At 54.8% G+C, this 57,671-nt stretch carries 46 protein-coding genes and 1 pseudogene (1 of these 47 cut by a window edge); 34 read left to right on the forward strand and 13 right to left on the reverse strand.

Annotation, left to right across the window (positions count from 1 at the left end; translation table 11 throughout):
* Positions 1-296: 296 nt before the first annotated feature.
* The 3 genes from IDH45_RS16075 to IDH45_RS16085 all read right to left on the reverse strand — a co-directional run bounded on the left by IDH45_RS16075 (position 297) and on the right by IDH45_RS16085 (position 2,981).
* Positions 297-1,514: an IS256 family transposase gene (locus IDH45_RS16075; RefSeq protein WP_190929142.1), complete on the reverse strand. Its 1,218-nt coding sequence runs from the start codon at positions 1,512-1,514 to the stop codon at positions 297-299.
* A gap of 417 nt (positions 1,515-1,931) precedes the next feature.
* Positions 1,932-2,300, reverse strand: coding sequence for a cupredoxin domain-containing protein (locus tag IDH45_RS16080; RefSeq protein WP_190929143.1), 369 nt, complete (start codon positions 2,298-2,300; stop codon positions 1,932-1,934).
* Between the two features lie 312 nt (positions 2,301-2,612).
* Positions 2,613-2,981 carry a phage holin family protein gene (locus tag IDH45_RS16085; protein WP_190929144.1) on the reverse strand — a complete coding sequence of 123 codons (369 nt, stop codon included), beginning with the start codon at positions 2,979-2,981 and terminating at the stop codon, positions 2,613-2,615.
* A 264-nt stretch (positions 2,982-3,245) separates the two neighbouring features.
* Here IDH45_RS16085 and IDH45_RS16090 point away from each other — a divergent pair, with 264 nt between their 5' ends.
* Positions 3,246-5,615 (forward strand): endonuclease MutS2, encoded by a 2,370-nt coding sequence (locus IDH45_RS16090; protein ID WP_190929145.1) that lies wholly within the window; start codon positions 3,246-3,248, stop codon positions 5,613-5,615.
* A gap of 104 nt (positions 5,616-5,719) precedes the next feature.
* On the opposite strand, the gene IDH45_RS16095 is transcribed toward IDH45_RS16090, so the two are convergent.
* Positions 5,720-7,198, reverse strand: a complete 1,479-nt coding sequence (locus IDH45_RS16095; protein WP_190929146.1) for a hypothetical protein — start codon at positions 7,196-7,198, stop codon at positions 5,720-5,722.
* Between the two features lie 290 nt (positions 7,199-7,488).
* Here IDH45_RS16095 and IDH45_RS16100 point away from each other — a divergent pair, with 290 nt between their 5' ends.
* The 9 genes from IDH45_RS16100 (at position 7,489) to IDH45_RS16140 (ending at position 17,943) form a co-directional block, all read left to right on the forward strand.
* Positions 7,489-8,238 carry an IclR family transcriptional regulator gene (locus tag IDH45_RS16100; protein ID WP_190929147.1) on the forward strand — a complete coding sequence of 250 codons (750 nt, stop codon included), beginning with the start codon at positions 7,489-7,491 and terminating at the stop codon, positions 8,236-8,238.
* Positions 8,239-8,872: 634 nt separating this feature from the next.
* A complete protein-coding gene (locus IDH45_RS16105) occupies positions 8,873-10,183 on the forward strand; it encodes an ABC transporter substrate-binding protein (RefSeq protein ID WP_190929148.1) in 1,311 nt (436 codons plus the stop codon).
* Between the two features lie 229 nt (positions 10,184-10,412).
* Positions 10,413-11,081 (forward strand): tetratricopeptide repeat protein, encoded by a 669-nt coding sequence (locus IDH45_RS16110; protein WP_190929149.1) that lies wholly within the window; start codon positions 10,413-10,415, stop codon positions 11,079-11,081.
* Between the two features lie 122 nt (positions 11,082-11,203).
* Positions 11,204-11,884: a PspA/IM30 family protein gene (locus IDH45_RS16115; protein ID WP_190929150.1), complete on the forward strand. Its 681-nt coding sequence runs from the start codon at positions 11,204-11,206 to the stop codon at positions 11,882-11,884.
* A 261-nt stretch (positions 11,885-12,145) separates the two neighbouring features.
* Positions 12,146-12,565 (forward strand): DUF350 domain-containing protein, encoded by a 420-nt coding sequence (locus IDH45_RS16120; protein ID WP_190929151.1) that lies wholly within the window; start codon positions 12,146-12,148, stop codon positions 12,563-12,565.
* Between the two features lie 99 nt (positions 12,566-12,664).
* Positions 12,665-13,129 carry a hypothetical protein gene (locus tag IDH45_RS16125; RefSeq protein ID WP_190929152.1) on the forward strand — a complete coding sequence of 155 codons (465 nt, stop codon included), beginning with the start codon at positions 12,665-12,667 and terminating at the stop codon, positions 13,127-13,129.
* A gap of 243 nt (positions 13,130-13,372) precedes the next feature.
* Complete coding sequence (locus IDH45_RS16130; protein WP_223836708.1) at positions 13,373-14,758, forward strand: MFS transporter; 1,386 nt, start codon at positions 13,373-13,375, stop codon at positions 14,756-14,758.
* 71 nt (positions 14,759-14,829) lie between these two features.
* Positions 14,830-15,750 (forward strand): cysteine synthase A, encoded by a 921-nt coding sequence (gene cysK / locus IDH45_RS16135; protein WP_190929153.1) that lies wholly within the window; start codon positions 14,830-14,832, stop codon positions 15,748-15,750.
* A gap of 648 nt (positions 15,751-16,398) precedes the next feature.
* The gene (locus IDH45_RS16140) at positions 16,399-17,943 is read left to right on the forward strand and encodes an MATE family efflux transporter (protein ID WP_190929154.1); all 1,545 of its coding nucleotides are present in this window, start codon (positions 16,399-16,401) and stop codon (positions 17,941-17,943) included.
* Between the two features lie 592 nt (positions 17,944-18,535).
* Here IDH45_RS16140 and pgsA read toward each other — a convergent pair.
* The 4 genes from pgsA to IDH45_RS16160 all read right to left on the reverse strand — a co-directional run bounded on the left by pgsA (position 18,536) and on the right by IDH45_RS16160 (position 21,200).
* Positions 18,536-19,123, reverse strand: a complete 588-nt coding sequence (gene pgsA / locus IDH45_RS16145) for a CDP-diacylglycerol--glycerol-3-phosphate 3-phosphatidyltransferase (RefSeq protein WP_190929155.1) — start codon at positions 19,121-19,123, stop codon at positions 18,536-18,538.
* Between the two features lie 38 nt (positions 19,124-19,161).
* Positions 19,162-19,782, reverse strand: a complete 621-nt coding sequence (locus IDH45_RS16150; RefSeq protein ID WP_397327075.1) for a pyridoxamine 5'-phosphate oxidase family protein — start codon at positions 19,780-19,782, stop codon at positions 19,162-19,164.
* A gap of 110 nt (positions 19,783-19,892) precedes the next feature.
* Positions 19,893-20,423, reverse strand: a complete 531-nt coding sequence (locus tag IDH45_RS16155; RefSeq protein ID WP_190929157.1) for a GNAT family N-acetyltransferase — start codon at positions 20,421-20,423, stop codon at positions 19,893-19,895.
* A gap of 9 nt (positions 20,424-20,432) precedes the next feature.
* Complete coding sequence (locus IDH45_RS16160) at positions 20,433-21,200, reverse strand: nucleotidyltransferase family protein (RefSeq protein WP_190929158.1); 768 nt, start codon at positions 21,198-21,200, stop codon at positions 20,433-20,435.
* Between the two features lie 292 nt (positions 21,201-21,492).
* Here IDH45_RS16160 and IDH45_RS16165 point away from each other — a divergent pair, with 292 nt between their 5' ends.
* From IDH45_RS16165 to IDH45_RS16175, 3 genes are all read left to right on the forward strand, one after another.
* A complete protein-coding gene (locus tag IDH45_RS16165; protein ID WP_190929159.1) occupies positions 21,493-23,304 on the forward strand; it encodes a right-handed parallel beta-helix repeat-containing protein in 1,812 nt (603 codons plus the stop codon).
* A gap of 20 nt (positions 23,305-23,324) precedes the next feature.
* Positions 23,325-24,671, forward strand: coding sequence for an ABC transporter substrate-binding protein (locus tag IDH45_RS16170; protein ID WP_190929160.1), 1,347 nt, complete (start codon positions 23,325-23,327; stop codon positions 24,669-24,671).
* Between the two features lie 177 nt (positions 24,672-24,848).
* Positions 24,849-26,519 carry an extracellular solute-binding protein gene (locus tag IDH45_RS16175; RefSeq protein WP_223836709.1) on the forward strand — a complete coding sequence of 557 codons (1,671 nt, stop codon included), beginning with the start codon at positions 24,849-24,851 and terminating at the stop codon, positions 26,517-26,519.
* Between the two features lie 155 nt (positions 26,520-26,674).
* On the opposite strand, the gene IDH45_RS16180 is transcribed toward IDH45_RS16175, so the two are convergent.
* Positions 26,675-28,942, reverse strand: a complete 2,268-nt coding sequence (locus tag IDH45_RS16180; RefSeq protein WP_190929161.1) for a helix-turn-helix domain-containing protein — start codon at positions 28,940-28,942, stop codon at positions 26,675-26,677.
* A 1,043-nt stretch (positions 28,943-29,985) separates the two neighbouring features.
* Between IDH45_RS16180 and IDH45_RS16185 the strand changes: the two genes are divergently transcribed.
* From IDH45_RS16185 to IDH45_RS16230, 10 genes are all read left to right on the forward strand, one after another.
* Positions 29,986-30,495, forward strand: coding sequence for a DUF4912 domain-containing protein (locus IDH45_RS16185; RefSeq protein ID WP_223836710.1), 510 nt, complete (start codon positions 29,986-29,988; stop codon positions 30,493-30,495).
* A gap of 237 nt (positions 30,496-30,732) precedes the next feature.
* Positions 30,733-33,849 (forward strand): 1,4-alpha-glucan branching protein domain-containing protein, encoded by a 3,117-nt coding sequence (locus tag IDH45_RS16190; RefSeq protein ID WP_190929162.1) that lies wholly within the window; start codon positions 30,733-30,735, stop codon positions 33,847-33,849.
* A 30-nt stretch (positions 33,850-33,879) separates the two neighbouring features.
* Positions 33,880-36,285 (forward strand): sugar phosphate nucleotidyltransferase, encoded by a 2,406-nt coding sequence (locus tag IDH45_RS16195; RefSeq protein ID WP_190929163.1) that lies wholly within the window; start codon positions 33,880-33,882, stop codon positions 36,283-36,285.
* A gap of 59 nt (positions 36,286-36,344) precedes the next feature.
* On the forward strand, positions 36,345-36,602 hold the full coding sequence (locus IDH45_RS16200; RefSeq protein WP_190929164.1) for a hypothetical protein: 258 nt from the start codon (positions 36,345-36,347) through the stop codon (positions 36,600-36,602).
* A 136-nt stretch (positions 36,603-36,738) separates the two neighbouring features.
* Positions 36,739-38,754 carry a glycoside hydrolase family 15 protein gene (locus IDH45_RS16205; protein ID WP_190929165.1) on the forward strand — a complete coding sequence of 672 codons (2,016 nt, stop codon included), beginning with the start codon at positions 36,739-36,741 and terminating at the stop codon, positions 38,752-38,754.
* A 928-nt stretch (positions 38,755-39,682) separates the two neighbouring features.
* Complete coding sequence (locus IDH45_RS16210) at positions 39,683-40,432, forward strand: sugar phosphate isomerase/epimerase family protein (RefSeq protein ID WP_190929166.1); 750 nt, start codon at positions 39,683-39,685, stop codon at positions 40,430-40,432.
* A 324-nt stretch (positions 40,433-40,756) separates the two neighbouring features.
* Positions 40,757-41,539 carry a sugar phosphate isomerase/epimerase family protein gene (locus tag IDH45_RS16215; RefSeq protein WP_190929167.1) on the forward strand — a complete coding sequence of 261 codons (783 nt, stop codon included), beginning with the start codon at positions 40,757-40,759 and terminating at the stop codon, positions 41,537-41,539.
* Complete coding sequence (locus IDH45_RS16220; protein WP_190929168.1) at positions 41,529-42,716, forward strand: TolB family protein; 1,188 nt, start codon at positions 41,529-41,531, stop codon at positions 42,714-42,716. The genes IDH45_RS16215 and IDH45_RS16220 overlap by 11 nt, the downstream gene beginning before the upstream one ends.
* 188 nt (positions 42,717-42,904) lie before the next feature.
* Positions 42,905-43,222: a hypothetical protein gene (locus IDH45_RS16225; protein WP_190929169.1), complete on the forward strand. Its 318-nt coding sequence runs from the start codon at positions 42,905-42,907 to the stop codon at positions 43,220-43,222.
* A 183-nt stretch (positions 43,223-43,405) separates the two neighbouring features.
* Complete coding sequence (locus IDH45_RS16230) at positions 43,406-43,915, forward strand: DUF6886 family protein (protein WP_190929170.1); 510 nt, start codon at positions 43,406-43,408, stop codon at positions 43,913-43,915.
* A gap of 29 nt (positions 43,916-43,944) precedes the next feature.
* Here the strand turns inward: IDH45_RS16230 and IDH45_RS16235 are convergent, their stop codons facing one another.
* Complete coding sequence (locus tag IDH45_RS16235) at positions 43,945-44,628, reverse strand: transmembrane-type terpene cyclase (RefSeq protein WP_190929171.1); 684 nt, start codon at positions 44,626-44,628, stop codon at positions 43,945-43,947.
* Positions 44,629-45,270: 642 nt separating this feature from the next.
* Here IDH45_RS16235 and IDH45_RS16240 point away from each other — a divergent pair.
* Together IDH45_RS16240 and IDH45_RS16245 are read left to right on the forward strand one after the other, a co-directional pair.
* Entirely contained in the window at positions 45,271-46,173 is a 903-nt protein-coding gene (locus IDH45_RS16240) for an Rpn family recombination-promoting nuclease/putative transposase (protein ID WP_190929172.1), read from the forward strand.
* 92 nt (positions 46,174-46,265) lie between these two features.
* Positions 46,266-46,700 (forward strand): annotated as a pseudogene (locus tag IDH45_RS16245) (Rpn family recombination-promoting nuclease/putative transposase); the annotation flags it as partial.
* Between the two features lie 372 nt (positions 46,701-47,072).
* Here IDH45_RS16245 and IDH45_RS16250 read toward each other — a convergent pair.
* Positions 47,073-47,519: an NUDIX domain-containing protein gene (locus IDH45_RS16250; protein WP_190929173.1), complete on the reverse strand. Its 447-nt coding sequence runs from the start codon at positions 47,517-47,519 to the stop codon at positions 47,073-47,075.
* 217 nt (positions 47,520-47,736) lie between these two features.
* On the opposite strand from IDH45_RS16250, the gene IDH45_RS16255 reads away from it, so the two are divergent.
* Positions 47,737-48,813, forward strand: a complete 1,077-nt coding sequence (locus IDH45_RS16255; protein ID WP_190929174.1) for an ATP synthase beta subunit C-terminal domain-containing protein — start codon at positions 47,737-47,739, stop codon at positions 48,811-48,813.
* Between the two features lie 133 nt (positions 48,814-48,946).
* Here the strand turns inward: IDH45_RS16255 and IDH45_RS16260 are convergent, their stop codons facing one another.
* Positions 48,947-49,867, reverse strand: a complete 921-nt coding sequence (locus IDH45_RS16260; protein ID WP_190929175.1) for an AraC family transcriptional regulator — start codon at positions 49,865-49,867, stop codon at positions 48,947-48,949.
* Positions 49,868-50,047: 180 nt separating this feature from the next.
* Between IDH45_RS16260 and IDH45_RS16265 the strand changes: the two genes are divergently transcribed.
* The 6 genes from IDH45_RS16265 (at position 50,048) to IDH45_RS34990 (ending at position 55,019) form a co-directional block, all read left to right on the forward strand.
* On the forward strand, positions 50,048-51,370 hold the full coding sequence (locus IDH45_RS16265) for an ABC transporter substrate-binding protein (RefSeq protein ID WP_190929176.1): 1,323 nt from the start codon (positions 50,048-50,050) through the stop codon (positions 51,368-51,370).
* A gap of 114 nt (positions 51,371-51,484) precedes the next feature.
* The gene (locus IDH45_RS16270; RefSeq protein WP_317891218.1) at positions 51,485-51,859 is read left to right on the forward strand and encodes a VOC family protein; all 375 of its coding nucleotides are present in this window, start codon (positions 51,485-51,487) and stop codon (positions 51,857-51,859) included.
* Positions 51,860-52,175: 316 nt separating this feature from the next.
* Positions 52,176-52,484, forward strand: coding sequence for a GNAT family N-acetyltransferase (locus tag IDH45_RS16275; RefSeq protein WP_190929178.1), 309 nt, complete (start codon positions 52,176-52,178; stop codon positions 52,482-52,484).
* A gap of 330 nt (positions 52,485-52,814) precedes the next feature.
* Entirely contained in the window at positions 52,815-53,306 is a 492-nt protein-coding gene (locus IDH45_RS16280) for an Lrp/AsnC family transcriptional regulator (RefSeq protein ID WP_190929179.1), read from the forward strand.
* A gap of 21 nt (positions 53,307-53,327) precedes the next feature.
* Entirely contained in the window at positions 53,328-54,542 is a 1,215-nt protein-coding gene (locus IDH45_RS16285) for an aminotransferase class I/II-fold pyridoxal phosphate-dependent enzyme (RefSeq protein ID WP_190929180.1), read from the forward strand.
* A 195-nt stretch (positions 54,543-54,737) separates the two neighbouring features.
* Positions 54,738-55,019, forward strand: a complete 282-nt coding sequence (locus IDH45_RS34990) for a Spo0E family sporulation regulatory protein-aspartic acid phosphatase (RefSeq protein WP_317891219.1) — start codon at positions 54,738-54,740, stop codon at positions 55,017-55,019.
* Positions 55,020-55,050: 31 nt separating this feature from the next.
* Here IDH45_RS34990 and IDH45_RS16295 read toward each other — a convergent pair whose 3' ends face one another.
* On the reverse strand, positions 55,051-55,842 hold the full coding sequence (locus tag IDH45_RS16295) for an AraC family transcriptional regulator (protein WP_190929181.1): 792 nt from the start codon (positions 55,840-55,842) through the stop codon (positions 55,051-55,053).
* 130 nt (positions 55,843-55,972) lie between these two features.
* On the opposite strand from IDH45_RS16295, the gene IDH45_RS16300 reads away from it, so the two are divergent.
* Both IDH45_RS16300 and IDH45_RS16305 read left to right on the forward strand, forming a co-directional pair.
* Positions 55,973-56,749, forward strand: a complete 777-nt coding sequence (locus IDH45_RS16300) for a phytanoyl-CoA dioxygenase family protein (protein ID WP_190929182.1) — start codon at positions 55,973-55,975, stop codon at positions 56,747-56,749.
* 660 nt (positions 56,750-57,409) lie between these two features.
* Positions 57,410-57,671: the 5' portion of a hypothetical protein gene (locus IDH45_RS16305; RefSeq protein ID WP_190929183.1), read on the forward strand. 257 nt of this gene lie beyond the right edge of the window; only the first 262 of its 519 coding nucleotides appear in the window; it begins with the start codon at positions 57,410-57,412; the stop codon falls past the right edge of the window.

Raw genomic sequence — 57,671 nt, forward strand, 5'->3', positions numbered from 1 at the left:
TGCGAGCTAAGAAAAGCCGAAGGGAAGAGATGAGAGTTGAAGAATCGCGATAAGAAAAGTCGAAGAAACGAGACAAGAAGTCGAAAAAGTGAGGGAGGAATTCAAAGAAAGTGAAATGGAGACTGTCAAGTAAAAAGTGTAACCTCTGAAAACAATATCTAGCTACTAGTGAGCCGCGACTTGACCTGGAGCCTCTGGCGGGCCCGGTGCACGCGCGATGGGCGAAGGGGGCCTTAGGGCCGTTCTCGCGCCGGGCGGACAGCCTACCAGACCCGCCCCCTCCACCTCAAGTCGCTTTAGCGGACCTGAACGCGGTCTGGGTAACAGACAGTCAATTGCAGCAGGATTTGTCCCCAGTTCTGCACGCGTCCCGTCCATTTGCGCACGACGTCCATGGTGGCCAGATACAGCATTTTCAGCAGCGACTCGTCATGGGGAAAAATGCTCTTTCCTTTTGTCACCTTGCGTAATTGCCTATGATAGCCCTCGATCATATTCGTCGTATAGATCAGTTTGCGCAGCTCCGGCGGGTACATGAAAAATGTGGAAAGCTCGTCCCAATTCTGGCGCCAGGACTTCACGATTAAGGGGTACTTTTCTCCCCAGGTTTCTTCAAATCGATCCAGCTCCAGCAAGGCACTTTCCTCGGTTGCGGCTTTGTAAATGGGTTTCAGGTCGGCTGTGACGCGTTTGAGGTCCTTGTAGGCCACATAGCGGACCGAGTTGCGGATCTGGTGAACGATGCACTTCTGAATATCCGTTTTCGGGTAGCAAGCCGAGATCGCTTGGCTGAAGCCCGTCAAGTTGTCCACACAGACCAGCAGAATGTCCTGAACGCCACGGTTCTTCAGATCGTTTAACACGCTCATCCAGAACTTCGCCGACTCGTTCTCGCCGATCCAGATGCCGAGCACATCTTTGTTGCCGTCCAAATCGACCCCGATCACCATGTAGGCGGCTTTGTTCACAATCGCTCCATCCTGTTTCACTTTGAAATGAATGGCGTCGAGAAACACGACTGCATACGTCGGTTGTAGCGGGCGGTTATGCCATTCTTTAATCATGGGTATAATTTTATTGGTGACGTTGGAAATGAGCGTTGGGGATACTTCAATGCCATACAGCCCCTGCAAATGGTCCTGGATATCCCGGGTGCTAACGCCTTTGGCATATAGGGCGGTAATCTGATCCTCGATGCCGGTGACGTTCGTTTGATTTTTCTTGATCACAACCGGCTCAAATTCACCCAGACGATCGCGCGGCACTTTGATTGCAAGATCGCCGTATTCGGTGTGAACCGTTTTTTCCCGATAGCCGTTCCGACTGTTCTTCGTCTCTTTGTTATGGTCGTAGGGGGCGTAGTCCAGTTGGGTATCCAGTTCCGCCTTCAGGGTGGCCTCCAGTACATCCTTGAACATCTCCTTTAAGGTCGCCTGGATCTGCTCCACCGACTGGAATTGATGTTCCTTCACGAGTTCCTGTATCGCTTGTTTGCTCCAAAATTTCTCTGTCATTTGGTTTTCCCTCCGAAATGGTCTGTTAGAACATAGTATGTCCCGTTTTGATTCATTTCAAAGGTTCCACCTTTCATTTTACAGACCCGTGAAATGAGAAAATCAGATGAAAGAACTTATTTCCTAAGAAACTCAGGGCAAACAAAACTAACGCCAAGAAGAAGGAAGATACCTATTAGACAAGTTCAAGTTTACCTTACACTTTGTATGACTCCCTTACTGACTTTCGCACTTTCTCCCTTTCACCCTTTCTGACTTTCTCCCTTTCTCACTCTCTCGCTTTCACATTTTAATACTTTAACACTTTTAATACACATAACCACGACAACGTACAATAACAAAAAAACCTCCAAAACCTGACGGAATTGGAGGGTGTGGTACCACAAGCAGTAATGCGTCGCTTGCAGCGGTTATAAATTATTCTACAATCAGCTTAGCTTTCATAGTGCTGTGGCCGGTCCCGCAAGGCAAGCTGCAGATGATGTCGTAAGTACCTGCTTTGTCGAACGTAACGTCTTTCGATTTGTTGGTGCCTACGTCGATATTCAAGCCGTTGATTTTGATGGCATGTGCGCCTTCTTTGCTTTCCAGCGTCACTTTCAGTGTGTCGCCTTTTTTCACTTTGTATTCTTTTTGGTCGAAGTCCCAGTTGGTTGCTACTATTTTCAAGTCGCCGGTAGCCGGTCCGGAAGCGGTGTTAACAGGCGCTTCTTCTTTTTTGCCGCAGGCGGCTACCACTGCCAGCACGGCGATCAGCGCGAGCAGGTACAAGATCGTTTTCTTCATACGGAATCCCTCCATAAGTGTAGTCCATCGGACTGTTGATCTTACGAGCTTCATTATATCGAAATGGCGGGATAAAGTCAGTGACAGTCTCGTGAACCCTTAATGAAAAAGTTATGAACCTTTTTGTAAGTCTGGCTAAACCGCTTGCAAAAAAGCGGGAATTCGTTCCCGCCTGCTTCCGGCATGAGCTGTTTGGAGTCCAATTCAGGGGGTCAGCCGTCTGTGTAACGTCCATCGCCTGAATCAAAAAGCCGCGCGCCGCGTATGCCAAAAGCCTGCCCGACGGGCAGGCCGTTAGCACAGCGAAGCAGGTTAACGGGCTTCTTCCCGGTTGCCCTGTCCCGCATCGAACGGTGTTGCGATGGGGATGAACAGGTCGATGATCCCGATAACCAGCGCCGCCAAAATAGCACCGACAATCGTTACAGATACGCCGCCTACGACGAACTGGGCTAGCCAGATGACGGCTGCGCTCGCCAGAAAACCGACGATACCCCGGCCGAACGGTGTAATCCGCTTGCCGAAAATTCCTTCCACGATCCAACCCAATACCGCGATGACTAAGGCGAGGAACAAAGCGCTCCAGAAGCCCCCTACGGCAAAATTCGGTACGATCCAGCCAACGAACATAAGCACGAAGGCCGCAACGATAAATCGGACAACATGGCCAAGAAATCGCATGTACGCTTCCTCCTTTGGAATGGTTCGCATAAACGGCTCGAAGGCAGCTTGTATGGCAGCTGCATCCGTCCGAATGGCGGCGATATCGGTGCACCCTTTATTTTTGCCCTATCTTGTCGAGCTATGTAGTCCAATTATTGGCGGCGACCGATTGCGTCCGGTGGATAAAATAGGTCTAACCGTTCGTTCAATAGCTAATCCGGAACGCTTCGGATATAATAACTAACATACAGGTTTCGCGGATGGGAAGGAGTTTGAACGGTTTTGAACCCGAAAGTACTGCATACGCTTGAATATTATAAAATTCGTACGAAATTGGCGGATCACGCCGCTACCTCGCTTGGCAAATCGCGCGCCGAGTCGGTCGAACCGAGCTCGGACTTCGAAGAAGTCAAGAGGCTGCTGAAGGCGACGGACGAAGCCGTCAAAGTAGACCGGCTAAAAGGGGGCGCTCCGTTCGGCGGAATCCGGGACGTACGGGCGGCTCTGCATCGGGCCCGGATCGGCGGGACGTTAAATCCGGCCGAGCTGCTGGACATCGCGAACACGATCGCCGGAGGCCGGAAGTTGAAACGCTTTTTGCAAACGATGGACGAGCATGAGCCGATCCCTTCTCTCGTAGAGGCGGCGGAACCGGTTAGTGAGAACCGGGCCGTCGAGGAGAAAATCAAATCGTGCATCGACGATCAGGCGGATGTTCTGGACAGCGCCAGTCCAGAGCTGTCCCGAATCCGCAGCGAGCTGCGCACGAGCGAATCGCGCGCCAGAGAAAAGCTCGAGCAGATGATCCGGACGCCATCCATTCAGAAGATGCTCCAGGACGCTTTGATCACGATGCGCGGGGACCGTTACGTCATTCCGGTCAAGCAGGAATACCGCGGCAGCTTCAGCGGCGGGATGATCCACGATCAGTCCGCGTCGGGCGCTACGCTGTTTATCGAGCCTGAGGCGGTAGTGACTTTGAATAACAAGCTGCGCGAGCTGAAGCTGAAGGAAGAGCGCGAGATCGAGAAAATATTGATCATGCTGACCGGCTTCGTCGCTGAAGCGGCGGACGAACTGACAGTATCGGTCGAGGCACTGGGCGAGCTTGATTTCGTATTTGCCAAGGCGGGGCTGGCCCGGGAATTAAAGGCGACGCTGCCGGTGATGAACGACCGGGGCTTTCTCAAGCTCAAAAAAGGGCGTCACCCGCTGTTATCCCCCGATCACGTCGTGCCGCTGGACGTGGAGCTCGGCAACCAGTTCGCCTCGATCATCGTCACCGGCCCCAACACAGGGGGCAAGACGGTTTCTTTGAAGACGATCGGTCTGCTCAGCCTGATGGCGATGACCGGCATGTTCATTCCAGCTCAGGACGGCAGCCAGATGTGCGTCTTCGACGCGATCTACGCCGATATCGGCGACGAGCAGAGCATCGAGCAAAGCCTGAGTACATTTTCCAGTCATATGACCAATATTATATCCATTCTGAAAGGAATGACGCCGAAAAGTCTCGTTCTGCTCGATGAGCTCGGAGCGGGGACCGATCCGTCGGAAGGTTCGGCGCTGGCGATCGCCCTTCTCGAATATATTCACCGGATCGGCTGCCGGGTCGTGGCGACGACGCACTACAGCGAGCTGAAGGCGTACGCCTTCGAGCGCAAAGGCGTCATTAACGCGAGCATGGAGTTCGACGTGCAGACGCTCAGTCCAACGTACCGGCTGCTCGTGGGCGTTCCAGGCCGAAGCAACGCCTTCGCGATTGCGGAACGGCTCGGACTGCCCCGCCCGATTCTCGAGATGGCACGCGGACATGTCGACGAGGACGATCGCCGGGTGGAGACGATGATCGCTTCGCTCGAAGCGAACCGGGCTACGACCGAAGCCGAGCGAAGCAAGGCCGAGCAGATGCGCGCCGAGGTCGAGCGTCTACGTAACCAGCTGGAGGATGAGCGGGAGAAGTTCCGCGAACAGCGCGATAAGCTGATGGCCAGAGCCGAGGAAGAAGCGCGAGGCGCGGTAGCCAAGGCGCGCAGCGAGGCCGAGGAAGTAATCCGCGAGCTGCGGCGGCTTGCGCTGGAGGAACGCGGCGCGGTCAAGGAGCACAAGCTGATCGACGCCAAGCGGCGTCTCGACCAGGCGGTGCCGGAGCTGAGAGATAAGCGCGCCGTGCCGAAAGCGGCTAAGAAACGTGCGGAGACGATCGGCATCGGCGACGAAGTGCGGGTCGTATCGCTTGGCCAGAAAGGTCACGTCGTCGACATGCACGGCGAGACGGAAGCGACCGTACAGCTCGGCATTTTGAAAATGAAGGTGAACAAGTCGGATCTGGAGCTGATCAAGCCGGCGCAGGATGCAAAGCCGGTGCAGCAGGTAACGGCAAGCGTCAAGCGAAGCCGGGACGAGAATATCCGGACCGAGCTCGATTTGCGCGGCAGCAATCTGGAGGAAGCAATGATCGAGACCGACCGGTTTCTGGACGAAAGCTTCCTGAACGGATTCGGCCAAGTGTATATCATTCACGGCAAAGGCACCGGTGTTCTGCGCACCGGACTTCAGGAATATTTCCGCAGGCACAAGCACGTCAAAAGCTACCGGCTGGGCAATTACGGCGAAGGCGGAGCGGGCGTTACAGTAGTCGAGTTGAAATAACCGGCAATGAGCGCACAAAGACGCCTCCTGCTCCCTTCTTAGGTGAGTATGGAGGCGTCTTCTGCATAAGAACATAAGACAAGCTGGCGGACCATTCTGAGTCTCTAGATCGACCGGAAGTTTTCGATCCGGTGGAACGTTATATAGTTGGCGTTATGGAAGTTGTGCGCTCCGTTAATCGCCGTTCTCGAAGCGACCAGGATATCGTCCCCGTTGAACAGCCAGTCCACGTACTGGAATCCGACCTTTTTGCAGTCTTCCGGCCACCCGTTATGCTCATAATCCAAAATATCAGCCGTGATGTGCCAATGCTCCAGATCTTCGGAATGAACCAGAGTCAGAATGTTGCGTTGCGAGATGCTCGGGTTTGTTACCCGGTTAACCAACGACCAATATTTCGACGATTGTGCATCCCAATAAACGGTGAATTTCGACAAATTGCCGTGAAAGTCGATCACTTTGCCGAAAGAAAGCGAACGCTCCGGATGGTCCGTATCGGCGTACAACATAATGGCACGGCCGTAATTAGGCGTGCCCCCGTTAGTCTGGTAGCGAAGCAGGTTGACGAGCGTTCCGTCGGGCTTCACGACCGCATTGCCTTCCAGCAGTCCGGCCAGGTTGCCGCCGCCTACGGAGCCAGGCCAGTTCACATCGTATTTGAGGAACGGCATCGTCGTCCAGCTCGCGGGATCGAGCAGATCCGCATCCGCAGGGGCCGAGATGAGACCCGATGCGTGCGAGCCCGTCGTCCACGAGCCGTAGTCGATTGCCGTCCACAGTCTCCCCTTGTACTCGATGACCGGCATCGGCGCCTTGTGCGGTCCGCCTGCTTCCCGGCTTCCGGCCGGAATGATGACAGTCGGCTCGCTCCAGGTCGCTCCCCCGTCGTCCGAACGGCCGATCAGCAATGCTCCGTACTCCGTGCTTGTCGCCAGCATATAAAGCCGGTTCCGGTGCAGGAACAATTTCCCCCAGAAACACGGATACAGGAAGTTAACGAACGCCCACGTCTCCCCATCGTCCTCGCTGCGGCAAATAACCGACGTATTCTGCCCTTCATTCCCCCAATAAATGTCGTGCGAAGCAAGCAGCACTCCGTTCTCCAGTCGGACGATCGAAGGGCTGGCAGGCGACCGGCCGGAAAACCCGTACGTGTAGTCCTCGGGATGAATGTAATTAACTACAATCCCCGGCACAACACCCGGACGGAACAGGCGAACCGGGCTGGACGATGCCGTTGCGGCACCTCCATCGCCGATGCTGTCCGTACGGGTAACCCATACTTCGTAATCCTGGTCGTTCTCCAGACCCGTGATCGTGATGCGTTCGTCCGAGGCGGATAACGGTACATGCACCGCGTCATCCTGTCCCCGCAACCGGTATGTAAGCGAATACGCATGTCCGGTAACGGCGCCCGAGGACGGCGCGAAGTCTTTCCAATCCACGCTCAAGCGGCGATCGCCGGGGGCTAGCCGCATAATATGAACGCTGCCATACGCCTTGGCCGACGGGGCGGCTGTTTTGTATAAATCTCTGGGGTCGGAATAATTCCAGCCTGAGTTGGCTGCATTGGTTCGATCCATGAGTACACACTCCTAATGTTTGTTTTGTTATGTTCTCTAATTAAGAACAATGTTCATAAAACTTCTTTCGGATCTAGCATAATGGAAGATGCTGCCGTTAGCAATACTTTTTTACCGACATTAAAAGTGCGGCAGGCCATTTGTGATCAACACTGAAAAATTACGCAAAACCACTTTGATAAACAGGACATCTTCCTATAAGATAGAGGTAGGAATGAAACCGGTCCCGTGCTAGGATGCGGCACGAACAGCTTCCCTTCCCTACTATTTGTGGATACGAGGTAACGATGATGGCAGAAGAAATCAAAGTGAAATCTTTATATAAAGCTCTTAGAATCCTCGAGTGCTTTAACGTCCATAATCCGGAGCTCGGCATAACGGAAATCAGCGAGCAGCTCGGCCTGTACAAAAGCAATGTGCACAACATCGTCGATACGTTCGTCAAAGCGGGTTATTTGGAGCAAAATCCGGAAAACGAGAAGTATCGGCTCGGGATGAAAATTTTGGAGCTCGGCAACGTGATTTCAAGCAATATGAATATTCGCAAGCTGATGCTGCCCTACATGCAGGAATTGGCGGATTACACGAACGAGACCGTTTATTTGGGAATGCCGAGCGAAGCGGAAGTCATTTACCTGGATTCGTCTTCTCCCAAAAATCAGCTGTCCACACGGTCGATGCTTGGCGTAAAGGCTCCGCTGTACTGCACGGGGATCGGCAAAGCGATGCTGGCTTTTTTGCCGGAGATCACGGATTCGCTATGCGCCAGAGGCCTTCGTAAATATACGGATCATACGATTACAGATCCGGCAGAGCTTCAGGCCGAATTGACGGCGATCCGAAGCCGCGGCTACTCGATCGACAACATGGAGCACGAGTACGGAATCAAATGCGTAGGGATGCCGATTCTGAACAAGAAGAGACAGCTCGTTGCAGGAGTTAGCGTATCCGGCCCTTCGTTGCGATTTGACGATGACAAGATTCGGGACTACGCCTTGAAGCTGGGCGAAATTGTACGGGCGATCGAAGAGAAGGTCTGAGGCGGCCATGTCAAACAGTAAGTTAAAAAGGGGCGATACGGTACCGGAAGCGGATTTTTTCCTGCCGTCGGCTGTCCAGTAACGCTCCTCCTTCAAGCCAAAAACTAAATGTTGTATTAGCGAAATCGATGTGATAAAGTGAAGCTGACTACAACTTATACGGAACCCCGTTCTCCCACTGAGAACATAATGGTGAAACGGCTATATTTTTTTAATTAACAAAATGAACAATGTTCTTTATTATAGAACATTTTGGGGGTGAGAAAACGGTTAACCGGATACGGTATGGAAACTGACGTATATGGACTGATCTGTATTTTGGATACTGACCCATAAGTACTGACGTGTATGAATATTGGCCTATCTGGATACTGTCGTGTATAGATACTGACCCATAGGTAATTGACGTCGTATAGAAACTGTCATATGCAGCTTAAATGCAGCCATAGCGAAGTGGCTTTATCCCTTTCCTCCAATATGTAAGCGCTACCGTTTCTGTAATTTTCGAAAGAAGTCGGGATGCCGCCTGCCGACAGGATGTTAAGGATGGAATCGCGTAAGTGGTACGATATCGTTTTATTCTTCCCTCCAGTTTATTCTTATCCCACCATTATGAGATAAAGGGGACGTTACGATGCGGAATTGTACAGCGAAGCTTCTGCTTGCGGGGATGGTTGCGGCAACTGGACTATTGGGCGGGTGCGGCGGAGGACAGAAGGAAGCGGCCGGGGATATTCCAGACCCGGTCAAAGCTCCCGATCCGGTTACGTTAAAGTTTTATACGAGGACGGTACTCGACGATTATGAGAAATACATCAACCAGTATGTCAAAAAGAAATTTCCCCATGTGACTTTGCAGGTGGTGGAGAACAAAAAGGGCAGCACGATCGAAGAACTGATCGCCATGAACGATATTCCCGATATTATATGGGAAGGGGTTACGAATCTGCAGTCTGTCCTGCCCCTGGAGATCGCTCAGGACCTCCGGCCGCTGGCGCAGAAGCACGGGCTTGACTTCGGCGTATACGATTCGAAGCTGGTGGACAGCATCAAGTCCTATTCCAAAAACGGCGAAGTGTATTATTTGCCTTATAACGTGCTGGCGTTTGCGCTCCACTATAACAAGGATATTTTTGATAAATTCGGGGTTCCCTATCCGACGAACAATATGACCTGGGACGAAGTGATCGCGCTAGGCAACAAATTGACGCGTACCGACGGCACGGTTCAATACGTCGGACTTAAGTCGCCGATCAATCTGAACCGTCTGCAGATGCAGGCTTCCCTTCCCTATGTCGATCCGAAAACGGAGCAGGCCCTTGTGACGAGCGAAGGGTGGAAAGAGCTGTTTGAGACGGCGAAACGGATGTTCCCGAACCCGCTGCCGGCTCCGATCAAATCGCTGGGCGATTCGAGGAACGAGTTTACGACGGCCAAGACGCTGGCCATGCTGCCCGATATTTTGCTTCTGCACAATACGGACATGGCAAAGCTGGAGAGGGAAGGATTCAAGTGGGATTTCGTCACGTATCCGACCTTTAAGGATAAACCGAACGTAGGCCAGGGGCTGTTCTCGGACGGATTTATTTTGACCAAGGGCAGCAAGCATCAGGATGTGGCGTTTCAAATCGTTTCCTATCTCAGCACGGACCCCGAGGTTCAGCTGGGAGCGACGAAAGATGGCAGAATCACCGGTCTGAAAAAGGAAGAGATCCGCAAGCAGGCGTTCGCCAACAATGAGCTGGCCAAAGGCAGAAACACGGCGGCGCTGCTCGGCCAATCGTATCCGGTTCCGGCCCCGTCCAGCGTATACGACCGTGATGCCGCAAGCCTCGTCAACGGAAAGTTGCTTGCCTTTATCAACGGAACGCTGGATGTGAATACGGCTTTGAGAGAAGCGCAGGATCTGGTGACCAAAAAAATCGCGGAGAAAAAGTCGCAGTAACCAATGCCGATCGAAAGGAAGCTGCGGCTCCGACTGCGGCATCGTCCTATACGGTTCAAAGAAGCCTCCGGGCTTCTTTTTTCTGTCTGCAACGCCACCCGCCTGTCGGTCAGCCCCCGGATAGATACAATTTTTACAAAGGTATAAACTGATTTGCGCCGGCTCTTCGGCCGGGTCTGTATTCGGCTTCTCCGTCTTATGTTAGAATGGGAGAAGATGGAGGTGGATCATGAGCAAATTTTTCTTGTTCGCGTTGTTGTGGTGGCTTGTAGGCAATCCGTTTTTGGCGCTGATCGTCCTGCTTGTCGTCTTGTACTTCATAGACCGGAGATTCATCGGACTCTCCCCCAGCCTGACCGCGCCCTTGCGCCGCAACCGGCGGCTGTCCCGCCTGAAGCGCGAGCTGCTGGTGTCGCCGCACAATGCGACCGGCAAGCTGGAAGCGGCCCGATTGTATATAGAGAAAGGGAAGTATGCGGAAGCGCTGGAGCTCCTGGAGCAGGTCAGCTCCATCTACGATTCGGCCGACGTCGTGTATGAGATCGGACTGTGCAGGCTGAAGCTGGGGCAATTGGAAGAGGGCGAGAGGCTGATTTTGCAAAGTCTGGAGTCGAATCCGAAAGTGAAGTACGGAGAGCCGTATCTAAGGCTAAGCGAGGCGTTCGCTCCGGTGAAGCCGGATAAAGCGATCGGCTACCTGGAGCAATTCCGCGGGATGAACTCCTCTTCCAGCGAAGGGAGCTACAAGCTCGGACGGATCTACGAACGGCTCGGACACCGGGAGGAAGCGAAGCGGGCTTACTCGGAAGCGCTTCTCGTCTACAGGGGACTGCCCCGTTACAAGAGGCGGGCGGAACGGCGGTGGGCGTTCTTATCCAAATGGCGACAAATTTTTTGAAGAAAAACCGATCCGTTTTGAAACTTCTTCGCGCACGCCACGTATGAAATGGGTGTAAACAACGCGTTGATTTCCAATCGAATGTAAAGATGAACCTATAAACCCTGAGGAGGAACCAAGAGATGGGAATTTTCAAAAGATTGCGCGATTTAACGATGGCTTCGATCAATGACTTGCTGGATAAAGCGGAAGATCCGGTTAAAATGCTCAACCAATTTCTCCGCGATATGGAAGAGGATATTTTGGAAGCCGAGTCTGCGGTAGCGAAGCAGATCGCGATAGAGAAAAAATTCAAGCAGCAGGCCGATGAAGCGGAAGATATGGTCAACCGCCGCACGGAGCAAGCGATGAAAGCTCTCGAGCAAGGCAACGAGGAGCTGGCCCGCAAAGCGCTGCAGGATAAGAAAGAGCATCAGACCCGCTACGACGAGATGAAGCGCCAGTACGACATCGCCAAGACGAATGCCGACCAGCTTCGCAGTCAGCTTGCCGAGATGAAAGACGAATTCAACAAAATGAAAAACAAAAAAGACCTGCTGGTAGCCCGCGCCGAAGCGGCCAAGGCGCAAAAGCAGATCAATCAGGCGATGACGGGCTTCGGCACCGACAACGGAGCCAAAGGCTTCGACCGGATGACCGAGAAAGTGCTCCAGATGGAAGCCGAGGCGGAAGCGAGCAAAGATATCCGCAGCTCCAGCCGCACGCTCGACGACGAGTTGGCTCAGCTCGACAAATCCGGCGGGGTAGACGACGAACTTGCGGCTCTGAAAGCCCAAATGGAAGCGAAGAAGCGTCAATCCTGATCCGACGCCTCGACAAAAGAGACAGGTTTCTTCCCTCCGCAAGGGGATACAAGGGAACCTGACCGATACACAATCAGAAAATAGTGCGGAACCAGCGCATGCGGAATCGGCCTTCAGGGCCGGTTTCGCGTTGTTCTGCGTCTTTTTCAAATATATCGGAAAGTATGTCTTAGAAGTGGCTCCAAATCTTGATAAATGCCAGCGTCAAAGACGCCTGCAGGCGTTTATTCTTGGCCATTTCGGGGAAGGCGGTTGATTCTGATGAACGAAGAGGTGGATGTTTTGTTGTCGAATCCGTTTTTGGAAACGCTCGCTTTTTTCTCCGTCGCCGTGTTGGCCTTAGTCGTGTTTTTGGCGATATTCGAATTCGTCACGAGATATAACGATTGGGAAGAGATCAAAAACGGCAACTTGTCGGTAGCGATGGCGATCGGCGGTAAAATTTTTGGGATATGCAACATATTCCGGTTTGCGATCATGAACAACGACTCGATTTTGCACTCGCTCATCTGGGCCAGTATCGGTTTTGTGCTGCTGCTCGTGGCGTATTTTATTTTCGAGTTTCTGACTCCCGTGTTCAAAATTGATGCGGAAATCCAGAAGGATAACCGGGCCGTCGGCCTTCTGGCGATGATTATTTCCATCTCGATGTCTTACGTAATCGGCGCAAGCGTGGTGTGACTATGAAATACTTATGGGGAACGTTACTGGCGCTGTCGCTTGCGTTTCTCGCCGTAGGCGTTTATTATTTCGTTAAATACGCCTGATGGGGGAATGGTCATGAGCGACAATCCCGCCGCGGTATGTCCGTGGTGCCAGACGGAGATCGTCTGGGATGAAGAGATCGGTCCGGAGGAGACTTGTCCGCACTGCTTCAATGAGATAAACGATTACCGGAGTCTGCATGTCAAGCTGGACGGTGACGATCTCGAGCTGCTCCCGGATTCCGACGATGAGGAACTAACCGAGCTGAACGCCTATGAGCTGTCGGTCAAGAAACGTCTGGAGCAGCAGGAGGACGGGATGGAATGTCTTCGCTGCCATGACGAGATGGTGGTGGCCGGCGAGATGAAAGTAGGCGAAGGGCAGTTTGTGCCGGTACAGCCGTCCGGCGAAGCGCCCGCTTTTCTGAAGCCTCCGTTTAAGCTGAATATGTTCGTATGTCCGTCCTGTTTTCAAGTATCCTACTCGTTGTCCGATGAGGACCGGGTCCGGCTCGTTAATTCGTGGTCGAAAGGATCGTAAGGCCGCGAGGCGCCCGCTTCTTTGGAAGCGGGTTTTTTGTTTTGTCCGGTGCGGTTGCAGGCTTGCCGTCCATTCCTCACGGAGCGCGGATAGCGGCAACAGGCTAATTTTTTTTCCGCTTTGGGGAACGTTATAAGAAGCCGCAGACGCCTGGCGTTATATTCAAGCTGGACAAGCAGAGGCAGGAGACTGACGATGCCCGTTCCACTTGCAGGTGGCAATTTGAGCATATAGGTGAGGCACATGCAGCTAGATCGACAGCGTACCGGGGAGATGGCCGTAACGGGCGGCGAAGCGGGAGGGGTCGGTCCCTTCGGGACAAAATCGAAGGAAAAGCAGGGTAGGTACTTCCGAGACCGGGATCGGGATCAAGGCCGGGATACGGATAACGATTCGAGCCGCCCCGCCGGCGGCAGTTCGAATCAATCGTCGCAGGCGTTCGATTCTCAAACGTGGCTGCTGCTGATCGTCAATACGTTGTTCGGAGCAGCCAATGCGTTGTCAGGCACGTTCGTTAACGTTTATTTATGGAAAGCCAAAAATGATTTTGCCCTGATCGGCTGGTTCGCTTTTTTTCACCAGGTATCGATGGCGCTGACGTTTTGGCTCGCAGGCAAATGGGTGAAGGAAGGAAATAAGATGAACAGTCTGCGGCTTGGCGTAGCCGTTGCCGCTCTCTTTTATATGATCGTGCTGCTGCTCCAGCAGCAGGCTGTCGAATACGTATGGCTCCTCGGCTTGGTGCAGGGGATGTCTTCGGGGTTTTTCTGGCTGGCGTTTAATGTTGTATACTTTGAAGTCACATCGGCCGACAACCGGGACCGGTTCAACGGATGGGCGGGCCTGCTCGGCTCCTCGATCGGGATGGTCGCTCCCTGGATATCGGGCTGGCTCATTACGAGACTCCCCGGAACGAACGGCTACCGGCTCATCTTTGCCATATCGCTGGCCGTTTTCGTCGTCGGTGTGGTCGTCAGTTTTTTTCTCAAAAAGCGGAAGGTGGCCGGAACTTACGAATGGGCGCACGGGTATCGCACCCTGAAAGACCCCGAGAGCCCTTGGAGAACGGTATTTGCCGCTTTAATCGCTCAGGGGGTGCGAGAGGGCGTATTCGCCTTTTTGATCGGCTTAATGATCTACATCGCCACCAGCAACGAGATGCAGATCGGCAACTTCTCGCTGATTACGTCTGCGGTGGCGCTCGTCAGCTTTTACGTGGTCGGCAAATGGCTGAAGCCCCCGCACCGCAAAGGGGGAATGCTGATCGGGGTCGTGTTTATGATCGCCGTCATTTTGCCTTTTTTCTGGCAGGTGAGCTTTACGACGCTACTGCTGTTCGGGATCGGAACGTCGCTGTTCATCCCGCTGTATACGATTCCGATGACTTCCTCCGTATTCGATATTATCGGCCGGGACCGCGACAGCTCCGAGCACCGGGTCGAATATGTCGTTCTGCGGGAGCTTGGGCTGAACGTGGGACGAATAGCCGGGACACTCGTCTTTATCTTAGTCGTGTCCTGGACGACGGCTCCTCAGGCCATCAATTGGCTGCTGCTCGGAATCGGCAGTTCGCCGTTGTTGGCATGGCTGTTCATGCGCAATAAGCTTGTCGTCCGTTCAAATCAGTAAATCCCGATAACGATACCATGAATTATATGATATAATAGACGTACATCAGAAATGGGAGGCACGTACGTCACATGAAACCGAAGATGGTGCAGAGCGTAACCGAGCTGATCGGCCAGACGCCGGCGGTCCGTATTAACCGGCTGACAGGCGAAAATGACGCGGAAGTGTATGTCAAACTTGAGTATTTCAATCCAAGCGGAAGTGTCAAGGACCGCGCTGCTTATAATCTGATCGCGCAAGCGGAGAAGGACGGCAGGCTGAAGCCCGGCGCGACGATCATTGAGCCGACAAGCGGCAATACCGGGATCGGGCTGGCGATGAACGCCGCGGCCAAAGGCTACCGCGCCATCCTGATCATGCCCGACAATATGACGAAGGAACGGATCAACATCCTGAAGGCGTACGGAGCGGAGGTCGTCCTGACGCCGGCGGCCGAGCGGATGCCGGGTGCAATCCGCAAAGCGAAGGAGCTGCACGAGCAAATTCCGGACAGCTTTATCCCGCAGCAGTTCGAAAATCCGGCCAATCCGGATATTCACCGGGTAACGACGGCCTTGGAAATTATCGAGCAGACGGAAGGCAGGCTCGACGCATTCGTCGCTACGTCCGGAACGGGCGGGACGATTACCGGAACCGGGGAAGTGCTTCGCAAGCATATTCCGGGCATCCAGATTTACGTTGTGGAGCCCAAAGGCTCGCCGGTGTTGTCCGGAGGGCAGCCGGGACCGCACAAGCTGGTCGGGACGAGCCCCGGATTTATTCCGCAAATCCTGAATACGGACGTCTACGACGAGATCGTGCAGGTAGCCGATGAAGACGCGCTCCGTACGACGCGAGAGCTGGCGGCGCGCGAAGGGATCTTGGTAGGGCCTTCGGCCGGAGCTTCGGTATGGACCGCGCTTCAGGTGGCCCGGAAGCTGGGTAAAGGCAAGCGGGTGTTGTGCATCGCTCCGGATACCGGAGAGCGGTATTTGAGCATGGATATTTTTTGATGTGGTCGAACGACTGCCGTCATGCGATGGATAAGAGTGGTTTGCACCCTTTATTTTGTCCGAAACTGGCTTGGACGGGGAAATAAGAGCGGTTTGGGACTACTAAAATCGGCAAAAAGGGTGCAGACCCCATGAGTTGTTCGAAATAAGGGGGGCAAACCGCCTCTATTCGCTTCATTTTTTGGTTTCAGGAGAAAATAGAGGGTGCCAGAAACTCTTATTCTGTGATATAGCCCATATGCAATACACTTATCCGCGTGAGCCGAACCGGAAAGCTGTTTATGGGCCGCATCGGAAGTTATGTTGCGGACACGAATAAGGGCGGGCGGCTGGAGCTAAGGTACCCATTCCCCCCCTCGCGCACCCTAGAAGAACGAAGCGAAGACCGGTAGGACTCGGGTGTCCGTAACTGCCGGTCTTTTTTGTGGTTCAGGGATCGTTTACGGTTAAAAAGGAGAGGGACACATGCCGCTCGAGTGACATATTCGCACCGCGAGCGCGCTACCGACCTCTCCAAATCCCCGAAAGTAAAGACGAAGTGGAGCCGGACAGCTTCACCCAAATTCATTTTGGTCCGGTCTGCTGACGTCTATCTGTGGTATGATGGAGAAAATCGATCCTATCACAGCGAAACGAAGGTGTCCAGAAATGAGCACGGAAACCGAGCGTCAGCGGCAAGGGCAGCCGGCGGCGCACGAGGCGGAGGCTGAAACGGCTGCGGATACGGATTCGGCACGCCGTCCCGATGCGCCGGAGACGCCCGGCGGTTCGCCGGATGCGGATGCGGATGCGGGAGCGGAAGCGGAGAAGGCGGCGGACGCCAGTCCGCGCAAGGCGGACGGATTTCTCGTCGACCCGGATGATCCGAAGGCGGTGCGTCAGTCGATCTTCCGGCTGGCCGGTCCGTCGCTGGTCGAGATGCTGCTGACGAACTTTACTCAGATGCTGAGTATGATTATGGTCGGGAGGTTAAGTCCCGAAGCGGTGGCTACGGTTGGCTTGACCAACCAGCCCTTTTTTCTTTTGCTGGCGTTATTTATGACATTAAACGTAGGGACGACGGTCATCGTAGCCCGCTCGATCGGGGCGGGCAAGGTGGAGGAGGCGAACCGGGCGGCGGGACAGGCGTTTTTGCTGAATATCGTCCTGTCGGTCATCACGATCGCCTTCAGCTATATGTTCGCGGGCGAGCTGCTCCGGATGATGGGGGGTTCCGAGGAAGTGGTCGAGCATGGCTTGACCTATGCGAAGATCGTATTTCTCTCCATCGGCTTTACGACGATCTCGATGTCGCTGACCGCTACGCTGCGCGGGGCGGGGGATACGCGGACGCCTATGAAAATCAACGTGTTTGCGAACATACTGGTCGTTCTGATCGGGTTTCCGCTAATTTACGGGCTGGGGAGCTTTGCCGGTCTGGGCATTACCGGAGCGGGGATCGCCACGATCACCTCGCAGTTCGTCTCGATGGTCTGGGTGACGGGTGTTATGTTCAGCGGCAAATACAAGGTCCGGCTATCGCTTCGCCATCTGTTCCGGCTCGATAAGGAGATGATCGCCCGCATTTGCAAAATCGGCCTGCCTTCCGCGCTGGAGCAAATCATTATGCGGCTGGGCATGCTGATTTTCGTCAAGGTGGCGGCGAGTCTCGGGACGATGGCGGTGGCGGCGACCCAGATCGCCTTCAGCATATTCGGCCTGACGTTCATGCCGGGCATGGCGTTCTCGATCGCAGCTTCCACCTTGGTCGGCCAGGCGCTCGGCGCGAGCCTTCCGGATCTGGCGGAGCGGTACGGCTGGCAGGTGCGCAAAATCGGCATGTACGTCGCCGGAGGGATCGGAGTCGGGTTTATCCTCTTCGCTCCGCAAATTATGATGCTGTACACAACGGAGCCGGAGATTATCGAGAAGGGCGCGCTGGCGATCCGGATCATGGGCTTTATGCAGGTGTCCCAGGCGACGCAGTTTATCCTCGGCGGCGCTCTTCGCGGGGCGGGAGATACGAGGTATCCGCTGTATTCGACGTTTATCGGCGTATGGGGCTTCCGGGTAGCGCTCAGCCTGCTGTTCGTATACGGCTTCAAGATGGATCTGTACGGCATCTGGCTTGCCGCGGCGGCGGACCAGTTCGTCCGTTCCGTGCTGATCTTCCGGCGCTTCAAGAAGGGAGCCTGGAAGACGGTTCGGGTGTGACGGGGATTGGTGCGGGAGCTGGCGATATGGGAGATGAAGCAAGGCTAAGCAAAGCATAGCTAGGCTAAGCTAGGCTAGGCTAGGCGAAGCAAAGCAAGGCAAGGCTAAGGCAGTCCAAGAGCGTGGTGGCTCTGGGCTGCCTTTTGTGTTGGGTATTGCGTTTCCGCGTCGTATCGTGCTAGGCGCACCTAACACACGGTAATTCTGGTGCACGGCGAGTGCGGCGTTGCAAGAAGCCGGCTTCCGGTTGCCCGTTCGGATTATTCCTTTGTCTTGTCTCTCGACTTCCATGGGCTTAGCGGAAGAGTTACTTCCTTTATTTGTCTCGTACACCGGTTTAGGCAGGCAAACCGGAAGAAATACTTCCGTTATTTTCAAGAAACTAGACGAATGAAGCTTCATTTGTAACAATAACGGAAACCATCCTTCCGCTAAAGCTCGTTTTAGCGTCCACAGTTCCAATAACGGAAATAAAACTTCCTTTATTCGCGCGATCCGCAGTAACCACGGTAACAAATGGATATTGGGAGGGACTTCCTTCATGATTTTCTAAACGATATAAATCGTTTACGCAATGAAATAGTTAGTTTCACTAAGGGACAAGCTTGAACGCGCGATAATTTGTTCTGATGTAGTTGTAGCCCGAATACACAGTGAGGATTAACGCGGCGTACAAAAGAAGCTGATCGACCGGAATGTCCGTGATAAAGCCGAACGGATAATTATTCAGTAAAATGGCGGTAATGGCTGCGACCTGAAGCACCATCTTGATCTTTCCGTAGCGGTCGGCTTGCAGAATCAGCTTGTTAGCCGAAGCGGCAATCCGGACAGCAGTTATAGCCATTTCCCGCGCAAGGATAGCGAGGGCGATCCACGGTTCTACCAGCCCTTGGCTGACCATCAGGATCAGCGCGGCAGAGATGAGCAGTTTGTCGGCCAGAGGGTCCAGCAGCTTCCCGAGCTTCGTAGTCTGGTTGTACGTTCTGGCTACATAGCCGTCTATTTTATCCGTTGCCGCTGCCAATAAGAAGATCGCGGCCGCATAGTACAGACCGTAAGAGTCGATATGCTGCAAGAGGGCGGATTTGTTGACAAGCCAGGCCGGGTATGCAGGGAAAAGCAAGCAGAAGACCGGGATTAGTCCGATTCTGGCTAATGTGATTTTATTGGCTGCATTCATAAACGGTCTAGGGCCTCCTTCCAGATATACCAACTTTCTTAATACAAACGCTGCGCATAACCTTCCCGCAGCCGCTCCTCGATTTGTTCAGCGGTAATTCCCGGAAGCTTGGCGTGGTCGGCGAGGATTTTGGAGGCGGACGGCAGCAGGCCGGACCAGGATTCCGGTTCCCACAGCCGGGACCGCTTCATCGCTTTGGCGCAATGTAGGAAGCATTCCTCCGCTTCTACCGCGATACCTAGCAGCGGCCGTTTCCCGTTTACGGCCATCGGTTCGAGCAGGTCCTCGTCCCGTATGATGCAGGCGCGTCCGTTAATCCGCAGTGTTTCTCCCATACCAGGAATAAAAAAGATCAACCCCACCCGGGGATTGGACAGCAAGTTGCGCATAGAGTCGATTCGGCGGTTGCCCGGCCTCTCCGGTATGATCAGCCGTTGATCGTCAAGCACTTGAACGAAGCCGGGGGCGTCGCCGCGCGGCGATACGTCGCAGCAACCGGAGGCGTCTGAGGTCGAGAGGACCAGAAAGGGAGAGCGGTTAATAAAATCCCGGCAATGGGAGTCGATACTGGCGATCACTTTGCGGTCGACGAGCTCGCTGGGGAAGCCGATGATCGAGCGAAGCTCCTCTTCGCTGGATACGATACGGGTATAGTTCACGGGATGCACCTCTTTCTTTTTTAAGGCAAAGCTTAAAGTTTTAAGCGAAGCCGCACCTCTCTGCTCCTAAAAACCTGCCACTTACGCCAACCTTTACTGAATCTGACCAGCTAACGCAGGGAGATCCAAAACCGTTTGACCCTATTCCCGTTTTCCTCGACATGTTCGGATTCGAATACTCCGCCGTTTTTGAGAATCGTCCTTTCCGAACCGGCGTTATCCCGGTCGCACACGACGAGGGCTTGGTCCACCCCAAGCTCTTTCGTTTTGAGCAGAGCCAGCGATAGGAGAGCCGTGGCGTACCCTTTTCTCCTCTGGGAAGGGCGTATGCCATACCCGATGTGACCTCCGCTCCGCAGAAGCTTCGGGTTCAGCCGATGCCGGATATTGACCGCCCCCACGAGATCCTGCTCCTCATTCAGCAGCCAGTAGGTCGAATGGGGAACCCAGCCCTCCTCCGTCAGTTTCTCCTCGGAATCTTGCGAGTACAGAAATTCGAGCATTGCTGCAAAATCCGACGGATCTTTCTCGACCACCCACGGGACGATGTCTTCTCCGCTCCGGACCCAGTCCTCGTAAAACTCGAGGTAGCGCTTCTGGTATTCGACCGAAGGTTTTACTAGCGTAACGGACGGCGGCATAGGATCACCTCATCTTCCAATTTGATCCATACTAGCATCTGAGGACGGTTTATTCAATATATGGTTTTCTTTGAAGGCTGCAACTTTCTGTGATACTTCGGACCCGATCCCAACCAGCTTGGCTAAAACATCCCCGGAGTTCCGGTAAATATCGTTCTTGAACTTCTCCGGATCTACGATCCATTCGGCGGCTTCGCAGGACGGGGAGCCATCTTCGATGCTAGTGAGCAGGTCGCGGTAAGTAAGGGGGTAATCCCGGGTGAATAGATACCTTTCCAGTTTTAACGCCGTGCATAAAGGTTTCAGCGACCAGCGCTTCAGTCTTCCCTTCGCGAGCTCGGCCGCCGGCTCTTGAGCGGCAATGTAATGGCGGGTGCTCATCACGCAGTTCGATACGATGAACTCGATGAGGGCGATCACTTCTTCGGCCGTCGGTTCGCAGGTCACGCTGTCCCCGTACAGCAGCTTGCCGTCCAAGTGCAGAAGCGGGGTAACGAAATGGGTACCGAACCCTTGGCGGGCGTATTCATCGACCGTAAGGCACTGCGTATTGATCTCGATACCGGGATACGCCTCGGACAAGCGGCTGACGATGCCGCCCATAGCGATCATATGACTGCTATGCAATTCACCAAAAAAACAGTATATATCGAGATCGGAGTCCTCTATGGCCTCGCCTCGCGCGTAGCTTCCGGTTAATACGAGAGAACGGAGATTGGGGCCGTATTCCTCCTTGCATTGTTCGACAAACGAGCGGAGCAGGTTCTCGATTTCCATCCCACGACAATCCCCCTCACGAAAAAATCCACCTTTTCCCAGTATGAACCGGCATATGCAAGTTTGCAACAGCCGGGTGCGGTCATAGGGCGGTTTAACCGTAGCCGAATGGTTCTCTGAAGGCGGATCGGACGTCCCTTTGCCGGACTGTCATCTGTTACGATTTTGTGCAATCGTTACGATGATCCCGGCATCTGCACGGAATCATGAAAGGTGTGAATAGCCGGTTCCCCCCGGCCCGATTACGATGAGAGCGTAACTTCCAATCATCGCAAATGAAGGAGGGGCTCACATGGAGAACGACAGAAAGGAAGGAATTCCGTCTTCGCCGGCACACAGCGGTTCTGGAGATAAGGAGCGATCGGTAAGCCGGAGGGCCGTACTCGCCGCGCTCGGCGCAGCCGGCGTATCGCTGACCGCTCATGCGGTGCTGGGGGGGAACCGCACATACGCAGAGAACGCGCAGGTTAGCGGCCACGTCTACGGCGGCAACGGGCACGCCGGACATAAGGGACATGTGGACTGGCACAACGTTTGCGAATACGGGGCGAAAGGCGACGGACTCACGGACGATGCCGATGCGTTCCAGCAGCTTCTCAATCGGGCTTTGACGGACGGCTCAGCGGTCGTGTATATCCCGCGCGGTACGTACAAGCTGGGCCGGATGCTCCGCATTTACCGCAATACGAGCCTGATCGCCCATCCCGGCGCCGTACTGCTGCGCTGCCACAATGACAGCTTCCTGCTAAACGGCGACGGGGGAGCCCAGTATGACGGGTACGAAGGGCACGGGAATATTTCGATCGAAGGCGGTGTATGGGACGGCAATATTTTGCAATATCCCGACGCCTACAACGGGTTCAACTTCGGACATGCCCGCGGTATAACGGTCCGGGACGTGACGATCAAGGACGTCGTATGGGCCCACGCGATCGAAATCAATGCTAGCCGCGACGTGCTGATCGAGCATTGCCGGTTCCTCGGCTTCAAAAACGCCGATGACGGATCACGTTATTTCTCCGAAGCGATTCAGATCGACGTGCCGACTCGGCTCAGCTTCGGGGGCTTCGGTAAATATGACGGCACTCCGTGCCGGAATATTACGGTGCAGGGCTGTTATTTCGGCGCGAGCGGCACCCCGGGCACGACCGCCTGGGCGGGGGGAGTCGGGACGCATGGAGCGATTCATGATGTATGGTCCGGCAATATCAAGATTCTGCAGAATACGTTCGAAGGCTTGTCCTACTGGGCAATCCGGCTGTTCAAGTGGAACGATTGCCTGGTTGACGGCAACACGATTCTGAACTGCGGAGGCGGGATTACGGTCAGTACGCCTTCCCCGAACAGTGAATCAACCAAGGACAAGAACGGCGTTCAACGGGGCACTCCTCAAGCCGGGCGGGGCATCCGGATCGTGAACAACACAGTTTCCGGAGCGGAGGCGTACGGCGGGATCGTATGCTACGGGCATGAGCAGGCCCGGGTCGAGGAAGTTTCCATCGTTAACAATACCATGCGCGACGCAGGGGTGAACAAGCACGGGATTGCGACTTCGTGGTGCCGCTTGGTCCGCATCGAGGGGAATATCGTGAATAACGCACGCCGGGGCATCCATCTCGAGAATACGGCGGATGCCCAGGTGGAAGGCAACCGGATCGGGAACATCACGGTGAACGGCATCGAATCGGCGAAGTGCCGGAACGTAACGATAGTCGGCAACGACGTGTCCGTCTGCGGGTATTACGGGATATCGCTAAGCGAGACGTCCCGTTTCGGCATCCGCCGCAATACGATCGAAGCGGCCGGCCGGCTCGAGCATAACCGATACGACGGGATTATCGTCAGCACAGCGAATTCGGACGGGGCGGTCGTGGAGAACCGGGTCCGGCCGGCCGATAGCGGCAATCAGACCCGGTACGGGCTGCAAATCGTCGCGACCAGTCAGCACATCGAGACGTCCGGCAACCGTCTGGAAGGCGTATCGGGAGCGTATCGGAACAGCTCGCCGACTTCAGGCGACATGCTTCTACTGTATTCGCCGACAGGCGACAGCTACAAAGTAACGGTCGACGCTTCGGGCGTCTTAACGGCAACTTTACAATAACTAACGGGGGAATGGGTGTAATGTTGAAAAAACCGGTATCTTTACTTAGCTTGGGATTGTGTACGGCGCTGCTGCTGAGTTCTTGCGGCGGTGCGGGAGGAGGCGGCTCGGAAGCGGGCGGCCAGACGAAGGACGGAGACAGCGCGGCTCAGCAAGCCGCGAAGAAAGCCGAGCCGGTAACGGTAACGATCGGCGTGCGGGCGACAGGGTATTTGACCGAAGCCGAAATCCAGCGCTATATCGTAGAGCCGGTAAGCAAAAAGTATCCGCACATCACGGTGAAACGGATCGTGCTGGACGATAAGACGAATTCGTTTGAAAACCTGCTGGCCGCAGGAGACCTGCCGGATATTATTTTCCACACCTCGCTGCTGCTGCCCGATCTGAAGCGGCTGAAGATGGATCAGGATTTGTCCGGCTTGATCAAGTCCGAGAAGATCGAGCTCGGCAAGTTTAACCCGTCTGTGATCGAGGCGGTTAAAATTACGAGCGAGAACGATTATTTGATGGGCGTCCCTTACACGATGCATTTTAACGCGCTTTATTACAACAAGGACATCTTCGATAAATACGGAGTCGCTTACCCGAAGGACGGCTTGACCTGGCAGGACGCGACCGAGCTGGCCAAAAAGCTGACCCGCAAAGAGGACGACATCCAATACCGCGGCTTCGAGCCGGATTCGGTGTATCGCGCAGGCTCCCAGCGCGGGCTGCCGCTTGTCGATCCGAAAACGTTCAAATCGCTCGGCCAGACGGACGAATGGAAAAAAGTCATCGAGATGGCCAAAGACGTGTACGAGATTCCCGGCAATTCGACGATCCAGACGTTCAGCTCCGGCATAAATGCTTTCGTCAAAGACCGCAAGCTCGCGATGCTCGCCGGCCTCAACTGGCTTCCGAATCTGGCCGAGGTCAAGGATCAGTTCCCGAACTGGGATATCGCGACATACCCCGTCTGGCCGGATAAGCCGGGCGTCGGAACGCAGATCGACCTGCATGTCATGATCGTACCGAGTACGAGCAAAAACAAGGAAGCGGCGATGCAGGTGGTCGGTACCGTCGTCTCCGACGAGGTTCAGCTGGATATGGCGCGCAACGGCCGGGTATCGGTGCTGGGAGATAAGAAATACCAGGACGAATTCGGCAAAAACCTAGATATTTTGAAAGGGAAAAACGTTCAGGCGATCTTCAAAACGGCTCCGGCCAAACCATTCCCTTCGACGCTGTATGCGAACAAAGCGTTTAACGAGATTACGAAGGTGGCGACCCAAGTCGTCAAAAACAAAGTGGACATCAATACGGCGCTGCGCAGCTACGACGAGCTGATGGACAAACATATTCAGGACCAGCTGCAGCAGGCGAAGTAACGGGTTAACGCCGGCGAAACGTCACGAACCAAGATTGCTGCGGATACGCTTCGCCGGGAAATCGCTTTCCCATCGCTGTTAAACTTTCGTAACGGCTGCCCGGAGCGCTCCCGTTCTGGTATAATGCAAGAGCGGTTTAGGGGACGGAAATAGTCGAAAACAAGCAGGAGGGAGGGGATGCTGGTGGAGATTTTGAAGCGGTTGGGTGCGATGAAGCGAAGCGGCGGCATAAAGGTGACGGCGGCGATCGCTGCAGCGGGGCTGCTGGCTGTCTGCTCGGTTCTAGCGATAAACCGGGAGTCGGCAGGACCCGACGCTGCAGCCGGGGAGCCGCCCCTCCTGCTTCCGGAAGGGATGCCGATCGTAAGCAAGCCGGTGGAGCTTACGTTTCTGGCTGGCAAGGCGGCGACGAGCGCATCCGATTGGAACGAAGTGATGCTCTGGAAACATTACGCCGAGAAAACGAACCTGCACATCCGGTTCCGGCTCGCCCCGTTCGAAAGCATCGGGGAGGAACGGCGGCTGGCGCTGGCTACCGGAAGTTATCCGGATGCGTTCTACGCGGCGCGGTTAACCCAACCCGAGCTGATGCGATACGGCAAGGAGGGCGTGCTCGTCGCGCTGGACGATCTGATCGAACAGTATGCCCCGAATATGAAAAGCTTGCTGGAGCGGTACCCGGAATTGCGCCGGTCGCTCACGATGCCGGACGGGCATATCTATTCGATCCCTTCCTTCTACGATCCGGACTTTTTGTCGATGCTGATCGGTACGCCGCTGTGGCTAAACCGCAACTGGCTGGAGCAGCTCGGCCTGCCGGAGCCGGAGACGACCGAGGAGCTGTACGCGTATTTGAAAGCGGTCAAACAGACGGACCTGAACGGCAACGGGGCGGCCGACGAGATTCCGTACGGAGGTCTCGGGATCAATGTGCTCATTCATCATGTAAAGGGGGCCTGGGGACTCGGCAACCGGGGGCTGGCCAATCCGTTCGTCGATTTGGACGAGGCGACCGGGCGGCTGCGGTTCATCCCGACAGACCCGAAGTATAAGGAAGTGCTGGAGTATGTGCACAAGCTGTACGCCGAAGGACTGATCGAAAAAGATATCTTCACGATCGGCAGCAGCGAGTTTTATGCCAAAGGCACGCAGGGGCTTTACGGCTCCATGGTCATGCCGAGCCCGTACACCCTGATGAATCAGAGCGGTTATGTCGGCTCCCCGGCTTTGGCCGGCCCGCACGGAGACAAGCTGTACTCTCATGTGAAGGCGCCGCTTGTCCACGTCGGGGCGTTTGCGATCACGAACAAAAATCAGTACCCTGAAGCGACGGTACGCTGGATCGATTATTTGTTCAGCGAAGAAGGCAGTAAGTTGTTTTATATGGGGATTCCGGGGGAGAGCTACGAGGAGACGGCAGACGGCGAGCTGCGCTACTTGCCTGGCATAATTGACAATAAGGACGGTCTTACGATCGAGCAGGCGCTCACGCCATATGTGACCTGGCTGGGGGGAAGCTACCCCGGCTTCGTCCGGCAGCCGTTGTTCAAAGGGTCCGAGAGCTTGCCGGAATCGGTCGAGGCGGCCCGCAAAGTAAAGCCTTACGCCGTTAAGGAAATATGGAATCCGTTCAACTTCTCCCCGGGAACGCTCGGAACGGAGATCAACTCCTACGTCAACAACACGCAGGCGAAGTTCATTACCGGGGACCTCCCTTTCTCCGACTGGGACAAATACATCTCGCATCTGAAGATGATCGGTCTGGATTCGTATATGTTGCTGTATAACGAGGCGTATCAGGCTTATGTGAAAGCTCCGGCATCTCCAGAGGGCCTGCAACAGCGCTGATCCATCTGTGGGTCTTGCTTACCCTGCCGGGCCAGCTACACCTGCCACTGCGCTGCGGCTTCTGTGAAGGGCCGGAAGCGGTCTGCAATCTTCCGCAACGAGAATGGCGCCGGCACGGGCAACAATAAGTCCGGGCAGCCGCATGCGGCATACGGTTATAACTGTAATCCGGCATTGCCCTCGAGCGCCGCTCTTTTCCGGTAGTCGCCGGGGGTGAGGCCGGAGCTTTTTTTGAACATCCGGATAAACGAGGTGTCGTTGCGGTAACCGATCTTCTCGCCGATGTCGCGGATGCTCATATTCGTGCCGGCCAGCATTTCCTTGGCCTGGCGGATGCGCACGTTGTTCAGATGATCGCTGAAGTTCGTCCCCGTCTTCTCTTTAATATAAGCGGACAAGTACGTGCTCGACATGTTCATCCGGTCCGCGACCGAATCCAGCGACAGATCCTCGGAGTAATGCTCCTCCAAATAAGCGAAGAAAAACTCGACCACCGGGTCTTTCTCGTCCCGTCTCCTCTTAACCGCTTCGGCGGCGACCACAATGAACTTCTCCAGGAAGCGCTTGTAGTCGTCAAGCGTAAAGCAATCCTCCAAGTCCGCCACCATATCGCTTAACTGACCGGCCGGTTCCGGCTCGATTTTTGCCTTGTCCGTCACTTTCAGTACTTTGGCCGCCACGCCTTGGGCGAAGGTCCGGTATTGGCCGCGAAACGCTTCTTTCCTCGCCATATGCTCCAGCATCCGAACGACGAGCTGCACGCATGCGGCTCCTCCGCCTTCCTGCAAATGGCTGTAAAGCTCTTGTTCCTCCTGGGCCGTGAAGACGAAATGATGGACCTCCCGCACATCGTCCCAGATTAGTTGCATGCCGTCCTGAAGCCTGGCTTGCCGGGCTCGCTCCAGCGTCTCCCGATAAGCCAGATTGAAGTCCGACCCTTCGGGATAAAACGAGCTAACGGCCGCGGTAACCGCATAATGGCCGCTGTCCTGATCGAATATCGCCTTCAGCGCCGCCAGAGTCCGCTCCAGCAGATCACGCCGATCGTCGCCGAATACGACCGATACGAGCTGGTTGCTCTCCATCTGCAGCGTCCGCGAGTTCGGGAACGGCTCGGCGAACATCAGATCGATGCATTCCCGGGCGGCGTATGTAAGACGATCCGGCTTCGCCGGCATGGCTTGGTGCCTGCTGGTGCGGATATGCAGCTGGAACAGGACGATCCGGAACGGCCGGTTCTGCACGATCGTATCTTTCCATTCGTTGGAGCCGGAGGCGAGCTTTTTTAATTTGCTGATGTAGCCGAAGTCGGTGAGCAGCGACGTTTTGCTTTGCAGATCTTCATGAATTTCGTTGCGCTCGCGAATCAGCTCCCGGGATATTTCGTTAATCAGCTTAAATTCGTAAATGCTGCTGCTAACCACCTCGGGACTGCGAAAGCGCAGCGATGCAATGATTTGCTTCACCGGTGCGTTGATTTTGCGGCTGAATACGACCGAGGCGGCGGCCGCGATCGCAACCGACACGGCAAACAGGACAAGCAGCGTCACTTCCAGCTTGCGGATTTGCGAAGCGATGCTCGAATACGGCACGGACGTCATGTAGGTCAGATTCGTTTCTTCGCTGTCGTATGTAAAGTAGTACGTATTATCCTGCAGCGTGTAATCTTGATCTTCCGCCAGCGGTATCGGCTTGCTTGCGGTGCCCGGGCCCGAGGAATCGAATATGACCGATCCGTTCGAATGCACGATCGTAAACGCCGGGCCGTTGTTGCCGTAGAACGACTCGTACAGCTGTCCGGCGTCCAGCATGCTGATAATCATATGCGGGTAACCCGGCAGCTTGACCGTCATCGGAATCAACTGCTTGTTCTGCTTATCCGACGAGACGATCGAGAACAGCCGGTTCGGAAGCAACTGGGTCGTAGCGGCCTGCGAAAATTGCCGGTTCCAGAACCCGAGCGTATACGGCTCGCTTACATAAAATTGCGAGAACGTCCGGGCTGCGTCGCCGGTGCCGTTTTTGTCGACGGTGAACGAGGCGGCGGCGTAATACACGAACACATTGTCCATGTAGAGAAACGGGTTGTTGATATCCCGCCGGATGCTCTCCACGATGTCGGCAGGTTTCAGGTAATTGACCGCTCCCGGGTCCTTGGCGGCAAGCTGCCGGCCGAAGGAGACGACCTGCTCGTTCTGGTACAGCTTGAACAGCATCGTTTTGATGATGGAGATATGTTTCTCGTACCGGTCCGCGGCGGTTTTAAGAGCCACCCGGTTATTTTGTATAATTTCGCGCTCGATATTGGTTTTGAAGAAAGCGAACGACAGAAAATTAAAGGAGGCCAGCAGCGCGATAATCGCCAGGAAGCTGATCAAGCTTTTGACTAGCAGAGAGTTGACTTTGAGTGGTAATTTCAACAAGATTCGCCAGACCCCTTTACTTCGAATGCATCCTCATTTGCGAAAGCGCTTCACAACGTACCGTAATTGTACCGTACAATCGGAGCGGTTGCATGCAAAAAAAGGTGAAGAAACTGTAAAGTGAGCTGGGGGTGCGGCAAGGCGCATGACGAGCCGAGGTGAGCTGAGGTGTGCCAAAGCGTGCCAAAGCGTGCCAAAGCGTGGGAGTAGGTGTATCTAGGCGTGTCAAGGACACGCCAAGACGTGCGAAGACGTGCCAAAATTGCCAAGGCGTGCCAAGAGGCGTACCAGGTGTGCCAAAGTGTGACTAAGGCGTATTCAAGTGTGAAAAAGCGTGCCCATGTGCCAAGCGCGAGCCAAGACGTGCCGATATTTGCTAACATTCCGTAAATTTTACAATATAGCACAATGAAACTATGGTGTGTCAAAACGCGGGCGTAGGCGTGCCCAAGACTTATTAACGTGCACAGCCATAACACCGTGCTGCCCACGTACGATCTCTTTGACTCCGACGGATAAGAGATAATAGCAGCTCTTAATTGGGAGGATTCCTCCTCTCCGTTCCAGATAAGAGCGATTGCTAGCTCTTATTTTTCGCAAATTGTCGGAGTATAGGAGAAACGACAGAAATAACAGCTGGAAACCGCTCTTATTCTCCCAATTTTTGCACATCGGCTTCGATTTAAGAGCCTCAAACCGCTCTTATTTGACCAGGTGAGGATGAATGTACCCGGGATTATCATCAAAGCGGCAAGGGACGGGGGAATGCGTCTGACGATTATCGCCAAATTGATCAGGTGCGGGTAAACGTGCCCGAGAGTATCCCACTGTGACAAGGCGCGGTTGGACATACTCGAGAGCATCTCAAATTGACAAAATAACGATTGGACTACTGCTAGTTTACCTCCAGGCGCGCGGGTTGGTCTGCGCTACCCCTCCGCCATGTCCGTAAACTTGTGTACAGGCGTTGGTCACAACTGTAGGCATAAAATTGAAAAACGCATCGTATTGTAAAAAGTATCCAAGTTGAAAGGGGGAGCCGTTTGAACGAAAGCAGGATGGAAAGCGAAGAAAGCTGGGAGACGCCGCGTGCGCTCCGGGCAAGCATTTTAAGGCTGATGGCGCGGGACGCCCATACGCTGTATGCGTACTGGGAGATAACCGACCGGAAAAAATGGCTCGCCTCGCAGCATTTCGGCTGCGACTGGAGCGAACTGCCCAAAGTGCTGCGCCTGTACGATGTTACTCATAAATGGTTTGACGGGCACAATGCGAACGAGGTCCGCGAGATCGTGCTGACTCCGGAAGCCGACAACTGGTACGTGCCCAAGCTGAACGCCAACACGGTGTACATGGCCGATTACGGCGTGTATACGTGGGAACGTCAGTTCGTTCCGTTTCTTCGGTCGAACGCCGTCCGCACCGCCCGGGACTGTCCGGCCGGCTGGGGCGAGCCGATTGTTTGCGTCGTCCCCGAAGCGTCAAATCCTCACCCCCCGGCGTACATTCCGCCATACAGCCTAGAGAACTTCGAACGCGGCCAGTCTTGTTGAACGCTTCAGAACCGGCAAGTTCGCCAGGCACGAAAGCGAAGCGAACCGCGAATTTCCGGCAGGAACAAGCCGCCGCCTGCGCCCTGGAATGAACTTCACCGAACAGCTGCGATGCAGAAGCTTGTCTAGCGGTGACCCCGTGTACGTTTCGTGTGTACAGACCGTTCCGTCCTCGCGCGGAAAACTAGTAATGTCCAGAAACAAGAGAGAGAAGCAGATTCATAGACGGGGGTTCCGATGTATAAACGATGGAAAACGAAGCCGGAATGCACAGGCTATCTGGCGCTGATTTTACATGCCCATCTGCCCTATATCCGTCATGCCGACCGGGAGGACGTCATGGAGGAGCGGTGGTTTTACGAGGCGATGACGGAAACGTACTTGCCGCTGCTTGAGGTGTTCGAAGGACTTGTCCAGGACGGGATTGATTTCCGTCTGACGATATCGATGACCCCCACGCTGCTCGCGTTATGCGATGATCCGCTTATGCACCAGCGATACGACCGGCATCTGGGCCGGCTGATTGAGCTTGCGGACAAAGAGAAGTGCCGGCTTCAAGACGACAAAGCGCTGTATCCGCTGGCGGCACAGTATGCGGATCAGTTCCGGAAGCTTCAGGCCAGGTTTCACAGCTGCGGCCATAACATCATTGGAGCGTTCCGGCAGCTGCAGGATATGGGAAAGCTGGAGATTTTGACATCGGCGGCGACCCACGGCTTTTTGCCGCTTATGCAAACGGAGGAAGCGATCCGCGCTCAGCTCCGTACGGGAATCCGCGAATACGAGCGGTTTTTCGGCCGCAAGCCGGCGGGCATATGGCTTCCCGAATGCGGGTATGCCGAAGGAATTGACCGGCTACTCAAGATGGAGGGCATCCGCTACTTTATTTGCGATTCTACGGCGGTCCGGTATGCGTCGCCTGCGCCGAATCGCGGACTGGCAGCTCCGCTGATGACGCCGTACGGCGTGACGGCTTTCCCGCGGGACCCGGAGTCGTCCGAGCAAGTATGGAGCGCCGCCGACGGGTACCCGGGACATTACGATTACCGGGAATATTACCGCGACATCGGCTGGGATCTGGGCTGGAACGATGCGGACGAGTGGGAATACATACGTCCGTACGTGCTGCCTACGCATGAGCGTATCCATACCGGGCTGAAATATTACCGGATTACGGGAAGCGGTCATCACCGCGAGCCCTATAATCCCGAATGGGCGCGAAAAGCCGCCGCAGAGCACGCCGATCACTTCATCCGGAGCCGCGTGCTGCAGGCGGGGGAGTGGAACAGCTGGCTCGACCGTCTGCCAGTGATCGTGTCTCCTTATGACGCGGAGCTGTTCGGACATTGGTGGTACGAAGGGCCGGTATGGATCGATATGCTGTGCCGCAAAATGTACCACGACCAGTGTCAGCTCAAAATGACTACGCCCGGCGACTATTTGCGGCAATATCCGGTTGCCGACACGGGCACGGTTAACGCCTCGAGCTGGGGCCGGAATCATTCGTCCGAAGTATGGCTTCAGCCGGATAACGACTGGATTTACCGCCGGCTGCATGCGGCGGAACGGCGGATGGTCCGGCTTGCGACGAAGCGGCTGCTCGAAGAACCTGCCGACCAGGACCAGGACCAGGACCAGGACCAGGGCGGGGGCCCTTCTGCAGGGATACAAAACGTCAGACTGCCCGAACCGACGCGGGAGCGGGCGCTGAATCAGGCGGCCAAGGAGCTGATGCTGGCCCAGAGCAGCGACTGGGCGTTTATTATGGACAGCCGGACCGTTGTCGATTATGCCGTCCGGCGGACGAAAGAGCATCTGGGCAACTTCCACAAGCTGTGCGCCATGCTGGAGGAGGGGCGGATCGACGAGCCTTACGTGGCCGCACTGGAGCGAAGGCATCCTTGCTTCCCGGAAGCGGACTACAAAGATTATGCCGCAGTAAGCCGCAGCTCGCCGATCCCGCTCATCCCGGATGCAGAAGTGTGGGAGGCGGTGCTCCAGGATACGAGGCATAAGCGGAATACGTTTATGCTCGCCTGGGAATACCCGCCCAAACATGTGGGGGGCCTGTCGCGGGCGGTAGCCGACTTGGCGGAGGCGCTGGCGGCGCGCGGCGAAGCCGTTCATGTCGTCACGACTTCCTTTGAGGGCGCCGCGCCGTTCGAGAGGCGAAACGGCGTCTACGTGCACCGGCTGCCGGTATTATGCTCCGGAGACACCGAGTTTTATCATTGGACGTTCGAGATGAACCTGGCGATGACCGATCATCTGGTCGCGTGGAAAGAAAACGGCGGCCGCATCGATTTGCTGCATGCGCACGATTGGATGGTATTTCATGCGGCGCGCGAGATGAAGACCAGCTTCGGGCTGCCGCTGGTAGCGACGATTCATGCCACGGAATGGGGAAGGCAGCAGGGCAAGCTGCATTCGGTGCTGTCCGGCAGCATCCATGAGCTGGAGTGGAGGCTGACTTACGAGGCGGCCCGCGTCTTCGTATGCAGCCGGTATATGAAAGAAGAGGTCGTCCGGCTGTTTCAGTTGCCCGGGGACAAGGTCGATATCGTGCCGAACGGGATTCGAACCGCGGGAGGGACGACGGGCCGTTCAGAGGAACAATCGCCGGGCGGGCGGGAGCTGCTTGAAGAGGAGTGCGAACGCCGCGCGACGGACGCGAAAAGCAGCTGGTTTCAGCCGGGAGACCGGGTCGTCCTATTCATTGGACGCCTGGTGTACGAGAAGGGGGTGCAGGTGCTCCTGGAGGCGATGCCGTCGGTACTGGCCCAAGTGCCGGGAGCGAAGCTGGTCGTAGCCGGAGCCGGACCGATGCGTCAGACGCTGGAGCGGCGCGCCGCCGAGATGGGACTCGGGGACCGTGTCGCGTTCTGGGGATTTATCGATGACGGGACGAAGGCGGGATTGTACGCCGCAGCCGATCTGTGCGTGTTTCCGAGTTTGTACGAACCGTTCGGGATCGTAGCGCTCGAGGCGATGGCGTCGCGGACGCCGCTCGTCGTCTCCGATGTCGGGGGGCTCGCCGAGATTGTCGAGCATGGAACGACGGGGTTCAAGGCGCTGTCCGGGCATACCGAATCGCTGGCCTGGCATGTGACGGAGCAACTGCTGAACGGCGAGGCGGGGAGACGGATGGCGGACCGCGCTTACGAACAAGTGCGCGCCTGCTACAGCCCGTCTGCCATCGCAGGAGAGGTGCAGAAGCTGTACGACGGGCTCTCGCCGCATGCCAGCTTGCGAAAGATTACGGTTCCCGGCGCACAGCGGGGGGGCAGCCCGAACCGGACCGGCGATACCCCGAAAGTGATTTCATTTTCCGCTAACAGTCGTTTGAAATCGTAATTCAATATATAAGACCCAGGGGGGAAACGCTTGAAGGCAGTCATCATGGCAGGCGGCAAAGGAACGCGGCTGCGGCCGCTCACTTGCCAGCTTCCGAAACCGATGGTTCCGCTGTTGAACCGGCCTTGCATGGAATACATTATCGAGCTGCTCAAGAAGCATGGCATTACGCAAATCGGAGTGACGATGCAGTTCATGCCCGAAGTGATCCGAAGTTATTTCGGAGACGGCCGGGAGTACGGAGTCGAGCTGTTTTACTTCGAGGAAGAGTCGCCGCTCGGTACGGCCGGAAGCGTAAAAAACGCGTCGGCATTTCTCGACGAACGGTTCATCGTCATCAGCGGAGACGCGTTGACCGACTTTGACCTCAGCCGCGCGATCGAATACCACCGGAGGAAAGAAGCGCTTGCGACGATCGTGCTGACACGGGTCGACCATCCGCTCGAATACGGCGTAGTGATGACGGACGAAGACGATAAGGTCATCCGTTTCCTGGAGAAGCCGGATTGGAGCGAAGTGTTCAGCGATACGGTCAACACCGGGATTTACGTGATGGAGCCCGAAGTGCTTCAGTGGGTCGAGGAAGGCAAGGAACAGGATTTCAGCAACGATCTGTTTCCCCTCCTGATGAGACGCGGCGAGCCGCTGTACGGCTATGCGGCGGAAGGGTATTGGTCCGATATCGGCAATCTGACGCAGTACCGGCAAGCCCAGTTCGATATGCTGGACCGCAAAGTGGATGTGCGCATTCAAGCCAAGGAATGGAAGCCCGGCATCTTCGTCGGGGAACAAGTGGCGCTTCCGCCCGGGAGCGAGAAGTGGGAAGGTCCCTTATATATCGGTGACGGGACGGTGATCGAGCCGGATGCGGCGATCGGTCCGTACTGCGTTTTCGGAACGGGCAACCGGATCGCGCGGGGCTGTGCGCTTCGCCAGGCGATTCTGTGGGACAGCAACTATCTGTCCGAAAATAACGAGCTCAGCGGCGCTACGCTGTGCAGCCGCATCCGCAGCTATCCGGAGACGGTCATCGCGGACGGCGCCGTGATCGGCAGCCACTGTACGCTCGGTCCCAAGGCGCAAGTGCTCTCCCGTGTCAAAATATGGCCGCGCAAACGGATACGCGAACATGCGATGCTGAACAGCTCCGTCATCTGCGGAGACGATGCGGTGAAGCCGATGTTTGCGGACGGCACGGTGAGCGGGTACGCCAACGAAGAGATCACCCCGGATTTTGCGGTCAAGTTCGCCGGCGCTTACGGAGCCTCGCTGGCTAAAGGCAAACGGCTCGCGGTCAGCTCGTCGCCGGACGGCTTCGCCCGGCTCATCCGCTCGGTTCTCGTACCGGCGCTGCAGGCGGTCGGCGTCGATGTCATCGATGCGGGCGACAGCTGCTCTTCCGTCGCGCGCTTCGGCGTCCATACGCTGGACGTGAACGGAGGCATCCATGTACAGTGCGACAATGCGGGCGGCCGCGTCGTCTGCCGCTTGGAGTGCTTGGATGCGGCGGGTCTTCCGATCGGCAAAAGCGCCGAACGGAAAGTCGACAACGCGTTTGCTCAGGAAGATTACTCGCGCACGGAAGCGGCGAGCATCGCCGAAGTGACCGCTGCCCTCAGCATCGTCGAACGGTACGGGAAACGGATCGTCGCCGAGCTTGGCTACGCCAGCCAGATGGGGCTCAAGCTGGTTGTCTCGGTATCCGATCCGGTCGTGCGCAAGCTTGTCGGCAAGATTTCGGATGCTTTTCGCTGGGAGATTGCCTTTGTCGATCCGGGGCCCGGCGATGCCGGACTCAAAGCCGCGATAACGGAGCGGGCGGCCGATGCCGGAGTGATCTTCGAAGCAGGCGGCCAAAGCTTCAAGCTGTATGACGAAACCGGCCATCCGGTATCCCGCGAGCACGTCAACGTGCTGTTATATATGTCCTATTTTCGCTGCTTCCGGGGACGCACGATCGGGGTGCCGCTCAGCGCTCCGTCGTTCCTCGACTCGGCGGCGTCCGGGTTCGGCAACCGCATCGTTCGTACGAAGCGGAGTTCTCGAGCCGTCATGGAGCCGTCAGACGGGCATCCGTTCCATCCAGTGTACGATGCGCTGTTCGGTCTCGGACTGCTGGCGCGTAATGTGCTGCACAGCCGGATGAGCGTGTCGAAGCTGCTTCAGTTTTTGCCGGCTTTCTCGCTGCATCACACTTCGATCGAAGTGCCCTGGGACGAGAAGGGGAGGCTGATGAGGCTCTTGACCGAGCAGGCCAAAAACCGGCGGGCCGATTTGCTGGACGGCATTAAAGTATATGACGAGACCGGCTGGGTGCTGCTGCTGCCGGAATCCGATGAGCCGAAGTTTACGCTGATCGCTCACGGCGAGCGGGAAGACAAGGCGATGGAACTGGCCGAGCGGTATCGTCAGGAATTAATCCGACATATTCAATAGCGGGAACATGCCGATCCGGGCGATATATGTTCCTAGAACAGAGACGAGGTGTGCGGCGAATGAATGAAATCCCGATCGAATCGAAGCAAATCGGGTTCGTCGAATACGACCGTGAGCGGTCCTGCATGATCGCACATTTTACGACCGGGGAAGTGCGTATATACTCCGTATCCTGGGAGGAATACTCGGTGCTCGGCTCATCGGCCAATAAGTACGATTGTTTCGTACGGATGACCAGCAGCCGTTCGCAGCGGCAGCCGGCCGAACAGCCGGCTGGTGCGGAACGAAAGCAGATGCCGATCCGGCAAAGACGGTGAAGCGAGAGAGTGCCTGAGCTTGCACAAGGCAGGGCGGAACTGCCGACGTTCGTTGGGCCGTGTCCGGAAGGACACGGCTCCACGTTTCCAGGGGGGATGCAGCCGGTGAATACTTCTTAGAGAGGGTGAGCGGACGATGCCTCGCCATTTTGCCGTCGGTAACGGCAGCATGTTGATTAATTTGGACCGGTATACCCGTATCCGGGATCTCTACTATCCGTATGTCGGGCAATTGAATCATGTGGGGGGGTATCCTTGCCGAATCGGCTTGTGGGTGGACAGAACGTTCGTATGGCTGGGCGAGGAAGGCTGGAACTGGAGCTCCGGCTATGTGCCCGACTCTCTCGTAACCCGGGTGACGGCTTATCATCCGGAGCTGGAGCTGTCGCTGGAGATCAATGACGGCGTTCATCAGCGCGACAATATTTACTTGAAGCGGATTCGCATCGACAACCGGAGCGGGGGGGAACGGGAGATCCGGCTGTTCTTCACCCAGGATCTGGCCATTAATGAAACCGAGGTGGGTGATACAGCCGCCTATTACCCGCATAACCGGACGGTGTTTCACTATAAGAAGAACCGGTATTTTATGGCTAACGGCCATGCCGGCGGTACGGGCATCGACCAATTCTCGATGGGCGTCAAACGGTTTCATCACGCGGAAGGGACGTGGAGGGACGCCGAAGACGGCCACCTGATGGGCAACTCAATCGCCCAAGGCTCGGTGGACAGTACGATCGGCTTCCGGCTGAAGCTGGAGGCCGGCGGCTCGGACTACTGCTATTACTGGCTGTCGGTCGGAGAGTCGCTGGCCGAGGTCAAAAGGCTTGATCAATACGTTCGCGACAACGACCCGGGCAAGCTGCTCGACCGTGTGCAAATTTATTGGCAGCGGTGGTCGAACAAACTGGAGCGCCGGTTTGCCGATTTGCCGGAAGCGGTCGTCTCGCTATATAAGCAAAGCCTGCTGATCGTCCGCACCCAAACGGACGTACACGGGGCGATCGTGGCTGCCAACGACACCGACATTATGAATTATAATCGCGATCACTACAGTTACATGTGGCCGCGTGACGGCGCGCTGGTCGCTTATGCGATGTCGATGGCGGGGTATCACGAGACGGTGGTGCCGTTTTACCAGTTTTGTGCGGACGTCATCGCGCCGGAAGGATACTTGCACCATAAATACAACCCGGACGGGACGGTCGGATCGAGCTGGCATCCGTTCATTGCAGGCGGTCAGCCGCGGCTGCCGATTCAGGAGGACGAAACCGCGCTGGTGCTGTTCTCCTTGTGGCACATGTACCGGCAATCCGGCAATATCGAGCTGTGCCAGTCTTTGTACGGTACTTTGATCCGCCAGGCGGCCAAATTTATGCGCAGTTACATCGATACCGAGCTGCGGCTTCCGAAGCCGAGCTACGATTTGTGGGAGGAACGGTACGGCATCTACACGTTCACCGCTTCGGCCGTCTACGGCGGGTTGAAGGCTGCCGCCGACTTCTGCGAATTGTTCGGCGATACGGAGCGGAGCGACCGGTACCGGCAGACCGCCGAGTATATCAAGTCCGGGATTTTGCGGCATTTGTGGGATGAGGAAAGCGGCCGGTTCGCGCGCGGGTTGTACCGGCAGGACGGCACCTGGGTGAAGGATATGACGCCCGAAAGCAGCGTGTACGGCATATTCGAGTTCGGCGTGCTGCCGGCGGACGACGAGCGGGTACGAAGCACGATGAATTTCCTGAAGGAGCAGTTGACGATTCAAACCGGCGTGGGAGGCATCGCCAGGTATAAAAACGATTACTACTTCCAGCGATCCTCAGATATCGAGCGGATTCCGGGCAACCCTTGGATCATCTGCACGTTGTGGATGGCCGAGTGGGAGATTGAGTGCGCGAAGTCGATGGAGGATCTGGCATCGCCGAAGGCTACGCTGGAATGGGTGACCCATCAGACGCTCGAGACCGGCGTACTTCCGGAGCAGCTCGACCCGTTCGACGGCAGCCCGCTGTCCGTCGCTCCGCTCACCTGGTCGCACGCCACATTCGTTCTGGCCGTTGTGAAGTATACGAACAAGGTCAAGGAGCTGGCGGAGCTGCGCAGTCATAATCATGAGCGTGGAGGAGGAGATGAATGCGGTGGCGGGAAATAGGCAGGTCATATTGCCTCGCTGCTGAATGAAGCCGTTTCTGCCGGTAATGCGAAATTTCATATACAATCGATCGATCAAATCTATGAGCCAGTTCGGTTTCTGGTTGTGAACGCGATCCGATTCCGATATTGACCAGTTGATCAGGTACCTCGTACACTCTGGAGTCATTGTTAAATATCGCGGATTTAGCCGATTTAGCAGTATCGTGTTTGTGGTTGTAAGAGAGTGCCGAGCCCGAGCGAGTGGGCGAAGGCCATGGAACGCGTGAAGCCCTTGGAAGTGCAGCGCGGAAGAACTCTCCGATGTAGAGGGAACGGCATGATGCTCGGATGGCGCCAACCCGGAACGAAGCGGATTTAACTTATCATGTGCATCAGCTTCTGGACAACGATCCTCATGCTGGAGTGGATCTTCGTCGCGGATGGGTTGAACACGCATCAATCGGAAAGTCCCAGGTAAATTTCCCGGTGGCGGCCTCTTTGCATCGGCTTCACTTCAATGAACGTTTCTCTTGAACTTCTTGGAAGTTTATCCGTTGATTTATTTCCGAATTTTCCGAAATGATGCATTAGCTGCAACCGGGGGCCAATCTCGATCTCGGTCGTCCGGACACTTTCGGGCTTATAGAGGAAACGTACTCGATAAACCAGCCGCCGAGCTATAGGTAATCATGTGCGTCTGGGGTCCCGACATTGAGGGTATGGTCGTCGATTACTTCGACGGCTTCTTTTATTTTCAGAACGTGTCAGAAAGCATGCTTTTTGGAATACCAGAATTGGGTCTGTTTTTATGGTTCAAAATGTCCTAAAATTAACCCAACAGGATACGTCTTTGGTCCGGCTGACAATCGGAGGGAAGGCAGCGAGGTTGCCAAGCAGGTTTTGAGCGAGGACCGACACTAATAATCAATGCCGCAGGAGGAATGGAGATGATCAAAACCGGTCTCTTATCGGTTACGTTTCGCAAATTGTCTTGGGAACAGGTACTGCATCTCGCCGCTGAAGCCGGTTTGGATGCGATCGAATGGGGAGGAGACATCCATGTCCCCCACGGCGATATCGAGAGGGCGGCGGAAGTGGGACGGCGCACCCGGGAGGCCGGGTTGGAGGCCGCTTCGTACGGCTCCTACTATTATGCAGGCAACACCGAGAAGGGCGGGTCTTTTGAAGCGGTTCTCGGTGCGGCTGTCGCGCTGCAGGCTCCTGCAATCCGGGTATGGGCGGGGGACCGCGGTTCGGACGTGTCGGATACGTTGTGGCGGACGGGCGTGGCCGAGGACACGAGGCGGATCGCAGACCTGGCCGCACGGGAAGGGATTTCGATCGATTTCGAATATCACCGGAACACGTTGACCGATACGGCGGAGTCGGCGATCGCGCTGCTCCGGGACATCGATCATCCGAACGTCCGCTGCAACTGGCAGCCTCCGTATCCGGGAGATTTCGAAGCGTCCCTGCGTACCCTGGACGCCGTGCTTCCTTGGCTGGCCAACATTCATGTGTTCCACTGGCTGCCCGGTCAACGGCTGCCGCTGTCCGAGGGTCTGGCCGATTGGCAGCAGTATGTCTCCGTCATCGCGGAACAACCGGGCGAGCACTGCATGATGCTGGAGTTTGTGAAAGACGACAGCCCGGAGCAATTCGGCCGCGATGCGGAAACCTTGCTGTCTCTGCTCTAGTACAGCCAACCGAAAAAACCTGCAGTCCCATCTGCGCCAAACTTGCCCGTTCTCTATTGAAGCCAGAACAGGTTCAAGCAATCGATTAGTACATTACATCCGACGCATGAGCGAAATATACAATTAATTTGCACGGAGCATCCATGGATGCTCCGCTTTTTTCGTCCTATACTTAAAGCGAGTGAGCTTGGCCGCCATTGTCAATATTCAGCCTGCTATAGCATGTTCACCTGGTAAAAGACAAGCGGTATGGCACCGATGACGGTAGAAAACCACATCAACCTTAAGCGGTTGAACACGAACTATAAGGAGTGAGCTGAAACAATGAAAGGAATTACATTCGGCGTCTGTACGAAGATCGAAAATGCACAGCTCGTGCATGCGGCAGGCTTTGACTTTATCGAGTGTACGATCATATCCTTGAGGCCGGAGGAAAGCGATTACGCCGTACGCGATACGCTTGCCCGGTTTCGCGAAAGCCCGGTGCGGCCGCAAGCCTTCAACGTCCTGCTGCCCGGCGATTTGAATATAGTGGGGGACGATGTCGACGGCGATCGACTCCGTCGTTATTTGTCGAATGCGTTGGAGCGGGTTAAGGAGGTTGGAGGAGAGACGGTCGTCTTTGGCAGCGGGAAGGCGAGGATGGTGCCGCAGCGATTTGCCCGGGAAAAAGCGGAGGAGCAGTTGGCCGCATTCCTCGATCTGATTGCCGACTTCGCCGACCCGCTGGAAATTACGATTGCGATCGAGCCGTTGAATACAACGGAGTGCAATATTATAAACAGCGTTCCCGAAGCGGCTCGGCTGGCCGGGCAAGTGAACCGCAAATCGATTGGCGTGCTGGCTGATTTTTATCATATGTACAAAGAAAATGAACCGCTCGAGCATATCGTCGAGCATAAGGAGCTTCTGCGGCACGTGCACGTCTCGGACGATCGTTATGCTCCCGGAATGGGCAGCTATCCCTATGATTCGTTGGCCGATTGTATAAGGCGTGCCGGCTATAACGGGCGTATTTCCATCGAATGTCTATGGAACGATTTCGGCGCGGAGGCGGCGGCCGGCTTATCGTTTCTTAAACGGTGGAGGGATGGAGATGGTGCATGAGTCGACATTTCAAATGAAAGAAAGGATACTATCCGTACCGATCACAGACGGAGATGACCATACGTTTTTCGGATATTACGACAACCCTGCATTCAGCGGAGACGACCGGTTCCACCTTGTTCACCGCGTCCCGTTTTGCGATCGTATGCAGAAAGCCGGCGATTCGGCGGAAATCGGCTTGATCGAACTCGACAGTGGCACCTATATCCGCTTGTCCGAGACAACGGCCTGGAACTTCCAGCAAGGTTCGATGCTCCAGTGGCATCCATTGGCGCCGAATGACCAGGTGATCCACAATGCTACTGTCAATGGGCAATATCGCGGCGTCATTCGCCACATATGGACGCAGGCCGTCACCTATCTGGACAATCCGGTAGCCTGTGTAGACCCTGTGGGGAAGTATGCGTTAGGCATCAACTTCGCGCGAATGTTCGATTTCCGGCCAGGGTACGGGTATGCCGATTTGGCCGACCCTTTCCGTTCGGCGCTTCACCCGGCTGAGGACGGCGTGTTCCGCATCGATTTGAAATCCGGCGCAAGCCGGCTTATCGTAAGCCTGGACGAGATATGGTCGTTTATTAAGCCAATTTTTCGAACGGGCGAAGCGAAGTTGACGATCAATCATATCACGTTTAATACGAACGGAACCCGATTTCTGATGCTGGCCAGATGGACTCCTCCGAACGGCAAAAGTCACCTGACCGCGTTGCTGACGGCTAATGCAGACGGAAGCGAGCTGCGCTGTTTGTCCACAGATACGATGCAGTCCCACTACCATTGGCGCGACGAAAGCCGGTTCGTCATGTACGGCGGGGGGAGGCATGGTCATCAACTGTATGTTTACGAGGACGCGACGGACGGCCGTGAGCCCGAAGTCATCGATGCGGATTATTTCCTTAGAGACGGTCACTGCAGTTATTCACCCGACCGGACCCGCATGCTGTACGACAGTTATCCGGACAAAAGCGGCATGAGGCATCTATATATGTACGACTTGAACCTCGGGCGAGGGAAGGAGCTTGGCTCGTATTATTCCCCGCCGCATATTGCGGGGGATATTCGCTGCGACTTGCATCCGCGATGGAATCGGACAGGCACGGCGATCTCTTTCGACTCCGCCCATGAAGGCCGAAGGCGGGTCTACGTTATGGACTTGCGCGAGCTGCTGCAAGATTAGAGCCGGCAGGGTGAATCGCTTCCCGCTGAGCCGGTTCAAGGACGGAGGAAGCATTTAATATTTTTGCACTACGCCGCTTAAAGTTTATATGCTACAATAAATGTCATATCTATGTACGCTCTTCTCTTCCGAAGCTATGGGGTGCTGCTCCATAGCTTTTTCATTTTCCCGGAAAAAGGATGAGAATGGTGAACCGGACAAAGCTTGCGGCGAAAATACCGTTATTTTACGTGTACTCCTTTTTGAATTCGTTTCTATTGGATCGTGCGATCTGGATGCTCGTCCTGGTCTTCCAAGGCTTCTTGCTATCGGAGGTTTCGCTGATCGAATCGGCGTACCATTGTGCAATTTTTTTGCTTGAGGTGCCTGCCGGCTACGTGGCGGATCGTTATGGGAAACGGGTCAGCCTGCTCGCGGCCGAGCTGGCAGGGATCGTGCCGTCGGGCCTGCTGCTTGCGGGCGGGGATGCGTCGATCCTCGCTTACGGGCAAGCGGAGCGGGATTGAATGAGCCGGGATGCAGGGCACTTTCCGGAAAGGGGAGATACGGTGAGTCTGATATTGACCTCGATATCGAATTTCGAGTCTCCCGATCTCCTCGAACGCGCGACGTCTTGTATCTGAACGGGGTGTGACCCGTTTGATTTGCTATTGTGGATGAAAAACGAAAAGTTGAGGGGAGCTTATCCGATGCTGCACCATTTTAGCGAAGACCCGAGGATCGAACTGTTCGTTCCCAAGGAGAAGCAGAATCGGCCCGGTTTTCCGGCCGTCGTCTGGGCGATTGACGAAGAACACGAGTTCAGCTATTACTTCCCGAGAAACTGCCCGAGGATCGTATGCTACAGGTCGCCCCAGATCAGTCCGGGCAATGTGGAGCGTTTTTTTGGGAGCTCTGCAGCGGAGATCATCGTAACGGTAGAGAGCGATTGGTATACGAGAATCCGGGAGCAGACGATGTACCGGTATGCGTTTGAGGAGGAAGGGTTCGAACTGATGGACCGGATGGCCGGGTATTATATTAGCCCGCATACGGTGAAGCCGGTCGGCATGAAGCCGATGAGCCATCTGATCGAAAAACTGCTGGAGCGAGGAATCGAATTGAGGTTTACGAGCAGCTTGGTTCCGTTGAGAGAAGCAATCCTTGCCTCGGACTTTGAGGGGTTCGGGATACATCGGTTTCAGTATGCTGGACAGTGATGGATCCTAACGGCGTATCCGTCCGTGATTCAGCCGCGCAGCGTTCTGGATGGGGGAACGGGAAGGCGGGGGCGCACCATTTTGTTCGTAATCCGGTAAATCGCGAAGAAGTATACGGCGTCCAGCGCAAAAATGAACACATACAAAACGCCAAGCAGCACCGATTGCGGATATAAGGAGAAAAAAAGCAGGGAAGCCAGCGCCGTCCCGATCCATTTCATGGCGGCGATGGAGACGGATTGCCCGCGTTTTCCTTGGCTGGAGAGCATTGTCAGGAAAAGAACAGACATCAGGAAATTAAGGCCGAATGCCGCGTATTTTCCTTCAAAGTCGTGGAACTCCACCGTCACGGCCCAGACCAGAATGAAGGCTGCTCCTAATGACAGGCCGATTGCCGTGTAGCTTAGGGCGGGCTTCAAGCGGCCGAATAGGTCGGACTGCGGACGGGCGTAGCGGATATACTGAAGCATAATAATCAGATCCAAGGCCAGCCAGATCCAGTTGAAAATGAGCTGCACGGGAGGATGCGGATACACGAAAGAAAACAAAAACTCCCACCCGAGATTGCCGCACAAAGCAGCGAAAGGAACACCGCACGTACGGTTCCGGTACCCCCGATAGATGATGAACAGATAGGCGGCCGTCCAGCAGACGCCGCTCCCTATAAGAAGCAGCAGTTCCACAATCGGCGGCAGCAGATGCGCTTGATCCACAGTTCCGCCTCCTCTCCCTTGACTTTCGAGAAGTTCCCTCCATTGTATGGGGACAAGACCGCGTTTATTCCAGCCCTTTGTCCTCTTTGCATCGAATCGCTCAACTTGTCTGAAAGGGAGGTCGTTGCCGGAGTGAACAGGCTGACAAAGCCCGTAATGCTGGTCCTTCTGACGTTATTGTTCAGCAATGCCTTGCTGTGGCTCCAGAAAGCCATGACTTTGAATCCGAACCCGTATACGAACGGACATACTATCAGCTGCACTACTTTAATTGTGGTGTATGTTTTTGCGATCGAATGGATTGGGAATGAAAGAAAGTATATACGGGTCCGAAAAGTTTTACTGGGCTTATCTTTAGGGATGCTGGTATTTAATTATGTTCCTCTTCTGACGCTGCACAGTACGATAGGGGTACCCGTGATCAGCATCTTTACGGAACCGATGACGTTCCCTGCCGGGAGAGTTATAGTAGGCATTGGGACTGGGATGGTGATTGCCCGTTCCTTGTTAAGCAGCAGTCCGAGACCCGCTTGATCCTGGATATAGAACCGAACCGCCTATACTAGCTCTAAATGTCCATGTTTTTACTCCATTTATGGTATAATGGGAGTAGAAAAGTCGTTAACCGCGGGAGTTGAGACGATGTCCGACCTTTTGGAGCCAACTGTAGATTTTGTATTCAAACAAGTCTTTGGAAGCGAAGACAATAAAGACGATGTTTTGCTCAACTTCCTGAACGAAGTGCTGCGCGAAACCGAGCCCAAGCCGTTTGTCAGCCTGGCGCTGCTAAATCCGCAAATGGACAAAGATGCGCTGACCGACAAGCAAGCGATACTTGATGTGCGTGCTCAAAATGAAGACGGCAAGCAAGTGAACTTGGAAATCCAAGTAACCAATAAATATGACATGCCGAAACGAAGTCTCTACTACTCGGCGAAAATGTATGAAGAGCAGCTTTCGGAAGGCCAAATGTACAAGGATTTGAAAAAGGTGATCTCGATTAATATTTTGACGTTTAATCAGGTGCCGAATAAACGTTTTCATAATACGTATCACTTACGCGAAGATCATACCGGCGAGCTGTTGATCGATGATATCGAGATTCATTTTATGGAGCTGCCGAAGCTGGGCCTGAAAACTAACAAGATGGATGACCGGCTGGTCAAGTGGCTGATGTTCATCAACGGCGCGCCGAAAGACAGATGGGAGGAACTTGCGATGGATACACCGGGCTTAAAGAAGGCGATGACCACGCTCGAATTTTTGAGCCAGAACAAGGAAGCGCGAATGCTTTACGAGATGCGTAAAAAAGCGCTTCTCGACGAACGGTCCGCGCTGGATTATGCGGAGACGCGGGGCCGGGAGGAAGGCAAACTGGAAGGCAAACTGGAAGGTAAACTGGAAGGTAAACTGGAAGGCAAACTGGAAGGCAAACTGGAGATTGCAGCAAGCATGCTGAAGAAAGGTTTGTCGGTAACGCTTATTGCGGAAGTGACAGGCTTGCCCGCAGCGGAGATCGAGACGTTGAACGAGCAGATTCATTAGAATATACCCTTCTGATGAGCTAAGGGGGAGGATCAGAGCGGGGGGTTCTGGTCTTTTTTATAGCCTTGTATTAGAGACGCGAAGATCATACCGGCGAGCTGTTGATCGATGATATCGAGATTCATTTCATGGAGCTGCCGAAGCTGGGTCTGAGAACCAGCAAGATGGATGACCGGCTGGTCAAATGGCTGATGTTCATCAACGGCGCGCCGAAAGACAGATGGGAGGAACTTGCGATGGATACACCGGGCTTAAAGAAGGCGATGACCACGCTCGAATTTTTGAGCCAGAACAAGGAAGCGCGAATGCTTTACGAGATGCGTAAAAAAGCGCTTCTCGACGAACGGTCCGCGCTGGATTATGCGGAGACGCGAGGCCGGGAGGAAGGCAAACTGGAAGGTAGGTTAGAAGGTAAACTGGAGATTGCGGCAAGTATGCTGAAGAAAGGTTTGTCGGTGACGCTTATTGCGGAAGTAACAGGCTTGCCCGCAGCGGAGATCGAGACATTGAACGAGCAGATTCATTAGAATATATCCTTCGGATGAGCGGAGGGGAAGATCAGAGCGGGGGCTCTGGTCTTTTTTAATATGTTTAAGTTCTTCACCGTACGAAAGCGGACAAAGGGCCCCTTGCTTGGCGAGTCAGCTAGTGTCGCAAGTTGCCTATCGTTACTTCTCGTGGACGTTCGGCTCTCTGTCCTGCTGCTAGCAGGGTTAGGTAGCTCGTATGCCTGTCGTCTCAGCGATCCCCAACGCGACCGGTTCACAAGAAACGGCTTTCCAGGCTTCATTTGGTGTCGAGTTGTTGCGGATCGAGACATTCTGAACCCAGGAAAGCTGTTCTTACGCAGGGTCATACATCGTGGAAAAGGCTTCGATTAGTCGTTTAGAAGCTAGTTCTTACAAGCCGATCGTCCTCTTATACCCCTTATACGAGCCTGCGCCGGGGAAGCCGGAACGGGCGAGCTCCATAAATGTCGGCGAAAATCCGTATGAAGTCAGCTCGAATATCGGGACCATCCGCATATCGGTAATCGGAGTCGTTTCTAGCTCGTTAGTCGGCATCCGCAGTTCCCCTTCCGCCTCGCGCAGCAGAAACGTAACGTGCACGATTGGCGGGTCGGCTTCGGGCAAATCGCACAAATAGAGCAGCTTGTCCACTTGAACCGACAGCCCCGTTTCTTCCGCCATTTCCCGGACGATGGCTTGCTCCAGCGTTTCCCCGGCTTCGGCTTTGCCTCCCGGCAGCGACCAGTCGCGCGATCCGACCTGCTGCTTCACGAGCAGGATTCGTTCATCTTCTATCAGCACACCTGTTACACGGACACGAAATCGATAAGGGTCCATGAGTTCTCCTCCTTATATTCCATTCCTGTTTGACACTACATCCTACCATAGGGGAGGACGGCGGGCAATGGCTCATGAGGTTGATAAAGCCCAGTCCATTTAAAAGTGGAAAAATAAGTATTGCTTTTAAGGGTAACTTATATTACTATTCAAAGTAACCGAAGCGACTTTAAAGAGTAACATAAGTTGCTTCTTAGAGTAAAAGGAGGAAAGCGACATGATGGATGATTTGCAGCTGAACGTGCCGCTGCTGCGCCGCAGAGTACCGAACTTAACCGCCGCAGCCAAAGCGGTCGGGCTTCGCCCCGCTACCGTATCCAACTTGTGCACGGGCAAAATTCCGGTCGGACGCGCAGAGGTGCGGACCTTGGCTGTTCTGGCGGCGCTGGCGGGTTGTACGCTGGATGAGCTGATTATACGGGGCGCGGGTGCAGGCGTGCTGGAAACCGGGATCAAGGTGCTGGACTTGTTCGCTCCGCTTGTGCGGGGGGGAACGATAGGCATCGTGTCCCGGCCGGGTATGGGGCAGTTGGTCATGCTGTCCGAATTGTTCCGCCGGTTTGGCAAGCAGCGCGGATACGCCACCGTATTTTGGCGGCCGAGCGATGACAGCAAAGGAATAAGCGACGTTATCGAGGAAGCGGAGGTGACCGGCGCTACGGAGGATGAAGTGTACGAGGCCGTCTCCACATTTCGGGAAAACCGCGACGTTGTCCTGGGAGCGGACCGCTCCGTCGTATTGTCGGGCGAGCTGATGAAGCTGCGGGAACGGCTTCAAGAAGCGGGGGCAAGGCCGGTGACGATCATTTTGGTTGATGCCCGGGGGGATTCCGTAGATGAAGAGGCTCCTTATGGTCCGCTCGATACGCTGTGGAAATTCAATGCGGATATGGCGGCACGCCGGATGTTCCCGGCCGTCGACCCGATTTTCTCGACTTCGACCGTGATGGAGGGAGCGCAGCTTGAGGCTGTACATCTGACGATCCAGCAGCGGGCTCGGAAAATGCTTCGCCGGTACCGGGAGCTGCGCTCTTTGGTCGCGGCATGGGGGGCGGAGAAGCTGCCTGAGGTGGAACTGGCGACATACCGGCGCGGGGAGCGGCTGGAGACGTTTTTGTCGCAGCCGTTTTATGTGGCAGAGCCCGTTACCAACCGGAGCGGCGAGTGGACTTCGCTGCCGGATACGCTCGACAGTGTCCGGCGCATCCTGGATGGAGAGGCGGATGAGCTGGAGCTTCAAAGCCTCGCTTATATCGGTCGGCTGATGCCGGACCCCGGCGCGTCTTCCCGATAGAGGAAAGTTAGCGGTTGTTAGGTATAACGAACGGCTGCCGGTACCCGGCAGCCGTTTACAGATTCGGATAAGGGAAGGCGTACACGCCGTACTCCCCCACGGAGCGATTCGATAAACCCGCAACAGCTGCATTTCAATCCGTGCCGGCGTTCCCCGAGCTTTCAGGATAGCGCTTACTCGCCGCTGCAGCGGTGCGGTATTGCTGAGGGGTGAGCAGATAACGTTTTTTGAAGCACCGGCAAAAGTAAGCCGGAGTCGTAAAGCCCGACTGTTTGCCCGCCTGATCGATCGAGATGGATGTATGGGCAAGCAGCAGGCAAGCTTCGTCCAGTCTTCTGCGCGTTATATATTCGGTGATCGTTACGCCTGCGAAGCTTCGAAACAGATTGGACAAATAGCTGCCGGACAGATGGATGTCTGCGGATAATTTCTCCAGCGAGTAGTGTTCCTTGTAATGCTGCTCGATCCATGCCTTAATTTTCTCCATATGGTGCGATTGACGATTCTGAGCCTTGCAGTCTTCCCCGGGAGGGCGGCGGACGTCGAACAGACGCGTCTTGAGATAAGATATGAACTGGGTTCCATAAATCAGAAACTGCTCCTTCCTCTCCAGGGCGGGGACGATGGACAACGTATGATCGATCGAGCCGAGCAGGGCGGTAAACTCCCCGTCCTGTTCCGGGCTTAGCTGGATGACCTGCTCCCCCGCCCGTGATTTCTCCAGGTAGGCGACGAAGCTCTCGATAGAAGGATACATCCGGATGTAAGGATACAGCAGCGAAAGGTTAATTTTAAGGACGGAACGAAGCCGGGGACTTTCAAAACGGGTGAGGTGAACCTGATACGGCTGGATGTAGACAAGCGTTCGCGGCTTCAGCAGAAACAGCCGGTCGTTCAGTATGATTCTTCCTTCGCCTTCGTGAATGTACAGAAACTCCATGCCTTCATGCGCGTGGTAATATTCGTCCGGACAGCGCCGCATCCACGTTTTGTAGGAGAAAAAGTATAAATTATGATCGAATATCAGATGCGACTGTGTAAAATTGCGATTCATCTTATCATTTCGCCCCTTTGCACAAGGAATCATCTTCCTCTTCATTATAGATTAGGAATATTTTTACTGCAAACGTTTTCATAATCAGGGCAATACAGTGCAATTATCCCGTAACCTCGGTCAACCGGCGGCGTGATATGATGATTCCGAATTGGTAGTTACCCAAAGGGGGAGAATCATGTGTCCAAAAAGCTGCTGTCCGTATTGCCGCTTGGCGCGATGCTGCTGGCGTCCGCTTGCGGAGCGAAAGACGGAAGTTTGCCGGCAAATAGCGACGTTCCCGCAGTGAGTCAAAAGGAACCTGTGACGCTTTCCGTCTTTTTCCCTTATCCGGCGGATTGGCCCGAAGAAGATTTTATGAGCACCTTCGGCCAGCCCATCATGAAGAAGTTCCCGCATGTCACGATCAAGTATATCGCCGGGGGCAAAATTCCGGAGCTGCTGGCTGCCGGGGAAACGATTGACATTATTTACGCCTCGATCGGCGCCACCCCTCCCTTTCTGCTCGAAAACAAGCTGGAATACGACATCAGTCCCCAGATCAAGAAGTACGGCTATAATCTGAATCATCTGGAACCGACGATGATCGATACGGCGAGGCAACTGGCCGGAGGCGGCATCTACGGCTTGCCGGTGTACGTCCCTCCCTCGACGATTTACTACAATAAAGACCTCTTCGATAAATTCGGTGTAGCGTACCCGAAGAGCGGCATCACCTGGGACGAATTGTTCGAGCTTAGCAAAAGCTTGACACGATCCGACGGAGGAGTCGACTATACCGGTTTTGCTTCCTCCTACGGCCATCTGGCCATGATGAACCAGATGTCGATCCCGCTGGTCCGTACGGACACGAAAAAATCCGCCTTCGATACCGACGACAGATGGAAAGCGTTCTCCGAGAACTTGATCCGTTTCTACAAAATTCCCGGATATGCCCACATCAAATCCAACCAGATTTCCGAACCGCACGAGCGCAACCGCTTTTTCAAGGACCGTACGGCAGCGATGTTCCTGTCCATGACCGCCTTGCACAGTTCGAAGGAGCTGGGAGATCTGAACTGGGATCTGGCCCCGTTCCCCGTATTCAAAGAAAAGCCCGATACAGGGCCGCAAGCGTACCCCACCTACTTCTATGTGACCTCGATGAGCAAGTCCAAAGACCAGGCGTTTGAAGTCATCGCCTTCCTGACGACCGAGGAATACCAAGCCCAGCAGCTAAAGGACGGCAAATTTTTAACAACACTAAACAACAAGACGCTGCGTCGGCAGTTCGGCCAGAACAATCCGATTTATGCGGGCAAAAACGTTCAAGCTTTTCAGCCGGACAAATATGCGCCCGCAGGCTCCGTGAACAAATATAACGGAACCTACCAAGGGGAATACAACAACGTCATCCGGGACGCCGTTCATAACGGCAAGGACATCAACACCGCGCTGAGGGAAGCGGCTGAAAGAATTAACAAAAAAATCGAAGAGACGGAGGCCGCTGCCGCAACTAAGTGACCGCCGTGGACCGGCATTCTACGCAAAAAAGTTTCTGACCTGTATAGATCCAGCCGCATGATACGTTCTATAGGAGGAAGAACAAACCTTTCACGTACAGGGAGGATGTCTGACATGTCTAGCCCGTTCATAAACCGCATCGGCAGCGTATTTGTCCCGGTCCAAGATATCGAGAAAGCGCGCGACTGGTATTGCCGCATACTGAACTTGCCGGTGGACGAGGCGCCGATCCACTTTGGTCACCTCTGTCCGCTTCCGATGGATGCCCCGGGACTTATTCTCGATACGATGCCGATGTGGGGCGGCAAGGAGCCCAGCGGCCCGCCGTCGTTTCAGACACCGGCCTTTATGCTGCTGACTGACGATATTGAGGCTGCCTACGGATATATGAGCGACCAGGGCGCGGAACGGATCACTGAGATCATGGATGGCCGCTGGTTCGCTTTCCGCGACCCGGACGGCAACCTGCTGATGGCCTGCCAACGATAAACCGGTCAGCCATTCGGCCGTATGTATGGGAAAAGTCAGCAGAGGGCGGTGTCCCCAAAACGACTCGCATAACATGGAGCCTCCCGATATCCAAACGAAAGGACCTCACATTCCACTGTAACGTGGAGGCGGAGGTCCTTTTTCTCGAGGGAAACCGGCTCTGAACAGGACCCGCCAAAACGAAAAATGACTTCGGAAACAGCCCCTTCTGTTTTTCGCCTGGAATCGCATCCGTCACCGAAACGATAATCATATTTCATTTCGTTGTTGCATAAATATACAATATAATGTATTATTATTTGTGAGGTGAACGGTTATGAAAATAGCTTTCGACAACATGCTTCCCGATCAGGGGAAAGTGGCTGCTCTTATACAAGCTTGCGGACTTGAACAAACATGGGATGCGGGACGGTTCTTCGATACGAACCCGGACCTGTGCCGCTTCGTGTCGGCCTACGACTCCGAAGAACTCGTCGGCATCGGACGAATGGTGCATGACGCGGATGACGGCGGCAACAGCAGGCTCGATATTGTCGTTCTGCCCGATTATCGCAGACGCGACATCGTCGATACGATTTTTAAGCTGCTGAAAACCCGCAGGTCTGTGATCGCCAGACAGGTATAGCCGCTTCGTTACAGGATAAATCCTCTGCACGGGACCATACGGGCTCCCGTGTTTTTTGCTTTGCTTCGCAGGAGAATTGTTGTATAGTTGTTTTAACGCGAAAGCGGAAAGCCGTTTTCTGCGCAGCAGATACCGGCCAGATCAACAGGCAGCCGGATCTACCGCACATCCGCAAATGATGGGGACCCGCAAAAGTTCCGGACTCCGCTTAGGAGCACCTTTACTTTGCCGGGGGTTCAAAGCGGTCGCTCATCCTTGGAAGTACGTCGAAAGACGTTTTTCTTCATTTTTAGGATGATTTGCCAATTCGTACAGGAGGTACACTCGGAGATGGATGAACTAAAGCTGAAAGTGCTTGAACTGCTGAAGGAGGACGCGCGTCGTACCCCGGACCTCGTAGCCACAATGCTCGGTGTCGATGTCGAAGAGGTTCAGCGAGCGATTAAGGAGATGGAAGCCGAGCATATTATCGTCAAATACGCTACCGTCGTGAATTGGAGCAAGGTCGACGACGAGAAAGTAACAGCGCTGATCGAGGTGCAAATTACCCCCGAGCGCGGCCGCGGATTTGACGCAATTGCCGAACGCATCTATCTCCACCCCGAAGTGAAATCCGTCTATCTGATGTCGGGCGCGTACGACCTGCTCGTTGAGGTTGAAGGGAAAAATTTGAAGGAAGTGGCGTCGTTCGTTTCCTCCAAATTGTCGCCGATCGAAAGCGTCCTTTCCACGAAAACTCATTTTATACTTAAAAAATATAAGCAGGACGGCATCATCTTCGAGGAGCATGTCGAAGATTACCGGCTGCACATTTCCCCATAAATTCCATAAAGGAAGAGTCCAATGATTAAACAAGAGCAATCCAACATAGAGAAGTACCGGGAATCCGGTTCGGTAAAACGGTTTTTGAATCCGCTGGTCGACGATATGCCGCCTTCGGGCATCCGGAAATATTTCGATTTGGCCAGCGGCAACAAAGAGATTATCTCGCTTGGCGTAGGCGAGCCCGACTTCGTCACCCCTTGGCATGTCAGGGAAGCGGCTGTCGCTTCGCTCGAGAGAGGGCGCACGACGTATACGCCCAATGCCGGCCTGCTGGAGCTGAGAGAAGCGATCGCCGAATATTTGCATACCCAGTTTGCCGTCACTTACGAGCCCAGGAACGAAGTGATGGTGACGATCGGCGGCAGCGAAGCGATCGACCTGGCTCTTCGCTCGTTTATTTGTCCCGGCGACGAGGTGCTTGTACCGGAACCTTGCTACATTCCGTATGCGCCGATTACCGCGATATCGGGCGGAGTCCCGGTCGGAATCGAGACGTTCGCCAAGGACAACTTCAGGCTGACGCCGGAAGCGCTGAAGGCCAAAATTACGCCGCGTTCCAAAGTGCTTATTTTATGTTACCCGAGTAATCCGACGGGCGGCATTATGACCTATGAGGATCTGCTGCCGATCGCCAAAATTGTCGAGGAGCACGATCTTCTCGTCATCTCCGACGAAATCTACGCCGAGCTGACTTACGGCTCCAAGCATGTGTCCATCGCCTCGCTGCCCGGGATGAAGGAACGAACCATTCTCGTGAGCGGCTTCTCCAAAGCGTTTGCGATGACCGGCTGGAGGATGGGATACGCTTGCGGACACCAGGATCTGATCTCCGCCATGCTGAAAATTCACCAGTACACCGTGATGTGCGCACCGGTCATGGGTCAGATCGCCGCCTATGAAGCGCTTACCCGCGGCATGGAGGAGAAGGACCGGATGATGGAGTCGTACAATCAGCGGCGCCGCCTGGTCGTCAAAGGATTCCGCGACATCGGACTCGAATGCCATGAACCGCAAGGAGCGTTTTACGTATTTCCGTCGATTACTTCGACCGGACTCTCTTCGGACGAATTCTGCGAGCGGCTGTTGCGGGAAGGCAAAGTGGCGACCGTAGCCGGGCATGTGTTCGGACTCGGCGGCGAAGGATTCATCCGCTGCTCGTATGCCACGTCCGTCTCTCAATTGCAGGAAGCGATTCATCGGATCGACGGTTTTCTTCGCAAATTAAACGGTTGATGCGTAAGCGGGTACAGCGTCGGGCCAAGCTTGCGTTCCGATGCGGCTCCTACGGGTGCAAAGCCGAAGGCTAAGGTGCAGTCTAACTCCGACGTCCTGCTTAGTGTTGTTCTATTGTTAAAACATTACACTTTCCCTCTTCATTTGGTATAATGGAAATAACTCGCATTCAGCAGGTGACAGGGAGGGTTAGCTGTGATAGCTGCGGACATCGGAACAGACGGGGCGTCGCAGGACGCTCGTGTCATCATCGAGAAGTATCAACCGGCGCGGCGGGCAATCCGAGAAAGACGCAAGTCCCCGTCACAGGCTGCGTCTGCCGCGATTGCGCTGGAAGCCGAAATTACGAGCTTGCGCAGAAGGATGGAGGATGCTTTCGTACGCTGCGAAAGCTTAACCTCCGACGATGTGATGACCGTAAGCCGGATTTTGGACGATAAAATCAACGACTATATGAGAATGATGCAGAAGAACTAGGGAAACCTGGTTCTTTTTTTGTTCGGCGCTTCTAGATGCGGTAAGACTTGCGGAACTCCGACGGGCTAATGCCGTACGCCGCCGTAAAAACCCGGCTTAAGTAAAAGCCGTTCTGGTAGCCGCATTGGATCGCGATCTTCTCCAGCGTCTGCTCGGTTTCGATCAGCAGGCTGCGCGCCCGTTTCATCCGAAGTGCGGTCAGATACGCGATCGGCGACTGGCCGACGGCGGCCTGAAACCGGCGGGAGAATTGAGACTGGCTCAGGCACGCGTGGTCCGCAAGCTCCTTCAGCGAGATCGGCTCGTAGGCGTGGTTCTGGATGTACAGGGCGGCCGTCCGAATCGCCGGGTCTTTCGTGTAACGAAGGGACTGCTCATCCTGCCGCTCCGCTGCGTACAGAAACAACATGTCGGTGACCAGATGCTGCCTGTAGGCGAAATTGTCGCGTGTTTCTTTATTGGACATCTCCCGTACACAGTCGAAAGTAGAGGAATATCGGTTAATGCGGTGAAACGATATTTTGCCGTAAGGAAGCTGAGGTCCGGGCTCCATCGGTTGTCCGGCCGCATTTCTCCAGCTGAATTCGGCGAACAGAAACGACAGCGGTTTGTCCGACTTGCGGTACAGCTTTATATTCGGAGGGCACAAGAGGATGTCCCCGAACTTGGCCATCCCCGCTTCGTCCCCGATCCGGTAATGGAAGCTCCCTTCATCCGCGGCCAAAATCACCCAGTGCTCGTACATATCCTCCGGCATCAAAAAGGGACGCTTGGTCAAGCTGAAGTACCAGCGCACCAGCTCCACCTGAAACGACTGCTCCATCTCGCCTGCCTCCCTTCCACACAAAAAAGGATATGAAAGATAAGAAGTTGATGCATGTAAAACAGGAAACCTATCCTTTATTATGATATCAAGAAATGCGAAAATAAGATATGTAAAGGGAGTGCGGAAGATGAGAATGGAGAGCTTTCTTACGTATGAACAGTTGAACGATTATCGCGAGAACGGGTATCTGGTGCTCCGGTCGGTATTCTCCGAAAAGGAGACGGCGGTATGGCGCCAGGAGTGCGAGCGGCTGATCAGTCTGGACGACTACATCCACCCGGACAACCTGCGGGTTGGTTACCGGAAAATGCCGGACGGTACGTCCGTTATCGAGAAATACGATCCGGTGCACGATCTGTCTCCCGTGTTTCGCGATCTGGCGCAGGACGAGAGAATTTTGTCACCGCTGCGGGACCTGTATCTGGATGAGCCGTTGCTGTTTAAAGATAAGCTGATTTTCAAGCTGCCCGGCGTAGCGGGTTATACGATGCATCAGGATGCCGCGTGGTGGCAAGGCTTTCCGATGGAGGGGCTGATCTCCGTTATGGTGGCGATCGACGGGGCGACGGAAGAGAACGGTGGACTCGAGCTGTTTCCCGGCTATCATGACCGGCTTCGTTCCACTCCGGGTGTGCTGCGCAATATGAATCAGGACGAAATCGCCAAGATCGACCTGTCCAAAGGCCAAATCGTCGAGACCCATCCGGGCGATCTGATCCTGTTCCATTCATTTACTCCGCACCGAAGCGGTCCGAATACGGCCGACGTAAGCCGCCGCCAGCTCTATTTAACGTACTCGCCTTCGAAAAACGGGCAGCTGTACAAAGCGCACTACCAGCACTTTTACCGGTACGCGACGGTCGGCCGGGACGACAAAAGCCTCAAGAACGTATATTTCAAATAAACGGATTTCGGTCCGCTCCAGTCTTCCGGTTCGCCGGAGGAAGGGGCGGATTTTTTTACACATATAAGAATTTATAAAATTTCGTGGGTAGAAGGGCTTCTGATCTGCCAGAAAGTTTAAGATCTTTACTGATCTTTACTGATCTTTACGGTGCTAAAGTGAATGGAGGAGTTTTCTTCCTTTGGCGTTTGAGAACGTATACTCAGGTACAATGCCTAACGAATCGTATGGTGCTTATGGCTGAAAAACGACATTATTCCAGACCTAACGAATCCGGGGATCGTTATTGAACCCTAAGTGGAGAAAAAACGATCCGATTTGCGGAAATAACGATACGAGAGTTCGTTACAAATTCAAACACTCGCATTCGGCTCTGATAACGGTTGCTGGGTTCGTTAGCGATACCACCGCAAAAAGACAACACGACCTGAGGGCGAGCGGCTGGAGCGAAGGAAGGGGGGGGACCCATTCCCTTTCACGCGTTAGCGTATCGGTTTGCACGTCAAAGGACCGTCCGGACGGTTTTCCTTATTCGCAGACGAGGCTTGCAGTAAGCGTTAGCGAGGCCGGACGGCGGCCGTCCTCCAACTTTCGTTTAGCGGTTCCGCGTGCTATCATAGAACAAGAAGTTTTTTCAGACGAGTGGAGGGGAAAGACCAGATGAAAGCGAAATTCCGGAGGGCGGGTATGCTGGCTGCGGCTCTAATCATCGTGGCAGTGCTGATGACCGCATGCGGAGGGCCGAAGGCGGACATTTCCGTCTTTATGATGTTCCCGCAAAATTCGCCGTTTAACAAACAGGACGAGCTCAAAAATGCACTTCAGGCCAAGCTGGGGGAAGCCCCAACCGTAACGTTCAGCGTCAGTCCGATCTTCGAGCCGCAGAAGATGATCGTCGAGCTCGCGGCGGGCGACCATGGCA

Origin of the sequence: Paenibacillus oceani (assembly GCF_014705615.1) — a bacterium.
In the GTDB taxonomy this organism is placed as follows: domain Bacteria; phylum Bacillota; class Bacilli; order Paenibacillales; family NBRC-103111; genus Paenibacillus_AB; species Paenibacillus_AB oceani.

Bases quoted from the DNA above. Each gene is read 5' to 3' on its own strand.
- IDH45_RS16075 (WP_190929142.1), bottom strand. From the start codon at position 1,514: ATGACAGAGAAATTTTGGAGCAAACAAGCGATACAGGAACTCGTGAAG.
- IDH45_RS16080 (WP_190929143.1), bottom strand. From the start codon at position 2,300: ATGAAGAAAACGATCTTGTACCTGCTCGCGCTGATCGCCGTGCTGGCA.
- IDH45_RS16085 (WP_190929144.1), bottom strand. From the start codon at position 2,981: ATGCGATTTCTTGGCCATGTTGTCCGATTTATCGTTGCGGCCTTCGTG.
- IDH45_RS16095 (WP_190929146.1), bottom strand. From the start codon at position 7,198: ATGGATCGAACCAATGCAGCCAACTCAGGCTGGAATTATTCCGACCCC.
- IDH45_RS16100 (WP_190929147.1), top strand. From the start codon at position 7,489: ATGGCAGAAGAAATCAAAGTGAAATCTTTATATAAAGCTCTTAGAATC.
- IDH45_RS16105 (WP_190929148.1), top strand. From the start codon at position 8,873: ATGCGGAATTGTACAGCGAAGCTTCTGCTTGCGGGGATGGTTGCGGCA.
- IDH45_RS16110 (WP_190929149.1), top strand. From the start codon at position 10,413: ATGAGCAAATTTTTCTTGTTCGCGTTGTTGTGGTGGCTTGTAGGCAAT.
- IDH45_RS16115 (WP_190929150.1), top strand. From the start codon at position 11,204: ATGGGAATTTTCAAAAGATTGCGCGATTTAACGATGGCTTCGATCAAT.
- IDH45_RS16120 (WP_190929151.1), top strand. From the start codon at position 12,146: ATGAACGAAGAGGTGGATGTTTTGTTGTCGAATCCGTTTTTGGAAACG.
- IDH45_RS16125 (WP_190929152.1), top strand. From the start codon at position 12,665: ATGAGCGACAATCCCGCCGCGGTATGTCCGTGGTGCCAGACGGAGATC.
- IDH45_RS16130 (WP_223836708.1), top strand. From the start codon at position 13,373: ATGCAGCTAGATCGACAGCGTACCGGGGAGATGGCCGTAACGGGCGGC.
- cysK (WP_190929153.1), top strand. From the start codon at position 14,830: ATGAAACCGAAGATGGTGCAGAGCGTAACCGAGCTGATCGGCCAGACG.
- IDH45_RS16140 (WP_190929154.1), top strand. From the start codon at position 16,399: ATGAGCACGGAAACCGAGCGTCAGCGGCAAGGGCAGCCGGCGGCGCAC.
- pgsA (WP_190929155.1), bottom strand. From the start codon at position 19,123: ATGAATGCAGCCAATAAAATCACATTAGCCAGAATCGGACTAATCCCG.
- IDH45_RS16155 (WP_190929157.1), bottom strand. From the start codon at position 20,423: ATGCCGCCGTCCGTTACGCTAGTAAAACCTTCGGTCGAATACCAGAAG.
- IDH45_RS16160 (WP_190929158.1), bottom strand. From the start codon at position 21,200: ATGGAAATCGAGAACCTGCTCCGCTCGTTTGTCGAACAATGCAAGGAG.
- IDH45_RS16165 (WP_190929159.1), top strand. From the start codon at position 21,493: ATGGAGAACGACAGAAAGGAAGGAATTCCGTCTTCGCCGGCACACAGC.
- IDH45_RS16170 (WP_190929160.1), top strand. From the start codon at position 23,325: ATGTTGAAAAAACCGGTATCTTTACTTAGCTTGGGATTGTGTACGGCG.
- IDH45_RS16175 (WP_223836709.1), top strand. From the start codon at position 24,849: ATGCTGGTGGAGATTTTGAAGCGGTTGGGTGCGATGAAGCGAAGCGGC.
- IDH45_RS16190 (WP_190929162.1), top strand. From the start codon at position 30,733: ATGTATAAACGATGGAAAACGAAGCCGGAATGCACAGGCTATCTGGCG.
- IDH45_RS16200 (WP_190929164.1), top strand. From the start codon at position 36,345: ATGAATGAAATCCCGATCGAATCGAAGCAAATCGGGTTCGTCGAATAC.
- IDH45_RS16205 (WP_190929165.1), top strand. From the start codon at position 36,739: ATGCCTCGCCATTTTGCCGTCGGTAACGGCAGCATGTTGATTAATTTG.
- IDH45_RS16210 (WP_190929166.1), top strand. From the start codon at position 39,683: ATGATCAAAACCGGTCTCTTATCGGTTACGTTTCGCAAATTGTCTTGG.
- IDH45_RS16215 (WP_190929167.1), top strand. From the start codon at position 40,757: ATGAAAGGAATTACATTCGGCGTCTGTACGAAGATCGAAAATGCACAG.
- IDH45_RS16220 (WP_190929168.1), top strand. From the start codon at position 41,529: ATGGTGCATGAGTCGACATTTCAAATGAAAGAAAGGATACTATCCGTA.
- IDH45_RS16230 (WP_190929170.1), top strand. From the start codon at position 43,406: ATGCTGCACCATTTTAGCGAAGACCCGAGGATCGAACTGTTCGTTCCC.
- IDH45_RS16240 (WP_190929172.1), top strand. From the start codon at position 45,271: ATGTCCGACCTTTTGGAGCCAACTGTAGATTTTGTATTCAAACAAGTC.
- IDH45_RS16250 (WP_190929173.1), bottom strand. From the start codon at position 47,519: ATGGACCCTTATCGATTTCGTGTCCGTGTAACAGGTGTGCTGATAGAA.
- IDH45_RS16255 (WP_190929174.1), top strand. From the start codon at position 47,737: ATGATGGATGATTTGCAGCTGAACGTGCCGCTGCTGCGCCGCAGAGTA.
- IDH45_RS16260 (WP_190929175.1), bottom strand. From the start codon at position 49,867: ATGAATCGCAATTTTACACAGTCGCATCTGATATTCGATCATAATTTA.
- IDH45_RS16270 (WP_317891218.1), top strand. From the start codon at position 51,485: ATGTCTAGCCCGTTCATAAACCGCATCGGCAGCGTATTTGTCCCGGTC.
- IDH45_RS16275 (WP_190929178.1), top strand. From the start codon at position 52,176: ATGAAAATAGCTTTCGACAACATGCTTCCCGATCAGGGGAAAGTGGCT.
- IDH45_RS16280 (WP_190929179.1), top strand. From the start codon at position 52,815: ATGGATGAACTAAAGCTGAAAGTGCTTGAACTGCTGAAGGAGGACGCG.
- IDH45_RS16285 (WP_190929180.1), top strand. From the start codon at position 53,328: ATGATTAAACAAGAGCAATCCAACATAGAGAAGTACCGGGAATCCGGT.
- IDH45_RS16295 (WP_190929181.1), bottom strand. From the start codon at position 55,842: ATGGAGCAGTCGTTTCAGGTGGAGCTGGTGCGCTGGTACTTCAGCTTG.
- IDH45_RS16300 (WP_190929182.1), top strand. From the start codon at position 55,973: ATGAGAATGGAGAGCTTTCTTACGTATGAACAGTTGAACGATTATCGC.